The following is a 43,631-nucleotide window of genomic DNA, read 5'->3' on the forward strand; positions in this document are numbered from 1 at the left end:
ACAGGTACGACACCACCGCCAGCCCGAAGAAGCAGGGCAGCAGCAGCCGCAGGCCCCGCGACGCGTGGCCGTCCCCGGCCGGCGGGTTCTTCACGCCGATCACCGTGACGAGGCCCGCGAAGACGAAACCCGCGACGATGCCGGAGAAGGCGCTCATGGCGCCCGAGGACGCGATCGGGCTCCAGTCGTTCGCGCCGCCCTCGCAGACGTCCGGCTCGAACGCGGCGAGGGCCGAAGCGGCGAACGGAGGAGCGGACAGAGGAGCGGACAGAGGCGGGGATAACGGAGCCATCGCCGCCGATGCTGGCACCCGGAGGCGGCCAGGACCGGCGGGTTGTCCGGATCGTGACGCCCGCCGCTCCCGTGCCGCCCGGTGCGTGGCGCCGCGGCGGCTACAGGAGCTCGACCCGGTCGCGGTAGGGGGCGAGGTCGGGGTGGGCGGGGTCCAACTCGGTGACGAGGAGGTCCACCTCCTCCAGCGCGAAGCACTTGGCGACGGCGTGCTTGCCGAGCTTGCCGGAGTCCACCGCCAGGACGGTGCGCCGGGCGACCGAGGCCATGGTGCGTTTGACGGCGGCCTCGTCCGCCGTGAACTCCGTCGAGCCCAGCTTCTCCTCGAGGTAGGTCGCCGACAGGAAGCAGGTGTGCAGGGCGAACTGCCGGAGCGTCTGCTCGGCGACCGGCCCGACCAGGCTGCCGGTGTGGGCGTCGGCGGTGCCGCCGGTGGCGTAGACGCGGTAGCCGGGGGCGCGCGACAGGCGGTGGAAGGACTCGAAGCCCGTGGTCACCACCGTCAGGTCGCGGGGGGTGCGGTCGCGGAGCAGCGTGGCGAGGTGGAAGGCGGTGGTGGAGCCGTCCAGGCCGATGCCGCCGGTGTCCGGAACGAGGGTGGTCAGCTTGGAGGCGATGGCGTCCTTGGCCGCCGTCGACCGCCCGATCCGATGGTCGAACGTCCACGCGTCCACCGGAACGGCGCCGCCGCGCACCCGGCGCACCCGGTTCTGCTCCTCCAGATGCACCAGGTCGCGGCGGATGGTCATCGCGCTCACCCCGCAGCGCCTCGCGAGGTCGTCCACGCGCTGGAGGCCCTCCTGGAGGGCGGTGACGATCGCGGTGCGGCGGGCCTCGCTGTCCGCGCCTATGTCCTCAGCCATGTGCCGTTTCTACCACCACGCACGCGCGGATCACAGTCACTTCGAACACCAAAGGATCAGATCTCGATTCCGACAAATCGCTCATAGAAGGGTAATATCCTCGACCAACGTGCCGATTCTCTCGATTCGGGCTCTTGTCAGGCTGTTACTTCCGTGTTTAATCTCCCAGCAATCGAACATCCCTGGGAGGGAAAGTCCGCATGGCCGACCTGTCCGTTTCCCCGGCCGCCGCCACCGGCGCCGCGCCGCTGGAGCGCATCACCCGCCGCCGCACCCGTGTCGGCCTGGTCTCCGGCGGCCTCGGGGCCTACTGGCCACAGTTCCCCAGGCTGCTGGAGCAGCTGAAGGAGTCCGCCGCCTTCGTCACCGCGCGTTTCGAGGAGATGGGCTGCGACGTCGCCGACGCCGGCTTCGTCTCCGACCCGCAGGAGGCCGCGGTGGCGGCCGAGAGACTCAGGGTGGCTGACTGCGACATCATCGTCACCTTCCTGACCACCTACCTGACCTCCTCGATGGTGCTGCCCGTCGCCCAGCGCAGCGGCGCCCCGGTGCTGGTCATCGACCTCCAGCCGACCGAGGCCATGGACCACGCCAGCTTCGACACCGGCAGGTGGCTGGCCTACTGCGGCCAGTGCCCGCTGCCCGAGGTCGCCAACGTCTTCCGGCGCAGCGGCATCCCGTTCCGCTCGGTCTCCGGACACCTCCGCGACGAGAACGCCTGGCGCCGGATCCGCCGCTGGATCGACGCCGCCGCCGTCCGCGCCGCCCTGCGACACGGCCGGCACGGCCTGATGGGCCACCTCTACCCCGGCATGCTCGACGTCTCCACCGACATGACGCTGGTCTCCGCGCAGCTCGGCGGGCATCTGGAGGTGCTGGAGTTCGACGACCTGCGGGTGCGGGTGAACGCCGTCACCGAGGAGGAGGCCGCCGAGCGCGTCGCCCAGGCCAGGAAGGTCTTCGCGCTCGACGCCTCCGTCAACGACGCGGACCTCGACTGGGCCGCCCGGGTCTCGGTCGGCCTCGACCGGCTCGTCGACGACTTCGCCCTCGACAGCCTCGCCTACTACCACCGCGGCCTGGAGGGCGAGATCCACGAGCGGCTCGGCGCCGGCATGATCCTGGGCGCCTCGCTGCTGACCGCCCGCGGCATACCCGTCGCCGGCGAGTACGAGCTGCGCACCAGCCTCGCCATGCTGATCGCCGACACCCTGGGCGCGGGCGGCTCGTTCACCGAGTTCCAGGCCCTGAACTTCCGCGACGGCGTGGTGGAGATGGGCCACGACGGGCCCGCCCACCTGGCCATCAGCTCCCGCGACCCGCTGCTGCGCGGCCTCGGCGTCTACCACGGCAAGCGCGGCTGGGGCGTCAGCGTCGAGTTCGACGTCACCCACGGCCCCGTCACCACCTTCGGCCTGGGCCAGGAGGCGGACGGCGGCTACGTCCTCGTCGCCTCCGAGGGCGAGGTGGTGCCGGGACCGCTGCTGGAGATCGGCAACACCACGTCCCGGGTGGACTTCGGCGTCGACCCGGGGGAGTGGACCGACGCCTGGTCCGCCACCGGGATCGGCCACCACTGGACGCTGTGCACCGGCCACCGGGCCAGGGACCTGAAGGCCACCGCCCACCTGCTCGGGCTCGACTTCCGCCTGGTCACCGGCGCCAACGAACTCTGAGCCGGCCCCAGCCCTCCCTCCGTGATTCCGGACGCCCCCGTTCCCCGACTACTCCCCCCGCGACAGGAGCACCACCCGATGTCCACCACCCCCGTCGTCCCACCGCCACCGCTGAGCCGGGTGCCGCTGACGCCCGCCCGCATCGGCCTGGTCTCCGGCGGCCTGGGCAACTACTGGCCGCAGTTCCCCGACCTGCTGCCGACGCTGCGCAAGTCCGCCGACCACATTCGCGACCACATAGCGGCCACCGGAGCCCACGTCGAGGACGCCGGCTTCGTCTCCGACCCCGTCGAGGGCGCCGCCGCGGCCGAGCGGCTGCGCCGCGCCGACTGCGACCTCATCGTGGTCTTCGTCGCCACGTACATGACCTCGGCGCAGGTGCTGCCCGTCTTCAGGTACGGCGGCGCACCCATCCTGCTGGTCAACCTGCAGCCGGCACCCGCCATGGACCACGCCACCTTCGACACCGGCGACTGGCTCGGCTACGCCGGCTTCGCGGGCCTGCCCGAGATCGGCGTCGCCCTGGAGCGGCTGAACCTGCCCGTCCGCAGCGTCTCGGGCCACCTCGCCGACGACCGCGCCTGGGCGAGGATCGACCGCTGGGTGCGCGCGGCCGGCGTGCTCCGCGCCCTGCGCACCGCGCGGCACGGGATGATGGGCCACCTCTACCCCGGCATGTTCGACATCGCCACCAACATCACCGCGCTGACCGGCACCGTCGGCGGGCACGTCGAGATCCTGGAGTTCGACGACCTCAAGGCGCGCTTCGACCGGGTCACCGACGCCGACACCGACCGGCTGCTGGCCACCGTCGAGCAGGTCTTCGAGATCCACCCGGGCGCCGACCGGGAGAACGTCCGCTTCCAGGCCCGCGTCGCCGCCGCCCTCGACCGGCTGGTCGACGACTACGGCCTCGCCACCCTGGCCTACTTCTACTTCGGCGAGGACGACACCCTGCTGCAGCGGCTCGCCGCCGGGTTCGCGGTCGGCGCCACCCTGCTCTCCTCGCGCGGCATCCCCACCGTCACCGAGTACGAGGTGCGGGCCGCCGCCGCCATGTACGTGCTGGACCAGTTCGGCGCCGGCGGCACCCTCACCGAGGGCCAGGCGCTCAACTTCGACGACGGCGTCTGCGAGATCGGCCACAACGACGCCGCCGACATGGCCATCACCGCCCGCCCGCCGTTGCTCCGCAGCCTGGACGTCTACCACGGCAAGTCCGGCGGCGGCGTCTCCGTGGAGGTGGACATCGCCCGTGGCCCGGTCACCCAGTTCTCCCTCGGCGAACTGCACGACGGCCGGCTGCGTTTCATCGCCTCCGAGGGCGAGGTGGTGCCGGGCCCGCTGCTGCGGATCGGCAACACCACCTCCCGCGTGGACTTCGGCTGCGACCCCGCCGACTGGGCCGACGCCTGGGCCCGCTCAGGATCCACCCACCACTGGGCCATGGGCGTCGGCCACCGCGCCGCCGACATCGAGGCCCTCGCCGATCTGGTCGGCGCCGAGTACGTGCGGGTGCAGCCGTGACCGCCCCCGTCGCCACCGCCTCCGCCGCGCGACAGAACGCCACCCCGACCGGCTCCCGGGGCTTCACCCTGCTGATCGCCCTCAGCGCCAGCGTCGGCGGCCTGCTCTACGGCTACGACACCGGGATCATCGCCAGCGCCCTGCTCCACCTCAAGGGCCCCATGGGCATCGCCGACGACACCTTCACCCAGTCGGCCGTCACCGCCATCACGCTGCTCGGCGCCATCTTCGGGGCGCTGGCGACCGGGCCGATCTGCGACCGGCTCGGCCGGCGCTGGACGACCCTGCTCGTCGCCGTGCTCTTCGTGCTCTTCGCCATCGGCTGCGGGCTCGCCCCCGACCTGACGACGCTGCTGGTGATGCGTTTCCTGCTGGGGCTCGCCGTCGGCGGCTCCTCGCAGATCGTCCCCGTCTACATCGCCGAACTCGCCCCGCCCGCCGTGCGCGGCGCCCAGACATCGCTCTTCCAGGTCATGATCACGATCGGCACGCTGCTGGCGTACCTCGTCGGACACCTCCTCGGCCCCGACCACGCCTGGCGCTGGATGCTCGGCCTGGCCGCCGCGCCCGCCGCGCTGTTCTTCCTCGCGATGCTGCTGCTGCCGGAAAGCCCGCGCTGGCTCCTCACCCGCGGCCGCGAGGAGGAGGCCAGGGCGGTGCTGCGCCGGGTGCGGTCGGGAGACGCGGAGATCGACGCCGAGATCGCCGACATCCGGGAGAACGTGCGCGCCGAGAGCGGAAGCTGGCGGGACCTGCTCCAGCCCGCGGTCCGGCCCGCCGTCGTCGCCGGCGTGGGCGTGGCGCTGTTCTCCCAGATCACCGGCATCAGCGCGATCATCTACTACGCGCCCTCGCTGCTGGAGCTCGCCGGTTTCGGCTCCTCCGCCGCCACCCTCGGCTCGGTCGGGGTGGGCGTGGTGCTGGCGACCTTCACCGTCCTCGGCATCTGGCTCGTGGAGCGGTGGGGCCGGCGCCGGCTGGTGATCCTCGGACTGCCCGGCGCGGTCGTCGCGCTCACCGTGATGGCGGTGCTGCTGCCCTGGTCCAGCGGCACCGAGGCGTCCCTCGGCGGGGCGGAACAGGCCGTCGTCATCACCGGCCTGCTGGCGTACTTCGCCTTCAACGGCGGCAGCCTCTCCGTCGTCGCCTGGCTGTACTTCGCCGAGATCTTCCCGCTGAAGGTCCGCGGCAAGGGGACCAGCCTCACCGCGCTGGTGCTGTGGATCACCAACTTCCTGGTGACCCTGCTGCTGTACTTCGCCGCCGACAAGCTCGGCATCGGCCTGGTCTTCGCCACCCTCGCCCTGCTCAACGTGCTCGCCTGGGTCTTCGCGCTGCGCCGCATGGTGGAGACCAAGGGACGCACGCTGGAGGAGATCGAGGCCAGCCTCCGCGACGGCACCTTCGGGAAGGCCGCCCCGCACCCCGCACCCCACCCCACCGCCCACCCCACCGCCCGCCCCTGACGAGAGAAAGACATCGGGTACCACCACCATGCGCGACACCCCGCCCCCGCCCCGCACCATGAAGGCGCTCCTGCTGCACGGCAGGGAGGACCTGCGCCTGACGGAACGCCCCGTCCCCGCACCGGGACCCGGCGAGGTGCTGCTCGCCGTCGGCTCCGTCGGCGTGTGCGGCTCGGACCGGCACTTCTTCTCCGAGGGCCGGGCCAGCAGCGACGTGATGACCGAACCGTTCGTCATGGGACACGAGTTCGGCGGACGGATCGCCGCCGTGGGCGCGGGCGTGGATCCCGCCAGGATCGGCGAGCGGGTCTCCGTCGAACCGCTGGTGCCGTGCGGCGCCTGCCGCAGCTGCGCCCGGGGCGCCTACAACGTGTGCCCCACGCAGCGGTTCCACGGCGTGCCGGGGGCGGAGGGCGCCCTCCAGGAGTACGTCGCCGTCCCGGCGCGCAACGCCTTCCCCGTCCCCGACGCCATCAGCGACGCCGCCGCCGCGATGGTGGAGCCGATCTCCGTGTCCCTGTGGGCCTCCGAACGGGGCGAGATCACCATCGGCGACAGCGTGCTCGTCACCGGCGGCGGACCGATCGGCCTCTTCGCCCTCCAGGTCGCCCGGGCCAGGGGCGCGGGCCGGGTCGTGCTCGTCGAACCGCAGCCGTCGCGCCGCGAGACGGCCGCCGGATTCGGCGCCGAGACCGCGGCCTCGCTGGACGAGGTCACCGGCGAGTTCGACGTCCTGATGGAGTGCACCGGCGTCCAGGCGGTGCGGCACGACGGCTGCGGCCACGTGCGGCCCGGCGGCCGGGCCGTCTTCGTCGGGGTGGGCGCCCAGGACGCCGGCGTCCCGATGCCGTCGGTCATCGAGCGGGAGGTCGACATCCGGGGCGTGATGCGCTACCGCTTCACCTGGCCCGTCGTCATCGAGGGCCTGGCGGCCGGCCGGTTCCGCGCCGACGAACTCGTCAGCCGGACGCTGCCGCTGGAGGAGGCGCACCGCGCCTGGACCGAACCCCTCACGGGCGCCGACGTCAAGACGATCATCCGCGTCGGCTCCTGACCAACCCCCCGTGCGCCGGTTCGCTCCCTCGTTCCGGCGCACGGGCGCCTCCCCGGCCCGCGGACCCTGGGGCCCGGGGGAGTCGCGCCGGGCCGCGACCGGACGAGCCGACGGCGGTCGGCTCGTCCGCCCGGCCGTCCAAGCGGCGATACCGGCGGGCGGTCCCGGCCACGTATCCTCTCGACCGTGTCCGCCACACCGACGGGAGGAGCCCGCCCCGTGACGACCCGGCACGCCGAGACCGCCGCCAGCAGCCCCTGGATCCGCCGCTTCCACCCCCGCCCGGGCGCCGCCGTCCGGCTCGTCTGCCTGCCCCACGCGGGCGGCTCCGCCAGCTTCTTCCACCGGCTGTCCGGGGACCTGCCGCCCGACATCGAGGCGCTGGCGATCCAGTACCCGGGCCGTCAGGACCGTTACGTCGAGCCGCCGTTGCGGAGCATCGGCGAACTCGCCGACGGCGCGTACGAGGCGCTGGTGCCCTGGGCCGACCTGCCGCTGGCGTTCCTCGGCCACAGCATGGGCTCCGCCGTCGCCTACGAGGTGGTGCGCCGCTTCGAGCGCCGCAAGGGCCTCGTCGCCACCGCGTTCTTCGCCTCCGGGCACGGCGCGCCCACCGTCAACCGCTCCGAGTCGGTGCACCTGCGGGACGACGCCGGCGTCATCGCGGAGGTGCGCGGGCTCGGCGGCCCCGGCGCCGAGGCGTTCGACGAGCCCGACCTGGTGAGCCTGCTGCTGCCGGCCGTCCGGGCCGACTACCGGGCCATCGAGACCTACATGGAGGAACCCACGCCCGTGCCGGCGCCCGCCGACCGGCTGCGCTGCCCGCTGGTGGCCCTCGTCGGCGACGCCGACCCCAAGGTCACCCCGGACGAGGCCCGGGCGTGGGCCGAGATGACGCGCGGCGCGTTCAGCCTGCACGTCTTCCCCGGCGACCACTTCTACCTGACCCCCGAACACGACCGCGTGGTCAGCACCGTCGCCGGCAGCCTGCTCGAGCTCCTCCGCACCGACGGCGTGGACGGCGCCGCCGCGCCGGACCTCGTCTGACGACCCGGCGAAGGAGCCGAGAGGCCCGACACCGGCGCCCGTACCAGCGCCGAGACCGAGATCGACGAGGCGCTGGTGCGGTCCCTGCTGCGCGCGGACACCGCGAGCTGCGCCGCGCACTGCCGATGCTGCTCGCGGCACTTCCGCCACAGCGACTGAGCGGCGCCCGCCGGCACGTCGCCGCCACTCCGCCCGGTCCGGCGCTCTGCCCGGTGCCGGGGCGTCACGCAGCCGGAGCGGGGGGTGGGCCCAACGAGACCTCGGTGTCCGGACCTTCGGGCCAGTGCACGGTGACCGTCGTCTCGTCGGCCGCGACTGTGATCCGCGGCAGCGGGGTCGTTCCCGGCGGGTCCGGCACCCGGTCCAGCGACACGACCGCGGCGAGCACCACGCCCACCGGCGGCAAGCCCTCCGTGCCGAGCCACGGGATCGCCGTCCACCGCCCGAGCGGGCTCGTGTCGCGTTGCACCGCCACGCCTCCGCCGGACAGCCCGCGCAGGCCGCGCAGCGTGGAACGCAGCGTCGTCGTGGTGGCCACCGCGCCGGGGCCGTGCTCCGGCGGCGCGTCCGACGCCACCGGCCAGCCGCCGAAGCGGACCGCCCGCCACCCCGCCGGGTTCGGGCCGTCCACCCGGGCCAGCCGGACCTCCACCCCGTCGCGCACCACCGACGCCACGGTCAGCACCGGACCCGGCGTCACCGCGCCGACGCGCCCGGAGCCGTGATCGGGCGACGCGTCCGCGTCGGCGTCGACCCACCGCACCGGCCCCCGCGACGCCGCCGCCAGCACGCCGCCAGGCAACTCCCGCGCGTAGAGCGTGGTGAAGCCGGCGCGGTGCGTGGCCCGGCCGCGCCCGTCGATCAGCGCCACCGCGTTGTCCAGGGGATCCGGCGAAGGGGTGAGCGGCGGCAGCGTCGCGGTCGAGTAACCGAGCCTGGCGTACAGCGGCGCGTCCGTCGCCTCGTCGCCCGGCGCGGCGTGGTCCGTGCCGTGGTTGACCACCAGCGCGATGCCGTCCCGGCGCCGCGCTGACACCAGCCAGCCGGGCGCCGCGACCACCCGCGCCACGTCGCCCTCCTCCACCGGCAGCGGCCGCTCCGTGGCGGTCCACACCGGATGGTCGGCGGGCAGCGCCAGGCCCAACATGCCCTTGGCCGCCCAGTACGGCGAGCCGGGGCCCGAGTACGCCTGCCGCATCGCCGGCCACGCGCCGTACCAGCCGAGCGTGAGCAGTCCGTCCGCGTCCGGCGCCCCGCGTTCCGCGAAGTGCCGCAGCATGCCGCTGGCCGCCCGGCGCAGCAGTCCGGGCGGCAGGTCGCCGGTCCCGGTGTAGGCCGCGACCCACAGCGGCGCGGCGGCCGCGAACCGGTAGACCAGGCTGCGCCCCTGCAGCAGCGGCGCGCCGTCGGCGCCGACCAGCCGCACCGCGTCGTCGAGGTAGCGGGTCAGGTCGGCGGCCCAGGCGTCGCGCAGTTCCGGCGGGCACAGCGAGCCGGTCACGTCGAACATCCGGGTCCACAGCAGCGGGTAGAGGTGCAGCGCCCAGCCCACGTAGTGGTCGTAGGCCCGTTCCCCGGCGCCGTCCGACAGCCAGCCGTCGGGCCGGCGCAGCGAGGCGTGTACGGCGAGGTCGGCGGCCACGTCCTCGGCCGACCACGGGCCGCCGACCTCCCGCAGGAACGACTCGACGACCACCCGGAACCACACCCAGTTGATCGGCGGGTAGGGCTGGCCGACCACGGTGCCCAGCCAGGCCACGGTCCGCTCCCGCACGCCCTCGGGCAGCCGGTCCCACAGCCACGGGCGGGTCAGCTGGAGCACCAGCGCGATCGACGCGGCCTCCACCTTGGCCTGGCCCAGTTCGTCGGGCCGCGGCCAGCGTTCGGGGGAGAACGGGTCGGTGCCGGCCGCCAGCCCGTCCGCGTACCGTTCCAGCAGCCCGCCCGGGTCCGCCCCGCCCTCGCCCGCCACCCGGAACCCGGCGAGCAGGAACGAGCGGGCGAAGCCCTCCAGGCCGTCGCTGTCCCGCCCCGAACGGCTCGCCGGACCCGGCAGGTGCACGCGGGCGCCGGCGGGGGAGCGGTGGCGGTCGAGCGCGGCCAGCATCCGGTCGGCCAGCGCCACCCAGTGCCGGCGGGTCCAGCCCGTGTACGGGGACAGCACCCGGTCCTCGGGGCCGCCCGGCTCGCTCGTGGGCCGCCCGTGCACCCGGCCCGTCCCGCTCCTGCCCGTCCCGCTCCTGCCCGCCCTGTTCATGCCGGCACCGCTCATGCCTGCACCGCCAGTCCCTGCCGGGTGACCGGATGCACCGGCGGCAAGCCGCCCGCGTACCGCTCCAGTTCGGTCAGCGCCGCGGCGGCCATCCGCCGGGTCTCCGAGCCGAGCGATCCCGCGATATGCGGGGTGAGCACCACGTTCGGCAGCTCGTACAGCGGCGACGAGGCGGGCAGCGGCTCGGGTTCGGTGACGTCGAGCACCGCGTGCAGCCCGCCGTCGCGGCAGGCGGCCTCCAGCGCCGCCGTGTCCACCAAGGCGCCGCGCGCCGTGTTGATCAGCACCGCGTGCGGGGGCAGCGCCGCCAACTCCGCTGCGCCGACCAGATGCCGCGTCTCCGGCAGCGCCGGCGCGTGCAGGCTCAGCACGTCCGCGCGCGGCAACGCCTCCGCCAGCGTCACCGGTTCGGCGCCCGCCGCCACGATCGCCGCGGGGTCGGCGACCGGGTCGACCACCAGCACCCGCGCCAGATCGAGCCGCACCAGCAGCTCCGCGACCCGGCGGCCCACCCGGGAGAAGCCGACCAGCACCACCGTGCGGTCCCGCCCGGTCAGCTCGCCGCGGCGCTCCCGGTAGCTCCAGTCCTCCCGGTACCTGCGGGCGTCGGCCGCCAGGAACGGCACCTTCTTGAACGCCCACAGCACCGCGGCCAGCGTGTACTGCGCGACCGGCTCGGCGTTGGCGTCCGCCGCCGTGGTCACCAGCACGTCGCGCGCGAAGACGGCGTCGCTGACGTGCATCCGCACCGTGCCGGCCGCGTGCAGCACGGCGCGCAGCCGGGGCGCGCCGCGCAGCACCTCCGCGTCCAGCATCGGGCAGCCCCAGGAGGTGACCAGCACCTCCGCCTCGGCCAGCCGGCGCCGGGCCGTGGGGGAGCCCAACTCCTCGACGGCGAGCGGCTCGCCCAGCGCGGCGGCGGCCCGCAGCCGGGCCAGCTCCGCCGGGCCGAACTGGGTGCGCAGCGTGTCCCGGCCCATCACCAGCAGCGTCTCGGGGCGGCGCGACCCTCCGGCCACGCCGCCCGTCGGGGCCGCCGTCACCGCACGCCGTCCGTGGCCAGACCTGAGCGCCATTCCCGTTGCGGCACGAGGAAGGCGAGAACCAGCGGGGCGTAGGCCGGGAACAACTCGGGGTCGGTGAGCATGACCAGCGGCAGGATGGCCGCTCCCGTCGCGGCCGCCCCCTGGAACGCGCGCCGCGAGGGCCCTGGTCGCGCGAGACGATGCGCCATCCCCCCACTCCTCTCCGTCGTGTGGGCTGACCGCCACTCCAACCTGTGCGATAGTTCGGAGTCAATCATTACGAAGAGATTCGATCAAAATCGATCAATTGCGAAGGTTGCGATGCGGATGCGATCCCGTGCGGAGCGTGACTGATGCTCGCCGCCCGCCGCCAGGAACTGATACTCGCCGAGGTGCGCCGACACGGCACCGTCCGGCTGGCCACCCTCGTCGAACGGCTCGGCGTGTCCGCCGTGACCGTCCGCCGCGACGTCACCGCCCTCGCCGACCGCGGCCTGGTGCTGCGCGTGCACGGCGGCATCACCCTGCCCTACCGCGGCCTACCCGGCGAGCAGGGCCCGGTCACCGCCCCGCACACCCGGGTCGGCATGGTGGTGCCCTCCGTCGAGTACTACTGGCCGCACGTCATCCAGGGCGCCCAGGCCACCGTCGCCGCCGCCGGCGGCCGGCTGCTGCTGCGCGCCTCCAGCTACGACCCCGCCGAGGACCGCCGCCAGGTCTCCCGGCTCCTGGAACGCGGCGTCCACTCGCTCCTCGTCGCCCCCACCACCACCGACACCGCCGGCATCGACCTGCTGCGCTGGCTCGGCGCCCTCCCCATCCCCGTCACCCTCGTGGAACGGCTCCCGCCCCCCGAACTCCCCACCCTCGCCCTGGACGCCGCCACCACCGCGCACGCCCTCGGCGCCGGCCTCGCCGTCCGCCACCTGGTCACCCTCGGCCACCACCGCATCGCCCTGGTGACCAGCCGCTCCAGCCCCACCAGCCGCGCCCTCCGCGCCGGCTGGCGCGAGACCGTCGCCTCCCTCGCCCTGCCCCGCCACGACGGCCTCGACCACGACGTGCCCACCTACGGCACCCCCGACTGGTCCGACGCCTACGACGAGGTGCTCCGCCACTGCCGCGACCGCGGCGCCACCGCCCTGCTCGTCCACTCCGACCGCGAGGCGGTCGGCATCGTCGAACGCGCCCGCGACCACGGCCTCGCCGTCCCCGACGAACTCGCCGTCGTCTCCTACGACGACGAGGTGGCCGCCGCCTCCGACCCACCCCTGACCGCCGTCCGCCCCGACAAACACCGCCTCGGCGCCCTCGCCGCCGAACTGGCCCTCACCCGCGCCGCCGACTCCGCGGAACGCCCCGTACACCGCGTGCAACTGTGGCCCTCCCTGGTCATCCGCCACTCCTGCGGAGCCCACGCACTACGGTGAAACCACCGCCCCCGCCTTGGTATCGTTGACCACGTCACGCACACACCTGTCCGGGTGGCGGAATGGCAGACGCGCTAGCTTGAGGTGCTAGTGCCCGACTAAGGGCGTGGGGGTTCAAGTCCCCCTCCGGACACAAACCAATCCCCACGGGACCCCCGTGGGGATTTGTCGTCTGCCGCCCCGGGCGTGGCTGTCACCCGCACCGTGGCGGCGCTGATGTTCGTAGTCCAGCCGCGGGTCGAGCGCCGCGTACAGCGCGGCCTTGTCAGCGGTCGACACCCGGCGAAGTGCCGCCACGGCGTCGGCGGTCCCGCGCATCAACCGCGCGATGTCCTCCCGCGAGACGGTGTCAGCGCTCGCCGCCACGCGAGCGGCGCTCAGCCGCCGCTGCGCTGCGGTGTGGTCCTTGGCGACCTCGTCGATCCATCCGGTGACCAGAGCAGGGCTGCCGCTGGCCCCGGCGGAGCGGGCGCTGGGCCTGCACCTGGACTCCTTGGCCGAGACGCTGGACGCGGTCGCCGAGACGTACGAGCCGCACAAGCTCGCCGGGTACCTCTACACCCTGGCCACGCAGTACTCCGCGTTCTACGAGAACTGCCCGGTGCTGGCCGCCGAGGACCCGGCCACGGTGGCGAACCGCCTCTTCCTGTGCGCGCTGACGGCCCGGACGCTGCGCCTCGGCATGTCGCTGCTCGGCATCCACACGCCCGAGCGCCCCTGACCCGTCGCCCGAGGCGGCGGAAAAGTTCCGGTGACCCCACCGGTTGACGGTCGTGGTCGGGCGCCGCATGCTCTGTCGGCGGAGGCCCGCACGCTGGTGGGTTCCGAAGTGCCCAACCGCCAGCGGAGGTTGTGAACGACGGCCGCCGCGTCTCGACGATTCCGCAGTGGAGGGTACTGAGTCATGCGACGACGGAGCCATGGCATACCGGGCCGCCGCGCCCGTGTGCTGCCGGCCGCGGTGGTGGTGGCGTTGTGCTCGGCGCTGTTGGCCGGTTCCGGGGACCGCTCGTTCGCCGGCCAGCCGCCGGCGCCGGATCAGTTGCGCGTGGAGGTCCTCGGGTCGCGGCCGCACGACGTGGACTCCTTCACGCAGGGGCTGGAGATCTCCGACGGCGTGCTCTACGAGGGCACCGGGCTGGCAGGCCAGTCGTTCGTGTCGGCGACCGACCTGACCACCGGGGACCAACTCACCCGCGTCGATCTCCCCTACCCCCTCTTCGGCGAGGGGATAGCGCTGACCCGGACCTCCCTGTGGCAGCTCACCTGGCAGGACGGCATCGCCTTCGAACGCGATCCGGAGACGCTGGAGGAGGTGCGCACCGTGGAGTACGCGGGGGAGGGCTGGGGGCTGTGCCACCAGGCGACCGCTGACCGTCTGGTAATGAGCGACGGCTCGTCCACGCTGACGTTCCGCGACCCGGTGACGTTCGAGGAGACCGGCAGCGTCGAGGTGCTCCGGGCCGGAGAACCGGTGCGGAACCTCAACGAGCTGGAGTGCGTCGACGGCGAGGTGTACGCGAACGTCTGGCAGACGGACACGATCCTGCGGATCGACCCGGGCACAGGCGCCGTCACGGCCGAGATCGACGCGGCTGGCCTGCTCACGGAGGAGGAGGCGCTGCACGCCGACGTACTCAACGGCATCGCCAAGGCGCCTGAGGGCGACACGTTCCTCGTTACGGGCAAGCGGTGGCCGCACCTCTTCGAGGTGCGCTTCGTTCCCGCGGGTACGTCCTCATACGGCAACGACACTCCGTGACGTGTTGGGCACTGCCTCGTTGATCGCTGTGGCGGAAGAGGTAACTGACGATTGGTCAGGAACGTTTGACGACTTCGTCGCGCGGTGTGCGGGCCGATGTGGCCGGGTGGAGTCGCGGCGACGGATGGTGTCCTGCCGGCGAGGAGGGCCTTGAGCCCAGGCCGGGTAGTTAACGTGTTCGCGCTGGTAGCAAAGGTCGTCCTGGCTGGTGTAGGTGGCAGGTCCGGCCTTGTGGATGAATCCCTGGCTGGCCCATCGGTCGAGTTGTCGGCGCATGGTGCTCAGGGTGACGTCGACGAGTTGGCGGGGCGAGGCCGCTCGGGTGCCAGTGGCGGTCGGGTTCCGTGTCGAGGATGTCAAGGACGTGCTGCCGGGTCGCCCGGGCCACCGGCGGCACGACCGGTCACCGTTTCCGACCACCCGGCGACGTCGGGACGGCCCTGCGGCGGACGGGTAGGCCACAGCTGCCGGAAGAGCCCGCCGCCTGCCCCTGGTGTGGGGCAGGCGGCGGACGCCGCTGGTGCGCCGCGGCGCGGGTTACCAGGCGAGTGTGAGGGTGCGGCTGCCCAGGACCGCGCCGTTGTCGTCGAGGGCGCGAACCCGCACGCGGTCGGCGTCTCCGTCCGGGACGGTGACCTCGGCGTCGGTCTCGAAGCCGGTCTTCTCGATGGTCGCCAGCGGCTCGAAGCCGGCGCCGTCCTCCGAGCGAGCCTCGATCCGCCAGGCGTCGACCTCGGTGGCGCCGTTCCAGCTCACGGCGACGTCGAGGGCGCCGTCGTCGTCCGGGTCGGACACGGCGACGTCGGGCGGCGAGGCCGGGGTGCCCACCCAGTTGGTGGTCCGGCCTGCCCAGTAGGTGAAGTACCCGTTGCTGAACTGGCCGGTGAACACCTGTTGGCTGCCGTTGAACTCCACCATGGCGCCGGTGGTTCCGTAGTTGACGAGGTGGCTGCCGCTGGGGGTCGGCTGGTTGGAGCCGGTGGCGATCGCGAAGCGGTTCTGCGACTGCATGCTCTGCACCAGCCGGGCCGTCATGGCCTGCTCGTCGATCTGCCAGACGGCGCCGCGGGAGACCTGCGGGGAGTGTCCGACGCCGTTGTCAAACGCCGCGAGGTTGCCGTTCGGCAGGCGGGTGGCGTCGTGCTGGTAGCTCGGCATGTCGGCCGGGTTGGCGAAGGTGAAGTCGTTGGCCTCACCTCCGAACCGCCAGATGATCTCGCCGGAGTCGATGTCGATCTTGTAGATGGCGCTGGTGTGCCGGGCGCTCATGAGGATGTTGCCGTCGTTGTCGTACGCCACCGAGTTGGTGTGCAGGTACTCCACGACGGGACGGTTCAGCGGCTCGTGGGTCTCGTCGATCGGGATGTGGTCGAACGAGCTCCACTCGAAGGTGACCTGGTTGGTGGCCGTGTCCACCTCCTGGATGACGATCTCCATGACCGTGGCGTTGGGGGATCCGCCGTACTGGCTCAGGTCGCGCTGGACGGGGTTGTAGGAGGTCATGAGAATGCGGCTGCCGTCGTCCGTGAAGTCCATGGGGTGGTAGTCGGGGGTGTACCCCTGCATGCCGAACGCGGCGATCTCCTGGTAGGAGGAGTTCAGGATGACGAACTGCCCGCGGTTGTAGTCGAACACGCTCAGGGCCGGCTGGCCCCGGAAGGTGATCTGCCGCAGGTGGGCGTAGCGGCCGTCCTGATACCACACCGGCTGGCCGTTGTTGTCGTAGATGGCGGCGGCGCCGTACGCCCCGCCGTAGGGCTGCCCCACGAAGCTGGCTGGTGTGGTGAGCAGCAGGTTGGGGTCCTGCTGCCCGGTCGAGCTGGTGGTGAGGGAGGTCTGCAGCAGGATGTCGGGCCGCGACTCGTAGACCGCGGGCGCGGCGGCCGTGCCCTGCCCTTCGACCTGCCGCGTCTGCTGTCCCGCCTCCGCCGCGCTGCCGGCGGGCGCGAGAAGAACAAGAAGCGCCACCGTGGTCGACACGGTGGCGCTTCCGTACAGCAGGCGGCGTAAGGCGCGGGCTGATCTGGACGTCGATAAGGATCTCGTTGGGGACATGTGGGGGCTCCTCGTTAGGCGAGAGGTCGAGGGCTGGTGGACGATGATCGCATAATCGTTCGACCGCAAGCAGGTTATCGATGTCGCGGATGTTGACGGAAGTACGCGTCTGGCCGGGGATGCCGCATGACATGAGAGGGACGGCAGAGCACCCGTGGAAGTCCGGCCTCCGGATCCATGGGCTCGCCGGTGGGCAGCCGGCGACACCGGCGAGATCGTGCTCGGCGAGTCCGAGGTGCGACGCGCCTCCCGGCTGAAACCGAACGAGACGAACTTCATCGTCTACGTCTGCCATGTCCTCGACCGCGACCGTCGCACCATCGCCGTTCTCCCCAACCCATACGGCGCTCCCGACCTCGCCGGCTACGAACCGGTCAACAACCGGCTGGGGCTCCGCTTCGACCTTGGCTGACGTCCCCACGCCAACGGGGAGCTGATCCTGGCCGAGCCGACATACCGTTCAACGTCGAACACCGCGTTACCAACAGGCGGTCCGTCCGGGGTGGACGAGGAGGAGGTGCGAAGCTGCTGTAGATGCGCGCGCTCGTGTAACCGGGCGCTGCCTAGCCTGGCCACGGGCCACGGTTAGCGGCCACATCGGTGCGTCACTTCATGCCAGGGGGCAACATGAGCGAATACCCTCCCAGCCGACGCGATGTCCTCAGGACCGCCGGCGGAGTCTCCGCCGCGATGGCGCTGGGTGGCGGCGCCGTCGTCGCCACGGCATCCGCGGCCCACGCTGCCGAAGACGGCTCCGGGCTGCACATCGTGGAACGCGACGAGACCGACGCCCGCATGTGGTACTACCGGCTCGCGACCGACGCGATCGACTGGGACCCCGGCGTCAACGTGCTGCTCCCCGACGACTATCACACCAGCGGGCGCACGTACCCGGTCCTCTACCTGTTCCACGGCGGGCTGGAAGACTTCACCACGTTCGACGTCGACCCGGAGCGCGACATCCGCGGTGTGACCGCCGGCAAGCCACTCATCGTCGTGATGCCCGACGGCGGCCCCGCGGGCTGGTACTCGAACCCGGTCGGCTCGAACACCGGGCCCCGGAACTGGGAAACCTTCCACATCAACCAGCTGCTGCCCTGGGTCGAGGCAAACTTCCGCACCTACGCCGAGTACGACGGGCGCGCGGTCAGCGGCTTCTCGATGGGCGGCTTCGGCGCGCTGAAGTACGCCGCCAAATACTTCGGCCACTTCGCCTCGGTGAGCGCCCATTCCGGCCCGGCCAGCCTGCGCCGTGACGGCGGCGCGGTCGTCAACTGGGCCAACGTGTCATCCGCCGCCATGGAGTTGGGCGGCGCCACGGTCTACGGCGTGCCGTGGGACGAGGCCAGGATCAGCGCCGACAATCCGGTCGAGCGTCTGGAGAGCTACCGGAACAAGCGGATCTTCCTGGTGGCCGGCACCAGCCCTGACCCGACCGACCCGTTCGACGTGTTCAACGAGAACCAGGTGCTCGCCGGTCAGCGAGAGTTCCGCGCCCTCCTCGACGGCGCCGGCATCCCGCACGAGTCGCACGAGGAGCCCGGCGGCCACTACGTCCGCAAGGAACTGCTGGCCCACGACATCAACGGCATCATCGGCCGGCTCCGTAAGGCGTAGGCCAAAGCCCCGAGGGCCTTGACCCTTGATCCTGGACACACGAGACACCCGCACTGCCCCGCGCGGTCCACGACATCAAAGCCGCCCGCACCCACGGCATCATCGATGGCCTGATCACCGAGGACATCCCGTGCTGGGCGGACAAGGCGGATCAGGGCGCTGGCGGGACGATCCGCGTCCCCTGCCGAGGTCGGTGGGAGACGCTCTCCACCGGCCAGCAAGGCCACAACCGCTCCCACGCACGGATACGAGCACTTGGCGAACAGGCCGTCGCCACCCTGAAGTCCTGGCGGCTGCCGCGGAAGCCGCGGTGCGGCACCACCCGAATCACCGACCTGGTCAGAGCCATCCTCACCCTCCACCTGGCAGCCTCAAGCTGAGGTTGGCAAGGGGCTCAGTGACGTGCTGTCGGTGGCTGCTTCTACTGTTGCGTCATGGGGAACTATTTTCAGACCGTCGTCGACCTCGACGCCACGCATGCGGACGCCCGCACCCTGGCAGACAGCGGACTCGACTGGCTGGTCAGGGAGGGGATCGTTCGGGCCGAGCTCACCGACTGTGTTCTCGGGGCGCCGTCGGGGCATCCGCCCGGTCCCTCGTGGGCCAAGGCGGTCGGTCAGGAGGACTGGGAGCCCAGCGACGGACTCAGGATCGAGACCAGCCGCACCGTATTCAACTGCGGTCAGGGCGAACCCAGGTTCGCGGTGTGTCCCCATTGTGCCGGGCGGGCGGATTTCTACACCGACCGGCTGGAGGAGATCGAGGGTACGTGGGAACCCTTCGGTGAGGCCATCGAGGCCTGGAGCGACACAGGCAGCGCGGCAGTCGCCTGCCCGCATTGTCGGCGCCCTGGTGACCTGACTGCGTGGACCTGGTCGGATGACTACTTCGCCTTCGGGTATCTCGGTTTCGAGTTCTGGGACTGGCCCGACTTCAGCCCCGGGTTCATCGAAGGTCTCTCCCGCGCGCTCGGGGGACATCGCACGGTTCTCATGGAAGGCAAACTCTGAGGGAGCCGGAGTTCGTCCGTCCTCCCTCCCCCCCGCTCAGCCCGGGGGGTGCTCGGAGCATGGCGAACAGGCCGCTGATGCGTTGGCGGGCGAGGCGGAGGAGGGCCCGGGCGTGGGTTTCAGGCGGGCGCGTTGCTTGTCGTATGAGGCGCCGGGCCGAAGTATTTGGTGGCGTACTTCAGCGCGCCGAAGCCGCCCATCGAGAAGCCGCTGTACCGAACGCCGGCGTCGTTCCGGTCGCCGGTCGTGACCCGGCCTCGGGGAGATCGGCCGGAGATGCCGATCGATTCATCAGATGTGCTGGTGTGTGTTCCGGTTTCTCAATCGCCCACCCCGGTGGGCGCGGGGTGACGGGAGCGGGCGCCCCGCCGCCCGAACGATCGCGGCGACCCGCAGCGACCGGACGTGTCGCATGAGGCTTTCTGTCTCGCTCTTTGTCGCCTCGTGACCGAGATGCGCGGACCGTAAGGGCGCCGGTTCCGGGCCCGCCCTGCGTCGCCCATGCACGCGATCTCATGCTTCGGGGTGGTCGTGCCGATGCCTGAGGGCCTAAGGTTTCGCCGGTATTAGTCAGATGATTTGTGGCCGCCTCGGGCTCCGGTCGGGACCGTCAAGCTCCCTCGGTCCGGAGGGCGGCCGTTCGAACCACATCGAAGGGAGTTCCGCGGTGACGATCCGAGCCATGCCGCTGGACGCTGTACGGCTGAGGGCGGGACTCTTCGACGAGCGCCGGCAGCGCAATCGCGAGTACCTGCTCTCGCTCACCGTCGACAACCTCCTCCAGAACCACTTCCTCGAGGCGGGGATCTGGAGCCGGCTGTGGCATCTGCGGCCGTCGTCGGAGGACCCTGAGGAGCGCGGGGTCGGGCGACACTGGGGCTGGGAATCGCCCGGGGGGCAGCTGCGGGGACACTTCGTCGGCCACTGGTTGTCCGCCGCAGCCCGTGAGGTGGCCGTCACCGGAGACGCGCACCTGCGCGCCCGGATCGCCGACGTGGTGGGCGGGCTGGCCCGCTGCCAGCAGGCCAACGGCGGGGAGTGGGTCTTCTCCGTACCTCCCCGCTATCTCGAGTTCCTGGCCGATGATCGGCCGGTCTGGGCGCCCCAGTACACGATCCACAAGACCCTCATGGGACTCGTCGACGCCGTGCGTGATCTCGCCGACCCCCTGGCGCTTGAGGTGGCACGCAACGCGGGACGCTGGTTCGCGCGCTGGGCCGCACGGTTCGACCGTGAGGCGTTCGACGAGATCCTGGACGTCGAGACCGGCGGCATGCTCGAGGTGTGGGCCGACCTGTTCGAGCTCACAGGCGAGGAGATCTTCCGCGATCTCCTGGGCCGCTACTACCGCGGGCGCCTGTTCGATCGTCTCGTCGCCGGGACCGATGTCCTCACCAACATGCATGCGAACACCACCATCCCCGAGGTGCTCGGCGCGGCGCGTGCCTTCGAGGTCACCGGCGAGTCGCGCTGGGCCGACGTCGTCCACGCGTACTGGACGTGGGCGGTTGACCGACGCGGCACGTTCTGCACGGGCGGGCAGACCGCGGGCGAGATCTGGACGCCGCCGTTCGAGTTCGCCGCGCGCCGGGGCGACAAGAACCAGGAGCACTGTGTCGTCTACAACATGATTCGGCTCGCGGACGTGCTGTTCCGCTGGACCGGCGAGGCACGCTACCTGGACTACATCGAGCGGAACCTGTTCAACGGCGTTCTCGCCCAACAGCACCCCCGCACCGGCATGGTGACGTACTTCCTGCCGCTCGAGGCGGGGGCCAGGAAGCGGTGGGGAACGCCGACCGAGGACTTCTGGTGCTGTCACGGCACGCTGGTGCAGGCGCACACGCGGCACAGCTCGCTCGTCTTCTATGAGGACGGCGACGCGGTCGTCGTGGCCCAGCTGATACCCGCCGACCTCCGGATCGACCGAGACGGCAGCCCCGTCCGCGTGCGCCTGGAGAGCCGTGAAACGGCGGCGCGCGTCGGGCCGGACGCCAACGCTGGCCAGGCGGGCGCGCGACACCGGCCCGACTCCTGGGGAGTGGCCCTGCGCATCGAGTCGGAGCGCGACGTGGAGCTGACGCTGCGGGTGCGGATCCCGTCGTGGGTCTCCGGCGAGGCGCAGCTCGCCCGCGACGGCGCACCACTCGACGTCCGGCCGGTGAACGGGTTCGTCGAGCTGCGACACGCGGGACGACGCACGGAGTTCGAGATCACCCTCCCGGCCCGGCTCTCGACCGACCCGATTCCGGACGAGCCGGGGACGGTCGCGTTTCTCCACGGCCCGGTGGTGCTCGCCGGCCTCACGGACGTCGAGTCCCTGCTCCTGGGCGATGTCGACGAGCCGGGCACGATCCTGTCTCCCGACAACGAGCGCCAGTGGGCGCAATGGCTCCACGGTTACCGGACGGTCGGGCAGGCGGCCTCGATCCGCTTCCGTCCGCTGTACGAGGTCGTCGACGAGCCGTACACGGTGTACTTCCCCGTGGCGACGGGGGCGCCAGCGAACTCCGGTCGGACCCCCGGCGATGACCCGGTCGCCGGCGGCTGACCGGGCGGCGACCGACCGATGAGGACTCTGGTGATCCGCTGATCCTTTGCCGAGGACTGGTGGTTCCGTACCGCGCACACCGAGGGGGCGTGGGCCGCGGCGGATGGGCGGCCCGTGCGGGTGACTCTGCCGCACGAGGCCGGCCTGGCCGCGCCGCGACGCCCGGACCCGGCGCTGTCCAGACGGACGCCGTTGTGGTTGGGGGTGGAGTCGGAGCGGCTGTGCGCCACTCCCGTGGTTGGGTGGGTGGTGGGCTTCTGGTGGTCAGGCGGTTTCTCCGTCCTCGTCGAGTATCCGCTGGTAGAAGTCGCGCAGCTCGTCGCCGCCGTTGCGGCGCCATTCGTCGACTGCGTTGTGCAGGTCCCTGAGGGACTGGCGGCCGCGCACCACGTCGGCCTGGAGGTCGTCGAAGCCGTCGGAGAGGTTGGCGAGCCGGGCCGGCTCCTGGATCTGCCGGCCGACGAAGAGGGGATCGCGGACGTAGGGGAGGCTGCGCTGTTGCCAGTGCGCCAGGTCTTCGACGACCTGCGGCAGGTCGGGGTGGGCGATGTAGGGGGCGGGGGAGCAGATGAACGTGTAGGTGTCCGGGACGACCTCGACGTTGCCCTTCTCGGTGCGGGCCGGCAGGCCGTCCTCGACGCTGTAGTGGACGCCTTCGACGCCGTACTGCTTCAGCCGCTGCTCCACCGTGCCGTAGGGCGCGGCGGCGAAGTTTGCGATCTCCAGGGCTTCTCGGATCCGGTCCTCGGGGAGGTTCTTGTTGATGAAGCTCCAGATGCCGGAGCCGTGCCGACCCCACAGGTGGGGTTCGCCGCCGTCGGGTGAGAAGAAGTCGAAGGCGTTCATGTGGAAGTCGGGGTTCGTGCCCTGTTGCTCCACGGTCGTCGAGTACCAGGCACCGTCGCCGTCGGCGAACATGAGGGACTCGCCCGTCGAGAAGCGGATCCTCGCGTCGCCGGTGGCGGCGATGGCGTCGGGGTGGACCACCTCGGCCTCGAACAGCCGGCGGGTCCACTCCAGCGCCTCCACGTACTCCTCGGTCTCGACGCGGTTGACCAGCTTGCCGTGGTCTCCCCGGCGCCAGTACATGGGCTGTCCGGGGAGTACCGCGAACATCTTCAGGGCGAACGTGGTCATGTCCTCGCAGGCCCACACCCGGTTACGGGCGGAGGTCACGTCTCGGCAGAAGTCGTAGAACTCCTGGGCGCTGGTCGGAGTCGTCCAGCCGTGGGAGTCGAAGATGTCCTGCCGGTAGAAGGGCAGGTCATCACCCACCTGGCGCTGAGGCATGGGCAGGCCGCGCAGCGCGCCGCCGAAGACCGATGCCTGCCAGGCCGTGGTGGGTATGGCGGCGAGGTTCGGGTAGTCGAGCACCTTGTCGCCGGACAGGTAGGGGCCGAGGTCGGCGAAGCGTCCGCTGATGGCCTGCGGTATCTGACCGACCATGTCCCATGAGGGGATGCACACCAGGTCGGGAATCTCGCTGCCGGCGAGGGTGGCTCCGAGCTTCTCCGGGTAGCTGTTGCCGTCCTGGGTCTGCCAGCGCATCCGTACGCCGATGGCCTGGTCCACCATGGTCCAGAACTCGTTGCCCGGCCGGGGCGGGGTGCCCCAGAGGGGGGTCATGGCGGTGAACTCGCCGCCGTTGCCGCGCGGCTCGGGCACCGAGACGCCCAGCTCGTCCTGCGGGATCCACCGCGAGAACCCCGGACTGGAGTCGTGCCTGCTGGGGATGTCGGGGGCGACGGCGACCTCCGACTCCCGGTAGGCCGGCAGGATCGTTCGCAGCTCCTCCTCGGAGACCCGGCCCTCCTGGCCGCCGCTTCCCTTGCCGCACGCCGACAGCAGCGGCATGCCGCCCATCGCGGCGGTCGCCACCGCGGTCGAGGCGAGGAATCTTCTCCGGCTCGGACCAGATCTGGTGTTGGACATGACGTCAGCGCCCCTTCGTGCAGTGTGCGGGTGGTGAGTGAGGTGAATCGTTGAGACATGCGTCGCGCCCGTAGGGGCGGTGGGTTCAGCGGCCGCGCACCGCGGTGAAGCTCACGGAGAACGAGGCCGGACCCGCGGCTAGGTGGTACTCGGGGAGTGGTTCGGGGCCGCAGGACGCACTGCCGATGCCGTGTTGGGCGTGGTCGAGGTTGACCCACACGGTGTCCCCGGGGACCAGATCGGTGGTGTGGTCGGCGGCGTCGAGCTGGTGGCTGGTCCAGCGTCGGGCGGTGAACCAGAGGGGTGCGGAGTGGGCTGTGAGGCGCAGACCAGCGCCGTCGGCGTCACGGAGTTCGGCCCACCGGGTGTCGGCGCGGGCCCCGTTCTCCTGAGGGCGGACGTAGGGCGTCTGCATGCCGTCGACGGTCATGGTGTAGCGGCCGAGGCGGGAGGCCTGGCGCGTGTCGGGGTAGGCCTCTCCCGGGCCGCCGCCGAACCAGGTGGCGTGGTCGTATGAGGCGGGCAGGCCCAGCAGGACTCCCAGACGGGGGAGCGGGGTGGGCCACTCGCCGTCGGGTGTGACGGTGAGCGTCAGCAGTAGGCGATCGTCATCGGCGGTCCAGTGGTACTCGGCGTACATGCCCCTGTCGGTGGCGGCTGCTGCGGCGCGGACGCGCACCACCAACTCGTTCTCGCCCACGATGACGGCGTCGACGCGGTGTTGGAGACGATTCAGGCCCAGTGCGCGCCAGCGCATGCCCAGGCGGGCCTCTCCCAACCACGGGCCACGCATGTCGTTGTCGGTCGGTGCTCGCCACAGGTCCAGGCGCGGGCCCTGGGTCAGGCTGAGTTCGTCGAGTGCGCGCAGCTCACCCGTCCTGGTGTCGAAGACGCCCGGGCCCAGGCGAAGAGTGTCCGCGTCGCGGCTCGGTGGAGCGAGCGCGCGGGGAGGTGCGGGGGGCGACCAGGGGACGGCGTGGAGTTGGGCCCAGGCGACGACGTGGCCGCGCGGCGCCCAGGCGGTGTCGGAGGCGAGCACGGCCCGTATGGTCCACACGGCTTCGCCCGCGTCGTCACCCGCGGTGGGAGGGGCGGGCAGCGTGACGTCGGCACTGGCACCGGGGGCCAACGGCGGAACGGCCAGCGGCCCGGTGGCCACCTTCTCGCCCTCGACCTCGTAGGCCCATTCGAACGCCAGATGGCTCAGGTCGGCGACGTCGTGGAGGTTGGTGACGGTGGCGGTGCCGCTCGTCGCGTCGCCGGTGATGCGGACGGGTTCGATGACCTTCTTGTACTCGATCAGGCCGGGGGAGGGGGTGCGGTCGGGGAACAGGAGGCCGTCGCAGACGAAGTTGCCGTCGTGGAGTTCCTCGCCGAAGTCTCCGCCGTAGCCGAAGTAGGTGCGGCCGTCCTCGGTCTGCTTGGGCAGGCCGTGGTCGATCCACTCCCAGACGAAGCCGCCCTGGCAGCGTTCGTAGGTCTCGAAGAGCCGCTGGTAGTCGGCCAGGCCGCCGGGGCCGTTGCCCATCGCGTGGGCGTATTCCACCAGCAGCAGCGGTAGCGAGCTTCGGTGGGCGTCCAGCTCCGGGTCCTCCAGCGGCGGTTCCTCGCGGCGCCCGATGGCTTCCACCTCGGCGTGGGGGACGTACATCCGGGAGTAGAGGTCGCTGTCAACGTAGGAGTAGTCGTTCTCGTAGTGCACGGCGCGGGACGGGTCACGCTCGCGGATCCAGGCGGCCATGGCGGACAGGCCGGCGCCGGTGCCGCACTCGTTGCCCAGCGACCAGATGACCACCGAGGGGTGGTTCTTGTCGCGTTCGACCATCCGCCGGGCGCGGTCCAGCAGGGCCGGGATCCAGCGGTCGTCGGCGACGGGGTTGCCGCGCCAGCCGGGGAAGAACCCGAAGCCGTGGGTCTCCAGGTCGCATTCGTCGATGACCCACAGGCCCAGTTCGTCGCACAGGTCCAGGAAGGCGGGGTGGGGTGGGTAGTGGCTGGTGCGCACGGCGTTGATGTTGTGCCGTTTCATCAGCAGCACGTCCCGGCGCATCGTCTCGACATCCAGCGCCCGGCCGGTCTCGGGGTGGAACTCGTGCCGGTTGACCCCTCGGAAAAGGATCCGGCGGCCGTTGGCCCGGAACACCCCGTCCTCCACCCCGACGGTGCGGAACCCGATCCGCAGCGGGATCCGCTCACCCGGCGTGGCCAACTCCCCGTCGTACAGCCGGGGCACCTCAGCGCTCCACGGCTCCACAGGAGCCGGCGCCTCCTCCCCCACCGCCAGGTCCAGGCCGAGCTCGGGCACGGTGACCCTCCCCCGGGGCCTCGGGGCCCCGGGAGGTGCCCCCATGGGGACGTCACAGTCGACCCGCAGGCTGCCCAGGCCAGTGGTGTGGTCGTAACCGGCGTACACGAAAACGTCGGCGGGTGTGTGCTCGGGCCGGTGGAGCAGCGTCACGTCACGGAAGATGCCCGGCAGCCACCACATGTCCTGGTCCTCCAGATAGGACCCGGCCGACCACTGGTGCACCCGCACCGCCAGCACGTTCCCGCGTGCGCGCAACAGACCGCCCACCGCGAACTCGTGCGGCAGCCGCGAGCCGGTGAACCAGCCCAACTCCCGCCCGTTCAGCCACACCCGCGCACAGGAGTCCACCCCATCGAAACGCAACACGCTCTCCCCGCCCGCCGGCCAGCCGTCCGGCAGATCGAAGACCCGACGATGGTCCCCGGCGGGATTCTCCGTCGGCACCCGCGGCGGATCCACCGGGAACGGATAGGGGATGTTGGTGTAGGCGGGGGTGCCGTGGCCCTGGAGCACCCAGTGGCCCGGGACCGTCACCTCGCCCCATGCCGAGGTGTCCGCGTCGTCGTCGACGAGGTCGGTGCCGGTGCCCTCGGCGGTCTCCGCAAGCCGGAACGCCCACGTCCCGTTCAGCGACAGCCGCGCGGCATCGGAGCCAGCGCACCAGGCGCGGGCGGGCAGGCAACCGCTGCCTGGTGAGCGGTCCTCGTAGTAGGGAGGTGGGGAGGTGGCTGAGCTGTCCCCCGGCCGGGTGTCCATGTGTCTCCTCTGACGGGTGTGGGGTGGCACCTGTCGCTGGCCGGGCGAATCGGCACAAGGCACCTTGAGATGATCAGGGCGTCACGAGCTGCTCGAAGAGGAACTCGTGCTTCAGGAACGACACGTCGTACTCGTGTCCCGGATAGGGCGGGATGAGCTGCGAGGCCTGGATCAGGCGCCAGCCGTCGCGCAGCGCGGCCAGACCCGTCGGATAGGGAGGCTCCTCGCCGTCACCCGTGGTCCGGGCCGTGCGGCCGGTCCCGTCGTAACACGCCCAGCCGATGACCTCGGAGTCCAGCGCCGACGTGCCGAGGTACAGAACGAGGACCTGCTGGCGGACGGTCGTGGTGGCCGGCGCTGGCGTCGTGGCGGTCATGCGACAGCCTCCTGCGGCCGGTTCGAGACACGGGTGACCCAGTGCTCGACGTCGAACTGCGCGTCGCCGGTCAGTGCCCGCCACAGCAGGACGCGGTTGTACTGCTCCAGGCGGGCCGTGGCGAGCTCGTACCACGGAAAGTGCGTGGTCAGTTCCGACACGACCCGCGGGTCGGCCAGGTCCGAGGTGTCCCACAGCCGCCGCTGACGCACGGTCGGGTTGAAGCGGATCTTGAACATGTAGCGCTGGGTGTCGCTGTCGTTGCGCCGGCCTCCGTGCCAGAGTCCGTGGTGTAGAAACACCACGGTGCCCGCCGGGCAGACGAGTCGGTCCTGCCCCTTGAGGTTCTGGTAGCGGCCGGTGTCGCTCTCGTTCGTGCGCCGCAGGTGGCTGCCGGGGACGCTGAGCGTGCCGCCCATCTCCAGCGTCACCTCGGCCGGGTAGTACATGAGCTGAACGTCGAACGCGTCCGAGCGCACGTCGATGATCGCGTCCGCGTGCAGCGGCTGCGCCTGGCCCTCGCGCGGCTGCCTCACGTGCACCGCGTGGTGGTCGACGTTCGGACGCGGCCCCACAAGGCTGTGCAGCGCGCCCGCCACCTGCGGAACCTCCAGGAGGCGGCGCGCGAACGACCCTTCCGGGTAGGCCTCGTCAACCGGCGTGCCGTACGGCACTGGCGGGATGTCGGATGTCAGGACCTTCATCGCCTCGTCGTTCATCTCAGCCGGCACCACGGCGTCCATGCGGAGCGAACCATGTGTTACGAAATGAGCCATTTGTACTGAGTTGAGCAAGTTGCCCCTGATCGTCGGTGTCGTCATGGGGACCACCGTAGGGAGCGGTTGCCGTCCGCGCGTGGGTCGGGCTCACCATTCGTGGTAAATTCTCACCGTGTTCGAGATCGAGGTCCGCCTGGACGAGCCGCCCGTGGTGACGATGGTCGGCCGAGCCGTGCACGGCACCGCGGGGCTCGCGGACCTGTTCCGGCTGCCCGACCTGTGGCAGTTGCACCTGTACCGGTATGAGGCCGACCTCACCCTGAACGGAGCACCGCACACGATCCGCCCGGGCCGAGTCAGCGTGATACCGCCCAACACGACCTGCCACTACCGCTACCGGGGCCCGTCAGAGCATCTGTACGCTCACCTTCGCCTGCCGGTCACCGGCGAGCCCCGTACGGTCCCCGTGATGCAGGACGCCGGCCCGGAGCTCCCCGCGCTTTCCACGCTGATGGGCCAGGCCGTCGCCGCGTGGGCGAGCACCCGGGTCCGTGCCACGGCGGAGATCTGGGCCGCGCTGTGGCGTGTCTGTCAGTTGAGCCCACCCGCCCGCCAGAGCGGACGCGCCGGCCCTCATCCGGCCCTGGACGCCGCGATCGCCCACATCGAGTCGCGGCTGGCGGAGCCGCTCGCCATCCCGGACATCGCCCGCGCCGCGGGGGTCTCCCACAACCACCTCACCCGGCTGTTCCGCGCGGCCACCGGGGACACGGTCATCGCCTACATCCGGCATCGGCGTCTCGAACGGGCCCGTCACCTGCTGCGCGAGTCCACCCTCTCCATCTCCGCGATCGCCGCCCAGGTCGGCATCCCCGACCTGCAGGCATTCAACAAGTCCTGCCGCCGGGAGCTGGGGGCGTCACCCCGCGCGGTCCGCGCTGCCCCCAACCGACCGACGCCTCCGCGTCCGCCAGGCACGGCCGGTGAGTGGCGGGGGTAACCCTTGTCGCTGCCGCCCCGCCCGGCGAGTGATGTCTCGTCGGGCGGGGCGGTGAGTCGCTGAGTCGCTGAGTCGCTGAGGCGATCTACGCCAGGGCGGAGTCCCAGGCGGTGCCGGGGCTGGTGGCGTCGGCGGTGAGGCGGTCGCGGGCGGCGGTGTCGCCGTACAGGCTCCAGCGGAACCAGTCGAGCATGGTGTTGGTGGTCTGCGGGTAGGTCCCGGCGTCGCGGTACAGGTACTCGCCGTGGCCCTGACCGAGGTGGGTCAGGAAGGCCTTGGGCGTGGGCAGTTCGTCGTAGGCCTGGCGGGCCGAGGAGTAGGGGCAGGTGCCGTCCTGGTCGCCGTGGATGAACAGGACGTTGGCGCTGACCTCCGGCGCTGGGGTGCCCATGTCCACGCAGGCGATGGGGACGGCGGCGGCGATCCGGCTGTCCGGCCAGGCGGTGAGCAGGCCGTGGGTGGTCATGCCGCCCAGCGAGTGGCCGGAGGCGCCGACGCCGACGCTGGTGTCCAGGTGCCCGTTGAACGGGTCACCCGGGGTGTCGTTGAGGGCGAGGGTGTTGGTGATGATCTGGGAGACGTCCTTGGACTGGTTGCCGTAGTAGACGTCCTGCGGGCTGCCGGTGCCGGGGAAGCTGGGGGAGGGGACGATGAACCCGGCTTCGGCCAGCGGTTCGACCTGCGCGTCGTAGCTGTCGGCGTTTCCGCCCCACCCGTGGCTGAACTCGACGACGGGGAAGACCCCGTCGGCGATGGGCGCGTCGCGGACCGGATCGCCGCCGGCGGCGCCGGTGGCCGGGTAGTAGACGTGGGTGGTGAGCTGGCGGCCGTCGCGGGTCCAGAGGTACTCCCGCCATCCGATGGCGAACGGTTCGGTGGGTGCCTGTCGCGCGGAGGGGAGCGTGGGTGTGCTACCGGCGAGGGCCTGTCCGGGACGGAGCATGCCGGCGCTCAGGCCGACGGCTCCGGCCGCGCCCAGGCCCAGGAGGGATCGGCGTCGTATCGACATGGTGACTCCTACGTGGGGGTGGAGGGTTGTGGGGGGACGGGGACGCCACGCGGGTGCTGCCCGCTGGTCGGCCCGGGGCCGCTGATGATCGGAGGTCCAGCGGCGGGCGGCGGTGCCGGACTGCGCGAGGCGGGTGCACCCTTGAGCGGGCGATGTGGAGCGGAACGACGCGCTGAAGCGAACATCGAGAACTCCGTGGCGGGCTCAGCCGGTACGGCTCGCCCACGCGGCATCCTGCGTCCTCAGGGGTTCGGCAACCTGACGATGTGGGGGCCTCACCGGAACAACGAATCGTGCGCGTACGTGTCATGAGAGCCCGTGGGCACCGCGGGCCGAACAATCGAACGTCGTTCGATCAAGCGAACGCCAACCGGCTGTTTCAGATGCCTGGGATCATAGGCATCTCGGCAGCGCGGGGTCAATATACGTCATACGTATCGCGGCGCCCGAGCGTGCGCCTGCAGGGCCGACTCCCCTGTAAATGGGTGAGTGGCCGTATCTGGGTCTGGAGTTGGCGGCCCTCTTGATCCCGACACATCATACGAGTTATGTTTCCGGGCCATCACGCTTAGTGAGCCTACTCGGCCCTCCGGAGAGTGAGCGGCGATGAAGCAGCGGGCACTGTGCTTGACGGTCCGCCGGACTCCGGAGTCCTGGCGCCCCGCGGAATCACAGCTCCTGGCCGGGCAAGTGTCGCCTGACGCGCCGCCCTCGGCCCCAAGACCGTACCAGCGCCAGCCGCGGGCTGGTCAAACCCCCACGAGAGGTCCGCAGTCATGTCGTCGTCATCGTTCCGGCTCAGCCGCCGCAGGCTGCTGGCCTCGTCCGCCGGCGTCGCCGCGGGCGGCCTGCTCGCGCGGGTCGGTACCCCGCAGGCCGTCGCGGCCGCCCAGGGTTACACCCCCATCTCCTGTCGGTCCTCCACTGTTGCGGCCCTCGTCTCGGCCGGTCCCCGCACCTCTCGACCACACGGGGGGGCAGCTCGGGCCGTCCGGCCACGCCGTGATGGAGCAGGCTCCTGACCGGTGAGAACGTGTCTTCGACCCACGGCGCGGTCGATGGTTCTCTCCGGGGCCGGCGACCGCGAAACTTTCCTGCCCGCGTGATGGTGCCAGGTGCCAGAATGGGGGTGGGAGCAGCGGGATGTTCTCGGGCCGGGTCTCTGCTACGACGTGTGACTGCGGCGGGACCGATCTGCGGTGAGAGGACGATCGTGGCGCACGAGCAGTCGGGAGCGTCGTCGGTGAACGGGCGGGATCCCGAGGGGGACGAGCGGGGGCCGGTCACCATCGCGTACATCGCGGAGTCCGCGGGCGTCTCGGTCCCCACCGTGTCGAAGGTGCTCAACGGCAGGTCGGGCGTGTCCGACGGCACCCGGGCCCGCGTGGAGGCGCTGATCAACCAGTACGGGTACCAGAAGCCTCCGGGCAGCCGCAGCAACGTCGTGGAGCTCGTGTTCCGCGAGCTGGAGAGCATGTGGGCGGTGGAGATCATCCGTGGCGTCGAGCGGGTGGCCGGCAGGAGTCGGGTCGGCGTCATGGTCTCGGAGTTCGGCCTCCACGACTCGACCGGCATGTCGATGGACGACACGGTCGGGCGTCGTCCGCAGTGTGTGCTGTCGGTGGCGCAGTTGTCGGAAGCCGAGCGTGAGCAGCTGAGGGCGAAGGGGATCCCGTTCGTCGTCTTCGACCCCACCACCGAGCTCCCCGACGATGTCCCCTTCGTGGGTGCGACGAACTGGCGGGGCGGACATGCGGCGGCGCGGCATCTGATCGGGTTGGGGCACCGTCGTATCGCCATGATCGGTGGGCCTGACGAGGTGTTGTGCTGTCGCGCGCGGCTGGCCGGCTACGGGTCGGCGATGCTGGAGGCCGGGCTTCCGATGGACGCTGAGCTGGTTGTCCGGGCCCCGCTCACGCGCGAGGACGGCCGTGCCGCGGCTCGTGCCCTGCTGACGGGGCCTGATCGGCCCACCGCGATCTTCGCCGCCAACGATCTGCAGGCGCTCGGTGTCTATCAGGCCGCACGTGAGGTCGGGCTGCGCATTCCGGAGGATCTGAGCGTTGTGGGCTTCGACGACCTGCCGGTTGTCGCCTGGGCGGATCCGCCGCTGACCACGGTCCACCAGCCGCTGACCGAGATGGCGGTGGCGGCCACCGAACTGGCGTTGGCCCTGGGGCGTGGAGAGCAGATTCCGCAGATCGGGGTGGAGATCGCGACCACCCTCGTGGTGCGGAACAGCACGGCTCCGCCGAAGGGCTGAGCAGCACGGCGCTCGCCCGAGCGTGGGCCTGACGCTGGGATTGTGACCGACGTCGGCGGGCCTGGATCGTTCTCTCGCAGAGAAAGTGTCGTGGACCAATGATAGATATTCTCTGATTCTGACGGGATTGTGAAACAAGCGGTCGCCCTCATGAAACCGGGGGCGGCCCACCGGAGGACCCCGACGCGCTGACGCTCGGCGTGGCGGAGGCTCTCGGGGAAGGCCGGTGGCTCCACCAGCCGGTCCATCGGCATGTACGCCGCGGACGGCACCGTCCGCTTCGACTCGGTTCGACGACGAACTCCTTGTTCGATTTGTTTCGGCTCCTGCACGCCCGTTGCCCCGCCGCGGCGGCCGTGAGTACTCTCCCCAAAGAAACTATCGGGCTCATGTTCCAGAAAGTTTCTATCGTGTCCACGCCGACGACACCGAGCCCGGTTCCCACCCCGTGCCGCGCCGGCACGGACGCTTCGAGCCGGAGGTACCATGCGCCATGCCCTACCAGGGACGAGCCGATGGCGACTCATCCCCCTCCTAGCCGCCCTCGTCGGCATCCTCGTCGGTGGTGCCGGAGCGGTGGCCGCCACCAACGTCGACGCGGCGACCGGCGTCGCCGAGCGACCGGCGACCCGCCCGGTCCCCAAGAACGCGATCGATGCCGTGGCCGCGATGCAGCCCGGCTGGGGGCCGAGCAACACGTTGGACGCCATCCCCGACGAGACGGCGTGGGGCAACCCCCCGATCTCTGAGGCCCTGTTGGACTCCGTCCGGGCTCGGGGCTTCAACAGCATCCGCATACCCGTGACCTGGAGCAACCAGCAGCAGGCTTCGGCGCCCTACACGATCGCCCCGGCGCTCCTGGACCGGGTCGAGGAGGTCGTCGACTGGGCGCTCGCCGACGGGTTCTACGTCATCGTCGACATTCATCACGACTCGTGGCAGTGGGTCAAGGACCTGGCCGTCGACCACGACAACGTACGGGCCCGTTTCGACGCGACCTGGGAGCAGATCGCCGAGCGTTTCCGGGGTAAGTCCGACAAGCTGGTCCTGGAGAACGTCAACGAGGCATTCTTCGACGGCGCCACCGACGCCGAGCAACTCGACCTGATGGACGAGCTCAACAGATCCTTCCACAACATCGTGCGTGGGTCGGGTGGCAACAACGCCAGCCGCTATCTGCTGATGCCGACCCTCGGCGACGCGGGGACGCCGGAGCGGATGGATTCCCTGCTGGCCACGATGCAGTCGCTGAACGACTCGCGGCTGATCGCCAGCGTGCACTTCTACGGCTTCTGGCCGTTCAGCGTGAACATCGCCGGCTTCACCCGCTTCAACGACGAGGTGCAGCAGGACATCGACACCCTGTTCACCGGGCTGAACAACACGTTCGTGGACCGGGGCATTCCGGTGATCGTCGGCGAGACCGGCCTGCTCGGCCTCGACTACACCAAGCCCGGCGTCGTGGAGCGGGGCGAGATGCTGAAGTTCTTCGAGGCGGTGGGCTACGCGGCACGCGTAAACGGCCTGACCCTCAACTACTGGGACTCCTACATCAACCGCCAGACGTTCGAACCGCACGACCCGGACCTGTTCGCGCAGATCCAGTCGAGCTGGACCGAGCGTTCGGGGACCGCCTCCTCGGACATGGTCTTCGTCTCAAGGACCGATCCGATCACGGACCAGACGCTCACCCTGAACCTGAACGGCACCACCTTCCAGGGACTCAGCCACAACGGCTCCCCGCTGGCCGAGGGCACGGACTACACCCTCTCCGGCAATCAGCTCACGCTGACGGCGGCCGCGCTCACCCGGCTCGTCGGCAACCGTGACTACGGGGTCAACGCGACCATCCAGGCGAACTTCTCCCAGGGCCTCCCCTGGAAGATCTTCATCAGGAGCAGCGACACCCCCGTGCTGTCGAACGCGACAGGGACGACCGACTCCTTCGCCATCCCGACGCAGTCCCGTGGCGACGTGCTGGCGACGATGGAAGCCGTGTACGACGACGGCAGCTACGCCGGCCCGGCCAACTGGACTTCCTACAAAGAGTACTGGTCCAGCTTCAGGCCGGATCACAGCAACAACACCACCCTCCTCACCTCCACTTTCTTCAACGAGGTGAACGACGGCGCACGGGTGACGCTCACCTTCCACTACTGGAGCGGCGCCACCGTGACGTACCACGTGACCAAGTCGGGAACCTCGGTCACCGGCACCACCACCTGACGCGCCCGTCCCCGACCTGGCGGGCCGGAATCCCCTCACGGATTCGGGCCCGCCAGGCACGAGTGAGCACGCTCAGCGATGATCCGTCGGCCGAGGTGGTCGTCGCTCGTTCGGCACCGCCCGCTTCGGAGTGGCGCAACGTACGCCATGGTTCGACAGCTGCCACCACCGGGGACCGTTCACCGTCCCCGCGTTCGACGACGCGGTGGCACGGACCGCGTCCGGGCGGCGCTGGAGCTGGCGAACTTCACCGCCGCGCCGTACGGCACAGTGGAACAGCGGCTGAAGCAGTGGGGCGTCCAGGGGCACCCACTACACCCTGAGGACGGGCTGCCGGTCCGCACCGAACAGGGCAACGCGGAGGTCGTCCCCGAGTCCTACAGCTTCATCGCCGCGCCCGAGGCGGTTATCGCCTTCCCCGACCTCCCGCGAAATGGTGCCGGTGCTGATTGCCTGGCGAGCGGTGCGCAGCCGCTGCTGCGTGACGATGCCATTGGAGCGGTTCAGTACCGCTCGGTCTCGGCGAAGCCCGTGTCGTTGCCTTCGCCGAAGGCGGCGGTCGCGGGGGGCGGGTCGAATCCGGGCGGGCTGTCCTTGAACGCCAGGCCCATGCCGGCCAGCTTCTCCTTGACCTCGTCGATCGACTTCGCGCCGAAGTTGCGGATGTCGAGCAGGTCCGCCTCGCTGCGCATCACGAGCTCACCCACGGAGTGGATGCCCTCGCGCTTGAGGCAGTTGTACGACCGGACGGTGAGCTCCAGCTCCTCGATCGGGATCGCCAGGTCGGCCGCCAGCGCGGCATCCGTCGGGGACGGGCCCATGTCGATGCCCTCGGCGTCCACGTTCAGCTCGCGGGCCAGGCCGAACAGCTCGACCAGGGTCTTGCCGGCCGAGGCCATCGCGTCGCGCGGGCGCATGGCCTCCTTGGTCTCGACGTCGACGATCAGCTTGTCGAAGTCGGTGCGCTGCTCGACGCGGGTGGCCTCCACCTTGTAGGTGACCTTCAGCACCGGGCTGTAGATCGAGTCGACCGGGATGCGGCCGATCTCCTGGCCGACGGCCTTGTTCTGCACCGCGGAGACGTAGCCGCGACCGCGCTCGACGGTCAGCTCCATCTCCAGCTTGCCCTTGCCGTTCAGCGAGGCCAGGACCAGGTCGGGGTTGTGCACCTCGACGCCCGCCGGCGGCGCGATGTCCGCGGCGGTGACCAGGCCCGGGCCCTGCTTGCGCAGGTACATCACGACCGGCTCGTCGTGCTCCGAGGAGACGACGAGCTGCTTGATGTTGAGGATCAGGTCGGTGACGTCCTCCTTGACGCCCGGCACGGTGGAGAACTCGTGCAGCACCCCGTCGATCCGGATGCTGGTCACGGCCGCGCCGGGAATGGAGGAGAGCAGCGTGCGACGCAGGGAGTTCCCGAGGGTGTAGCCGAAGCCCGGCTCCAACGGCTCGATCACGAACCGGGAGCGGTACGCGTCCACGACTTCTTCGGTGAGAGTGGGACGCTGAGCGATCAGCATGAAATGTTGCCTCCAGTCTTCGGCACCCGCCGTATGACGCCGCCCGACCGGGCGGCAGCCCGATGTCGGCACGGCCAAGGGTACGGGCGATGCGGATCATCGGCCGTAGGCCTCGCGGGCCACAGCGTCATCGGTGCCATGCAGGTCTCACGCCGCAGAGCCGGCGGGCTACCCGCGACTGCCTCGGCGGGCGACCAGGGCCGTCTGGGCCTGAGACGAGCCCGCCGTGCGACACGAAACGTTCCCCGTAGAAGGCCATCGGCATGTCGCCGTCGGCCACCGGGCCGCGCGGGGCGCGCGTCCGGCCGTCCGCGAGCGCCGGCCGCCACACGCTGAGCAGCGACTGTTCGCCCTCGACCCGCTGGCCGGTGCCGTGCGCACCCACTACGCGGGCTGTCCCGCCCCCTCCCAGGCACTCGCCGTCGAGCACCACCGGTAGCAATGCGGGCCCCGCCGGAGGATTCGCATTCGGCCGAGCGCGGATGTACGCGGGATGTTGTGCCTTTCGCGCCGGCGAGACATGATCGTCGCGAAGCTGACCGTGGGACGAGCCGGGGCCGCCGCGTTCGTGCCGCTGCACTCGGAGTATCCGACGCGGCTCCCCGAGGGGAGCGGGAGGAGCCGCCCGTCCCCCGCCGAGCACGGCGACGCGTCCTGACCACCACGCACCCGCCTCCACCCGTCGACCGTTCCGCCCTGACCGTTCCAGCCCCGATCGTTGTCGAGCACGGAGAGAAGGCATGAGGAAGGACGATGTCGCGATCATCGGCGCCGCCGGGGTCTTCCCGCGCGCGGAGGACGCCGAGGCGTTACACACCAGCCTGCGGTCGGGCCGGGAGTGTGTCGGCAGTCCCGGCGCGGACCGGGTGCGTTCCGTGGAGGAGGACCCGGGAGAACGCTACGTCTCGATGGGGTACCTGAACCGCGTTGACCTGTTCGACCACGAGTTGTTCGGGCTGTCGCCCCGCGAGGCCGAGCAACTGGATGCCCACCAGCGGCTGTTGTTACAACTCACCCACCAGGCGATCGAGTCCGCCGGCTACGCCCCGGCACGGCTTCGCGGCACGGCCGTCTCGGTCACGCTGGCCGCGATCGAGGCGAGCGCCGCCGTCCCGGACGCCGACCGCGATGTCGAATCGATGCTCGGTACCTCCGCGGCCGCGCTTGCCGCCCGCCTCAGCTACGCCTTCGACCTGCGAGGGCCGGCCCTGGTGGTGGACACCGCGTGCAGCAGCGGGCTGACCGCGCTGAGCCTCGCGGTGCGGCAACTGCGCGGACGCGAGGTGCCGCTCGCGATCGTCGGCGGGATCAACGTGTTCTCCCAGCTGATCAGGCGGTCCGAGTGGATTCCCCTGCGGAACCTGGAGTCGCCCGACGGGCGGTGCCGCCCGTTCGACGCCGGCGCCAATGGCCTGGCGGGCGGCGAGGGTGGCGGCGTCGTCCTGTTGAAACCGCTGCCCGATGCGGTGGCCGACGGCGACCACGTGCTCGCGGTACTGAAGGGCATCGCCGTCAACCACAACGGCTTTCGCGCGGCCAGCATGGCCGCGCCCAGCCAGCTCGGCCAGGCGAACGTCATCACAGAGGCGTGGCGGGACGCGGACGTGGACCCGGCCACCATTGGCTACGTCGAATGCCACGGGTCCGGCACGCCGCTCGGCGACGTCGTGGAGGTGGAGGCGCTGCACCGGGCGTTCGCCGACGCCGGGGTGACGGAACGCGAGCCGGATCCGCCGTGCGCGATCAGCTCCGTCAAGGCGAACATCGGCCACCTCGGCAACGCCGCCGGCATCGCCGGCCTGTTCACGGTGCTGTCGGCGCTGCGGCACGGCACCCTCTACCCGGCGGTCAACTTCACCGCCCCGAATCCGCTGATCGATTTCGACGGCCCGGTGCGTGTCAACACCGAGGCCCGGCCCTGGCCGGGTGACGCGGCCTCGCCCCGCCGGGCGGGCCTCAGCAGCTGGGGCATGACCGGCACCAACGTGCACGCCGTGCTGGAACAGGCCCCCGTCGCGACGACTCCCGACAGGGCGACCCCCGCCGCGACGACCTCCGACGCATCACGGGTCGAACTGGTCACGGTGTCGGCCAGGACGCCCGCGGCGCTGGACCGTTACCGCGCCCGGCTGGCCGACTTCGCCGAGACCACCGGCCAGCCCCTGCGGGCCGTCGCGCACGTGCTGAACCGGGGCAGGGACGACCACCCGCACCGGCTGGCCGTCACCGCCGCCAGCACCGGCGAACTCGCCGGCCGGCTGCGCGAGGCGCCCGTCCCCGACCGGGTGGCGGCCGACGCGCCGCGCCTGGTGCTGCTGTTCTCCGGTGACGCCCCGCTGGACGACGAGACCTGGCGGCGGCTGCGCGCGGCGTTCCCCGTCCCCGCCGAGTGCGCGGAGCTCGACGCCGCGGCGAGCGCGCCGGCCGGCCGGCTGGTCGCCCGGCAGTACGCGCTCTACCGCGTCGCGGAATCGCTCGGCCTCACCGACGTCGACCTGGTCGGCTCCGGCGCCGGCAACTTCACCGTGCGGGTCATCAGGGGCCGAACCACGTTGGCCGAGGCCGCCGCCGAGGCCGCGGCGGCCAACCCGTCGGCCGCCCCGGACCCCGACCGGCTCAAGGCCGTGGCCGCGGGCTTCGCGCGCGACGGCGCCCTCCTCGTCGCCCTGGGCACCGGAGGCGTCCTCGCCAGGGAACTCCACGCCCGAGCTCCTCAGTTGACTCTGCTCGACTTGGCGGGCGACGGGTCGCGGGCCGACGTGCTGGGGCGGCTCGGCCGGCTGTACGCGCTCGGCGCCCCGCTCGACTGGGAGCGCTACTACCGCGACGCCGACGTCCCCCGCGTCGAGGTGCCGACCTATCCCTTCGAACCGACCCGGTGCCGGCTCCCCGTCCGTCGCCGCCCGTCCGCCGCGGCCGGTGCCGCCGCCGCGTCGGCGCCGGCCGATCTCGCGGCCATCGAGGACCGGGTGGCCGAGGTCTGGTCGGAGCTGCTGGAACAGCCGGATGTTGGCCCCGACTCCGACTACTTCACGCTGGGCGGCACGTCCCTGCTCGGCGTCGGCATGCTCCGCCGGCTCCAGCAGAGCTTCGGCGTCGAGGTCACCTTCGCCGACCTGTACGCCCACCACACCGTCAGGTCCCTGGCTCAGCGGCTGCACGCGTTGGCCGCCCAACACGCCCCGACGGCACCGTCAGCCGAGCCGATCGAGGTCATCGGACGGGACGGCCCGCTGCCGCTGTCCCCGGGGCAGGAGGCTCTCTGGTACCTCGACCAGATCAACCCGGGAAGCCCGCTCTACAACGTGCCCAGCACGACGCACCTGACCGGTCCCGTGGACGAGACGGCGCTCCAGGACGCGCTGATCGACATGGCCGAGCGCCACGAGTCGCTGCGCACGCTGTTCCTGGTCGACGACGACGGCGTCCCGTACGCGATGCCGACCGCCCCCGAGCCGCTGCTGAGCGTCGTCAACGTCAGCCGGTTGCCGGCCGAACAGCGCGGCCGTCGGGTGCGCGCGCTGATCAGGGACTCCGTCTCGACGCCCTTCGACCTCACCCGACACACCCCGATCCGGGCAATGCTGATCACGCTGGCCGAGGAGGAGCACGTCCTCGTCCTGACGTACCACCACATCGTCTTCGACGGTGGGTCGCAGTCGCTGTTCGCCCGAGACCTCTGGGAGCTGTACCGCGCGCGGAGCACCGGCACCGCACCGCGGCTGCCCGAACTGCCTGTCCAGTACGCCGATTTCGCCGCCTGGCACCGGTCAGCGCTGACCGGGCCCCGGCTGGCGCGCGGCCTGGAGTTCTGGCGTCGGGAACTCGACGGCCTCAGCCGCCCGGAGCTGCCCCTGGACCGTCCGCGCCCGGCGTCCCAGTCTTACGCGGGAGACGTGATCACCTTCTCCGTGCCCGCCGAGGACGCCGAGCGGGTGCGCGAGTACAGCCGCCGCCACGGCGTCACCACCTTCGTCACCATGCTCGCCGCGCTCGACTCGATGCTGCACCTGTGGACCGGGCACACCGACGTCGTCGTCGGCGTCGCCACCTCCGGCCGTGTGCACCCCGATGTCCGAGACCTCGTGGGCTACTTCAACGCCCTTCCGCCCTTCCGGACCGGCGTCACCGCGGACCTCACGTTCGACGAGGTCGTCCGGCGGTGCGCGAACACCGTCGCCGGCGTCCTGGACCACGAGGAGGTGCCGCTCAACAAGATCATCGCGGCCGCCGATGCTCCCCGCGGCCTCGCCCGGCACCCGTTGTACGACGTGACGTACACCTACCAGAACGTGCCGCCGCTGGAGTCGGGCCTGGGCGATCTACAACGCTCCCGGTATCGCGACACCGAGGTCGGCGGCACCGTCCCAGGCACCGCCAAGTTCGACCTGACCATCGCGATCGAGGACGCCGGCGCCGGCGCCATGGGCGGCGAGTTGGAATACGCCACGTCGCTCTTCGACCGCTCCACGGCCGAGCACCTGGCGCTCTGGTTCCCGGCCCTGATCGCGACCGTCATGGCGCACCCCGACCGTCCGCTCGGCCGGGTCGCCCGCGACGACGACGCGACGGCGGCACCGGCGGCCCCGGCGGCCCCGGCGGTGTCACCCCCGCGGTCGGGGGAGCCGCCGGACCCGGCGGAGCCGCCCGAACCGACGACGCCCGCCATGGCACCCGCCGCCTCGCACGCACGGGAGATCCTGATCCGGCTGTTCCGCGAGCTGATCGACGTGGAGACGGTGGACGCCGATGACGACTTCTTCGCCCTCGGCGGCGACTCGGTGATCTCGATCCGGATGGCCGCCCATGCCCGGCGGCACGGCGTGGTGATCAACCAGCGGCAGGTGTTCGAGCTGCGCACCCCCGCCGCCATCGCCGCGGCGGCCACGACGCCGACCGCGACATCCGAGGTCGCCGCCGACGCGGGGCGCGCCGTGCCGTCCGACTTCCCGCTGGTCTCGTTGAGTCAGTCCCAGATCGACCGCTTGGAGAACCAGTTCGGGGGTGCGGCGGAATGAACGTCGCGCTCCGGGCCACCGCCACCCACCTGCCGGGTCGCGTCGCTCTGGCCGATCTGCCGGAGCTCGCCGAGCAGGACGAGCGGGAACGCGCGGCGTGCCAGGCGCTCGGTATTGAACGGGTGGCGGTCGCGGAGGATCTGACGGCGGTGGACCTCGCGGCGCGCGCTGGTCGGCAGGCGCTGGCCGCGGCTGGTCTCGAGCCTGGCCAGGTGGATGGCGTGGTTCTCGTGGAGTCCCGGGCGCCGGAGGCGCTGTCCAGTTCCGAGGCGACGCGGTTGCAGGCGGAGTTGGGTGCGGACCGGGCTTGGGCGTTCTCGGTGGGTGGTCTTGGTTGCGCTTCGGTGGTGCCGGCGTTGCTGACCGCGTCGGGGTTGCTGGCCGCTGATCCGCATGCCTCGCATGTTTTGGTGGCGCATGGCAGCAAGCCGGTGACCACCCGGCGTTATCGGCATCCGGTGACCGTCAACGGTGACAGTGGTCAGGCGGTCCTGGTCTCTCGGGATGGACCGTTGCGTGTCCGGGATCTGTTGTTGGAGACCAATGGCGGTTACTGGGACCTGTTCCGGGTGGATTATCGGGCGGGTCCCCAGGAGCGGTGGCGTGAGGAGTGCACCGACCTGCCGCGTTATTCCTTTGCGTTGGCGGTGGAGTCCCGGAAGCGTGTGGCGTCGTTGACGCGGCGGCTGTTGGAGCGTAACGGCGTGGATCGTGACCAGGTCGCGTGTTGGGTGGGGCAGAACCTGTCGCTGGCGGCGTTGCGGGTGGTCGCGGAGTCGCTGGACGTGAAGGTGTCGCAGGTGTGTGCCGAGAACCTGCGGGAGTACGGCCATCTGGGCCCCAATGATGCGTTGTTGAACCTGGAGACGGCGATGGCGCGTGGTGAGGTGCCGGAGGGTGGCTTGGCGGTGGTGCTGAACATGAGTCCGGTGGCGGCGTGGAGCGCGATGCTCGTCGAGCACGGTACGGGGGGTGGCGGAACCCTGCTCCTCTAGCCGACCGGTTCCAGCCCGTCCAGCGAGCTCAGTGACATACGGAGATGGGGGTCATGACGTTGCCTCAGCAAGCGACCGACGAGATCACCGGCAGGATCTTGGAGTTCCTGTCCGCCGCCACTGGCGGGCGGGAGCTGGCGGTGGATCAGGACTATGTGGCGGAGGGGTTGATCGACTCGTTACTGGCGCTGGAGTTGGTGACCCAGGTTGAGCAGCTCTTCGATGTCGAGGTCGATGTGGCGGACCTCGACCTCGACAACTTCCGCACGGCCGGGCGCATCGCCGCGTTCGTCCGGCGCAAGCGCGGCGAGCCGGGGCCCGAGTCGGAGCCCGAGTCGGAGCTGGCCGATGGCTGAGCCCGCGGAGCCCACCTTCGGCGCCACCGAGCCCGCCGTCGGCGCGAAACTCGGCGCCGAACTCGGTGCCGTCGTCGGCTTCGTGGAGGGTGTGCGGGGTGATGCTGACGCTTGGGATCGTGCCGGTGCGTTGCCCGCGGAGGTGGTGAAGGCGGTCGCGGCGGCCGGGTTGCTGGCCGCTGATGTGCCCCGTGGGTATGGGGGTGCGGGTCTGAGCGCGCGGTCGCTTGGTGAGGTCTGTGCTCTGTTGGGTGGGGTGTGTAGCGCGTTGCGTGGTCTGGTCACGGTCCAGGGGATGGTGGCCGCGGCGTTGTTGCGTTGGGGTACGGATGAGCAGCGGGCGGTGTGGTTGCCGGCGTTGGCTGGTGGTGACCGGCTTGCGGGTTTCGCGGCCACGGAGGCGGGCGCGGGCAGCGATCTTGGTGCGCTGGGGGCCAGCGTGGTCCGGCACGGGCCTGAGTTCGGGTTGACCGGGCGCAAGGTGTGGGTGACGTTCGGGGAACTCGCTGACGTCTTCTTGGTGATCGGCCGGCTCGATGAGGGGTCGGGCGCGCGGATGGTGGCCCTGCTCGTTGAGGCTGATCGGCCGGGGGTGGCGGTGGAGCCGGTGCGTGATCCGTTGGGGATGCGTGCCGCGCGGTTGGCGCATGTCGCGTTCGATGATGTGCGGGTTCCGGCCGGGCGGCTCGTGGCCCCGCCGGGTTTCGGGCTGAGCCATGTGGCGGCGACGGCTATCGATCATGGGCGGCACACGGTGGCGTGGGGCTGTGTGGGTATCGCGGAGGCGTGTCTGGCTCTTGCGGTCGAGCATGCCGGCCGCCGTACCCAGGGTGGTGTTCGGCTCGCCGACCATGAGGCGGTGCGGGCGGTGTTGGGTCGGGCCAGGGTGGCGGCGTCGGGGGCGCGGCTGATGTGTGCGCACGCCGCCGGGTTACGGGACGGTCGGTCGCCTGCCGCGTTCGGGGAGACGGTGGTGGCCAAGTACGCGGCTGCCGAGGCCGCGGCCAGTGTCAGCCAGGACGCGCTGCAGTTGCACGGCTCCGCGGGCTGCGACGCCGACAGCGCGGTCGGGAGGCATTTCCGCGACGCGCGGATCATGCAGATCATCGAGGGCTCCCGCGAGGTGGCCGAGGTGCGGATCGGGGACCTCGCACTCCGCCACGGCCAGCCGGCCAGCCGGCCGGCGGGCCGCGGGGCCTCTGAGGAGGGAGTGACGTGATGTCGACCGGCACCACTCAGGCCCCGACGATCAAGTGCCTGGTCTGGGACCTGGATGACACCGTGTGGGACGGCGTCGTCGTCGAGGGCGACCCGGCCCGGCCCACGCCCGCCGCGCGGGCCGCGCTGAAGGCACTGGACGAGCGCGGCATCCTGCACGCCGTGGCGAGCAGGGGTGACCACGACGTGGCGCACGCGCATCTGACCGCGCACGGGCTGGCCGAGTACTTCTGCGCGTTGGAGATCGGGTGGGGTGCGAAGTCCGAGGCGGTGCGGCGGATCGCGAGCA

The 43,631-nt window shown here is 71.3% G+C and carries 33 protein-coding genes, 1 tRNA gene and 2 pseudogenes (1 of these 36 cut by a window edge); 24 read left to right on the forward strand and 12 right to left on the reverse strand.

Annotation, left to right across the window (positions count from 1 at the left end):
* Positions 1 to 292, reverse strand: the beginning of a protein-coding gene (locus ABGB06_RS28370; protein ID WP_347594493.1) for a hypothetical protein. Its footprint begins 608 nt before the window's first position; 292 of the gene's 900 nt are visible here — the first part of the coding sequence; it begins with the start codon at positions 290 to 292; the stop codon falls past the left edge of the window.
* 100 nt (positions 293 to 392) lie between these two features.
* Positions 393 to 1,154 carry a DeoR/GlpR family DNA-binding transcription regulator gene (locus ABGB06_RS28375; RefSeq protein WP_347594495.1) on the reverse strand — a complete coding sequence of 254 codons (762 nt, stop codon included), beginning with the start codon at positions 1,152 to 1,154 and terminating at the stop codon, positions 393 to 395.
* A gap of 200 nt (positions 1,155 to 1,354) precedes the next feature.
* On the opposite strand from ABGB06_RS28375, the gene ABGB06_RS28380 reads away from it, so the two are divergent.
* From ABGB06_RS28380 to ABGB06_RS28400, 5 genes are all read left to right on the forward strand, one after another.
* Complete coding sequence (locus tag ABGB06_RS28380) at positions 1,355 to 2,830, forward strand: L-fucose/L-arabinose isomerase family protein (RefSeq protein WP_347594496.1); 1,476 nt, start codon at positions 1,355 to 1,357, stop codon at positions 2,828 to 2,830.
* A gap of 78 nt (positions 2,831 to 2,908) precedes the next feature.
* On the forward strand, positions 2,909 to 4,357 hold the full coding sequence (locus ABGB06_RS28385; RefSeq protein ID WP_347594497.1) for an L-fucose/L-arabinose isomerase family protein: 1,449 nt from the start codon (positions 2,909 to 2,911) through the stop codon (positions 4,355 to 4,357).
* Positions 4,354 to 5,823: a sugar porter family MFS transporter gene (locus ABGB06_RS28390; RefSeq protein WP_347594499.1), complete on the forward strand. Its 1,470-nt coding sequence runs from the start codon at positions 4,354 to 4,356 to the stop codon at positions 5,821 to 5,823. The genes ABGB06_RS28385 and ABGB06_RS28390 overlap by 4 nt, the downstream gene beginning before the upstream one ends.
* Before the next feature lie 28 nt (positions 5,824 to 5,851).
* Positions 5,852 to 6,877, forward strand: coding sequence for an alcohol dehydrogenase catalytic domain-containing protein (locus tag ABGB06_RS28395; protein WP_347594501.1), 1,026 nt, complete (start codon positions 5,852 to 5,854; stop codon positions 6,875 to 6,877).
* A gap of 219 nt (positions 6,878 to 7,096) precedes the next feature.
* Positions 7,097 to 7,924 carry an alpha/beta fold hydrolase gene (locus ABGB06_RS28400; protein WP_347594503.1) on the forward strand — a complete coding sequence of 276 codons (828 nt, stop codon included), beginning with the start codon at positions 7,097 to 7,099 and terminating at the stop codon, positions 7,922 to 7,924.
* A 223-nt stretch (positions 7,925 to 8,147) separates the two neighbouring features.
* On the opposite strand, the gene ABGB06_RS28405 is transcribed toward ABGB06_RS28400, so the two are convergent.
* The 3 genes from ABGB06_RS28405 to ABGB06_RS28415 are packed head-to-tail and all read right to left on the reverse strand — an operon-like array spanning position 8,148 to position 11,430.
* Positions 8,148 to 10,196 carry a DUF2264 domain-containing protein gene (locus ABGB06_RS28405; RefSeq protein WP_347594504.1) on the reverse strand — a complete coding sequence of 683 codons (2,049 nt, stop codon included), beginning with the start codon at positions 10,194 to 10,196 and terminating at the stop codon, positions 8,148 to 8,150.
* Positions 10,193 to 11,239 carry a hydroxyacid dehydrogenase gene (locus ABGB06_RS28410; protein ID WP_347594506.1) on the reverse strand — a complete coding sequence of 349 codons (1,047 nt, stop codon included), beginning with the start codon at positions 11,237 to 11,239 and terminating at the stop codon, positions 10,193 to 10,195. Before ABGB06_RS28410 ends, ABGB06_RS28405 begins: the two co-directional genes overlap by 4 nt.
* The gene (locus tag ABGB06_RS28415; RefSeq protein ID WP_347594508.1) at positions 11,236 to 11,430 is read right to left on the reverse strand and encodes a hypothetical protein; all 195 of its coding nucleotides are present in this window, start codon (positions 11,428 to 11,430) and stop codon (positions 11,236 to 11,238) included. The genes ABGB06_RS28410 and ABGB06_RS28415 overlap by 4 nt, the downstream gene beginning before the upstream one ends.
* Before the next feature lie 144 nt (positions 11,431 to 11,574).
* Between ABGB06_RS28415 and ABGB06_RS28420 the strand changes: the two genes are divergently transcribed.
* From ABGB06_RS28420 to ABGB06_RS28435, 4 genes and pseudogenes are all read left to right on the forward strand, one after another.
* On the forward strand, positions 11,575 to 12,651 hold the full coding sequence (locus ABGB06_RS28420; protein WP_347594509.1) for a substrate-binding domain-containing protein: 1,077 nt from the start codon (positions 11,575 to 11,577) through the stop codon (positions 12,649 to 12,651).
* A 48-nt stretch (positions 12,652 to 12,699) separates the two neighbouring features.
* Positions 12,700 to 12,784, forward strand: a tRNA-Leu gene (locus tag ABGB06_RS28425).
* 312 nt (positions 12,785 to 13,096) lie between these two features.
* Positions 13,097 to 13,372, forward strand: a pseudogene (locus ABGB06_RS28430) (DALR anticodon-binding domain-containing protein); the annotation flags it as partial.
* 183 nt (positions 13,373 to 13,555) lie between these two features.
* Positions 13,556 to 14,413, forward strand: a complete 858-nt coding sequence (locus ABGB06_RS28435; RefSeq protein ID WP_347594511.1) for a glutaminyl-peptide cyclotransferase — start codon at positions 13,556 to 13,558, stop codon at positions 14,411 to 14,413.
* Between the two features lie 537 nt (positions 14,414 to 14,950).
* Here the strand turns inward: ABGB06_RS28435 and ABGB06_RS28440 are convergent.
* Positions 14,951 to 16,393 (reverse strand): arylsulfotransferase family protein, encoded by a 1,443-nt coding sequence (locus ABGB06_RS28440; protein ID WP_347594513.1) that lies wholly within the window; start codon positions 16,391 to 16,393, stop codon positions 14,951 to 14,953.
* A gap of 292 nt (positions 16,394 to 16,685) precedes the next feature.
* On the opposite strand from ABGB06_RS28440, the gene ABGB06_RS28445 reads away from it, so the two are divergent.
* The 5 genes and pseudogenes from ABGB06_RS28445 to ABGB06_RS28465 all read left to right on the forward strand — a co-directional run bounded on the left by ABGB06_RS28445 (position 16,686) and on the right by ABGB06_RS28465 (position 21,646).
* Complete coding sequence (locus tag ABGB06_RS28445; RefSeq protein WP_347594515.1) at positions 16,686 to 16,880, forward strand: hypothetical protein; 195 nt, start codon at positions 16,686 to 16,688, stop codon at positions 16,878 to 16,880.
* A gap of 215 nt (positions 16,881 to 17,095) precedes the next feature.
* Entirely contained in the window at positions 17,096 to 18,085 is a 990-nt protein-coding gene (locus ABGB06_RS28450; RefSeq protein ID WP_347594517.1) for an alpha/beta hydrolase-fold protein, read from the forward strand.
* A 44-nt stretch (positions 18,086 to 18,129) separates the two neighbouring features.
* Positions 18,130 to 18,465, forward strand: a pseudogene (locus tag ABGB06_RS28455) (transposase family protein); the annotation flags it as partial.
* 54 nt (positions 18,466 to 18,519) lie between these two features.
* On the forward strand, positions 18,520 to 19,095 hold the full coding sequence (locus tag ABGB06_RS28460) for a hypothetical protein (protein WP_347594519.1): 576 nt from the start codon (positions 18,520 to 18,522) through the stop codon (positions 19,093 to 19,095).
* Between the two features lie 667 nt (positions 19,096 to 19,762).
* A complete protein-coding gene (locus ABGB06_RS28465; RefSeq protein WP_347594521.1) occupies positions 19,763 to 21,646 on the forward strand; it encodes a beta-L-arabinofuranosidase domain-containing protein in 1,884 nt (627 codons plus the stop codon).
* 264 nt (positions 21,647 to 21,910) lie between these two features.
* Here the strand turns inward: ABGB06_RS28465 and ABGB06_RS28470 are convergent, their stop codons facing one another.
* The 4 genes from ABGB06_RS28470 to ABGB06_RS28485 all read right to left on the reverse strand — a co-directional run bounded on the left by ABGB06_RS28470 (position 21,911) and on the right by ABGB06_RS28485 (position 27,839).
* Positions 21,911 to 23,578 carry an extracellular solute-binding protein gene (locus ABGB06_RS28470; protein WP_347594523.1) on the reverse strand — a complete coding sequence of 556 codons (1,668 nt, stop codon included), beginning with the start codon at positions 23,576 to 23,578 and terminating at the stop codon, positions 21,911 to 21,913.
* Between the two features lie 85 nt (positions 23,579 to 23,663).
* A complete protein-coding gene (locus tag ABGB06_RS28475) occupies positions 23,664 to 26,642 on the reverse strand; it encodes a glycoside hydrolase family 2 TIM barrel-domain containing protein (protein ID WP_347594525.1) in 2,979 nt (992 codons plus the stop codon).
* 73 nt (positions 26,643 to 26,715) lie between these two features.
* Positions 26,716 to 27,018 (reverse strand): hypothetical protein, encoded by a 303-nt coding sequence (locus tag ABGB06_RS28480; protein WP_347594527.1) that lies wholly within the window; start codon positions 27,016 to 27,018, stop codon positions 26,716 to 26,718.
* Complete coding sequence (locus ABGB06_RS28485) at positions 27,015 to 27,839, reverse strand: phytanoyl-CoA dioxygenase family protein (protein ID WP_347594529.1); 825 nt, start codon at positions 27,837 to 27,839, stop codon at positions 27,015 to 27,017. The genes ABGB06_RS28480 and ABGB06_RS28485 overlap by 4 nt, the downstream gene beginning before the upstream one ends.
* Before the next feature lie 70 nt (positions 27,840 to 27,909).
* Here ABGB06_RS28485 and ABGB06_RS28490 point away from each other — a divergent pair, with 70 nt between their 5' ends.
* The gene (locus tag ABGB06_RS28490) at positions 27,910 to 28,737 is read left to right on the forward strand and encodes an AraC family transcriptional regulator (protein WP_347594531.1); all 828 of its coding nucleotides are present in this window, start codon (positions 27,910 to 27,912) and stop codon (positions 28,735 to 28,737) included.
* Positions 28,738 to 28,822: 85 nt separating this feature from the next.
* Here the strand turns inward: ABGB06_RS28490 and ABGB06_RS28495 are convergent, their stop codons facing one another.
* Positions 28,823 to 29,746, reverse strand: a complete 924-nt coding sequence (locus tag ABGB06_RS28495; RefSeq protein ID WP_347594533.1) for an alpha/beta hydrolase — start codon at positions 29,744 to 29,746, stop codon at positions 28,823 to 28,825.
* 1,243 nt (positions 29,747 to 30,989) lie between these two features.
* On the opposite strand from ABGB06_RS28495, the gene ABGB06_RS28500 reads away from it, so the two are divergent.
* Complete coding sequence (locus ABGB06_RS28500; RefSeq protein WP_347594570.1) at positions 30,990 to 32,009, forward strand: LacI family DNA-binding transcriptional regulator; 1,020 nt, start codon at positions 30,990 to 30,992, stop codon at positions 32,007 to 32,009.
* A 576-nt stretch (positions 32,010 to 32,585) separates the two neighbouring features.
* The gene (locus ABGB06_RS28505; protein WP_347594535.1) at positions 32,586 to 34,235 is read left to right on the forward strand and encodes a cellulase family glycosylhydrolase; all 1,650 of its coding nucleotides are present in this window, start codon (positions 32,586 to 32,588) and stop codon (positions 34,233 to 34,235) included.
* A 503-nt stretch (positions 34,236 to 34,738) separates the two neighbouring features.
* Here the strand turns inward: ABGB06_RS28505 and ABGB06_RS28510 are convergent.
* Positions 34,739 to 35,755 carry a DNA-directed RNA polymerase subunit alpha gene (locus ABGB06_RS28510; protein ID WP_347594537.1) on the reverse strand — a complete coding sequence of 339 codons (1,017 nt, stop codon included), beginning with the start codon at positions 35,753 to 35,755 and terminating at the stop codon, positions 34,739 to 34,741.
* A 226-nt stretch (positions 35,756 to 35,981) separates the two neighbouring features.
* Between ABGB06_RS28510 and ABGB06_RS28515 the strand changes: the two genes are divergently transcribed.
* The 7 genes from ABGB06_RS28515 to ABGB06_RS28545 form a co-directional block, all read left to right on the forward strand.
* Positions 35,982 to 36,194, forward strand: coding sequence for a hypothetical protein (locus ABGB06_RS28515; RefSeq protein ID WP_347594539.1), 213 nt, complete (start codon positions 35,982 to 35,984; stop codon positions 36,192 to 36,194).
* 81 nt (positions 36,195 to 36,275) lie between these two features.
* Complete coding sequence (locus tag ABGB06_RS28520; RefSeq protein WP_347594541.1) at positions 36,276 to 36,413, forward strand: hypothetical protein; 138 nt, start codon at positions 36,276 to 36,278, stop codon at positions 36,411 to 36,413.
* Positions 36,414 to 36,495: 82 nt separating this feature from the next.
* On the forward strand, positions 36,496 to 40,773 hold the full coding sequence (locus ABGB06_RS28525; RefSeq protein ID WP_347594543.1) for a condensation domain-containing protein: 4,278 nt from the start codon (positions 36,496 to 36,498) through the stop codon (positions 40,771 to 40,773).
* Positions 40,770 to 41,768 (forward strand): 3-oxoacyl-[acyl-carrier-protein] synthase III C-terminal domain-containing protein, encoded by a 999-nt coding sequence (locus tag ABGB06_RS28530; protein WP_347594545.1) that lies wholly within the window; start codon positions 40,770 to 40,772, stop codon positions 41,766 to 41,768. Before ABGB06_RS28525 ends, ABGB06_RS28530 begins: the two co-directional genes overlap by 4 nt.
* 53 nt (positions 41,769 to 41,821) lie before the next feature.
* On the forward strand, positions 41,822 to 42,124 hold the full coding sequence (locus ABGB06_RS28535) for a phosphopantetheine-binding protein (RefSeq protein WP_347594547.1): 303 nt from the start codon (positions 41,822 to 41,824) through the stop codon (positions 42,122 to 42,124).
* Complete coding sequence (locus ABGB06_RS28540; RefSeq protein WP_347594549.1) at positions 42,117 to 43,343, forward strand: acyl-CoA dehydrogenase family protein; 1,227 nt, start codon at positions 42,117 to 42,119, stop codon at positions 43,341 to 43,343. Before ABGB06_RS28535 ends, ABGB06_RS28540 begins: the two co-directional genes overlap by 8 nt.
* The coding region (locus ABGB06_RS28545; protein ID WP_347594551.1) for an HAD-IIIC family phosphatase at positions 43,343 to 43,631 on the forward strand (289 nt) is incomplete at its 3' end. The genes ABGB06_RS28540 and ABGB06_RS28545, both read left to right, overlap by 1 nt.

Origin of the sequence: Streptomyces sp. B6B3 (genome assembly GCF_039871525.1) — a bacterium.
Classification (GTDB): Bacteria; Actinomycetota; Actinomycetes; order Streptomycetales; family Streptomycetaceae; genus Streptomyces.

Excerpts from the sequence above, each read along its gene's own strand:
- ABGB06_RS28530 (WP_347594545.1), top strand. The coding sequence starts at position 40,770 with ATGAACGTCGCGCTCCGGGCCACCGCCACCCACCTGCCGGGTCGCGTC.
- ABGB06_RS28485 (WP_347594529.1), bottom strand. The coding sequence starts at position 27,839 with ATGACGACACCGACGATCAGGGGCAACTTGCTCAACTCAGTACAAATG.
- ABGB06_RS28395 (WP_347594501.1), top strand. The coding sequence starts at position 5,852 with ATGCGCGACACCCCGCCCCCGCCCCGCACCATGAAGGCGCTCCTGCTG.
- ABGB06_RS28420 (WP_347594509.1), top strand. The coding sequence starts at position 11,575 with ATGCTCGCCGCCCGCCGCCAGGAACTGATACTCGCCGAGGTGCGCCGA.
- ABGB06_RS28540 (WP_347594549.1), top strand. The coding sequence starts at position 42,117 with ATGGCTGAGCCCGCGGAGCCCACCTTCGGCGCCACCGAGCCCGCCGTC.
- ABGB06_RS28435 (WP_347594511.1), top strand. The coding sequence starts at position 13,556 with ATGCGACGACGGAGCCATGGCATACCGGGCCGCCGCGCCCGTGTGCTG.
- ABGB06_RS28450 (WP_347594517.1), top strand. The coding sequence starts at position 17,096 with ATGAGCGAATACCCTCCCAGCCGACGCGATGTCCTCAGGACCGCCGGC.
- ABGB06_RS28460 (WP_347594519.1), top strand. The coding sequence starts at position 18,520 with ATGGGGAACTATTTTCAGACCGTCGTCGACCTCGACGCCACGCATGCG.
- ABGB06_RS28520 (WP_347594541.1), top strand. The coding sequence starts at position 36,276 with ATGATCGTCGCGAAGCTGACCGTGGGACGAGCCGGGGCCGCCGCGTTC.
- ABGB06_RS28510 (WP_347594537.1), bottom strand. The coding sequence starts at position 35,755 with ATGCTGATCGCTCAGCGTCCCACTCTCACCGAAGAAGTCGTGGACGCG.
- ABGB06_RS28385 (WP_347594497.1), top strand. The coding sequence starts at position 2,909 with ATGTCCACCACCCCCGTCGTCCCACCGCCACCGCTGAGCCGGGTGCCG.
- ABGB06_RS28375 (WP_347594495.1), bottom strand. The coding sequence starts at position 1,154 with ATGGCTGAGGACATAGGCGCGGACAGCGAGGCCCGCCGCACCGCGATC.
- ABGB06_RS28415 (WP_347594508.1), bottom strand. The coding sequence starts at position 11,430 with ATGGCGCATCGTCTCGCGCGACCAGGGCCCTCGCGGCGCGCGTTCCAG.
- ABGB06_RS28405 (WP_347594504.1), bottom strand. The coding sequence starts at position 10,196 with ATGAGCGGTGCCGGCATGAACAGGGCGGGCAGGAGCGGGACGGGCAGG.
- ABGB06_RS28380 (WP_347594496.1), top strand. The coding sequence starts at position 1,355 with ATGGCCGACCTGTCCGTTTCCCCGGCCGCCGCCACCGGCGCCGCGCCG.
- ABGB06_RS28475 (WP_347594525.1), bottom strand. The coding sequence starts at position 26,642 with ATGGACACCCGGCCGGGGGACAGCTCAGCCACCTCCCCACCTCCCTAC.
- ABGB06_RS28535 (WP_347594547.1), top strand. The coding sequence starts at position 41,822 with ATGACGTTGCCTCAGCAAGCGACCGACGAGATCACCGGCAGGATCTTG.
- ABGB06_RS28495 (WP_347594533.1), bottom strand. The coding sequence starts at position 29,746 with ATGTCGATACGACGCCGATCCCTCCTGGGCCTGGGCGCGGCCGGAGCC.
- ABGB06_RS28525 (WP_347594543.1), top strand. The coding sequence starts at position 36,496 with ATGAGGAAGGACGATGTCGCGATCATCGGCGCCGCCGGGGTCTTCCCG.
- ABGB06_RS28470 (WP_347594523.1), bottom strand. The coding sequence starts at position 23,578 with ATGTCCAACACCAGATCTGGTCCGAGCCGGAGAAGATTCCTCGCCTCG.
- ABGB06_RS28480 (WP_347594527.1), bottom strand. The coding sequence starts at position 27,018 with ATGACCGCCACGACGCCAGCGCCGGCCACCACGACCGTCCGCCAGCAG.